44 protein-coding genes and 3 pseudogenes (1 of these 47 running past the window's edge) are annotated in these 57,671 nt (G+C 64.1%); 21 read left to right on the forward strand and 26 right to left on the reverse strand.

From position 1 onward, the window contains the following. Window positions 1–47 precede the first annotated feature (47 nt). The 3 genes from mtgA (at window position 48) to IVA92_RS06140 (ending at window position 1,869) form a co-directional block, all read left to right on the forward strand. Window positions 48–722 (forward strand): monofunctional biosynthetic peptidoglycan transglycosylase, encoded by a 675-nt coding sequence (gene mtgA / locus IVA92_RS06130; protein ID WP_247281953.1) that lies wholly within the window; start codon window positions 48–50, stop codon window positions 720–722. A gap of 170 nt (window positions 723–892) precedes the next feature. Further along, window positions 893–1,075, forward strand: a complete 183-nt coding sequence (rpmF, locus tag IVA92_RS06135) for a 50S ribosomal protein L32 (RefSeq protein ID WP_007598106.1) — start codon at window positions 893–895, stop codon at window positions 1,073–1,075. Window positions 1,076–1,215: 140 nt separating this feature from the next. Continuing rightward, a complete protein-coding gene (locus IVA92_RS06140; RefSeq protein ID WP_247282054.1) occupies window positions 1,216–1,869 on the forward strand; it encodes a hypothetical protein in 654 nt (217 codons plus the stop codon). On the opposite strand, the gene IVA92_RS06145 is transcribed toward IVA92_RS06140, so the two are convergent. Continuing rightward, a complete protein-coding gene (locus tag IVA92_RS06145; protein ID WP_247282053.1) occupies window positions 1,870–2,130 on the reverse strand; it encodes a hypothetical protein in 261 nt (86 codons plus the stop codon). A 220-nt stretch (window positions 2,131–2,350) separates the two neighbouring features. Here IVA92_RS06145 and IVA92_RS06150 point away from each other — a divergent pair, with 220 nt between their 5' ends. Next, a complete protein-coding gene (locus IVA92_RS06150) occupies window positions 2,351–4,045 on the forward strand; it encodes a bifunctional diguanylate cyclase/phosphodiesterase (RefSeq protein WP_247281952.1) in 1,695 nt (564 codons plus the stop codon). Between the two features lie 88 nt (window positions 4,046–4,133). On the opposite strand, the gene IVA92_RS06155 is transcribed toward IVA92_RS06150, so the two are convergent. From IVA92_RS06155 to IVA92_RS06185, 7 genes are all read right to left on the reverse strand, one after another. Next, complete coding sequence (locus tag IVA92_RS06155) at window positions 4,134–5,642, reverse strand: tripartite tricarboxylate transporter permease (protein WP_247281951.1); 1,509 nt, start codon at window positions 5,640–5,642, stop codon at window positions 4,134–4,136. A gap of 4 nt (window positions 5,643–5,646) precedes the next feature. After that, window positions 5,647–6,132, reverse strand: coding sequence for a tripartite tricarboxylate transporter TctB family protein (locus IVA92_RS06160; RefSeq protein WP_247281950.1), 486 nt, complete (start codon window positions 6,130–6,132; stop codon window positions 5,647–5,649). A gap of 154 nt (window positions 6,133–6,286) precedes the next feature. Then, window positions 6,287–7,264, reverse strand: a complete 978-nt coding sequence (locus IVA92_RS06165; protein WP_247281949.1) for a tripartite tricarboxylate transporter substrate binding protein — start codon at window positions 7,262–7,264, stop codon at window positions 6,287–6,289. Window positions 7,265–7,468: 204 nt separating this feature from the next. After that, on the reverse strand, window positions 7,469–10,336 hold the full coding sequence (locus IVA92_RS06170; RefSeq protein WP_247281948.1) for a PAS-domain containing protein: 2,868 nt from the start codon (window positions 10,334–10,336) through the stop codon (window positions 7,469–7,471). Between the two features lie 292 nt (window positions 10,337–10,628). Further along, window positions 10,629–11,504 (reverse strand): acyl-CoA acyltransferase, encoded by an 876-nt coding sequence (locus IVA92_RS06175; protein WP_247281947.1) that lies wholly within the window; start codon window positions 11,502–11,504, stop codon window positions 10,629–10,631. A gap of 41 nt (window positions 11,505–11,545) precedes the next feature. Then, complete coding sequence (locus tag IVA92_RS06180; protein WP_247281946.1) at window positions 11,546–12,526, reverse strand: amino acid--[acyl-carrier-protein] ligase; 981 nt, start codon at window positions 12,524–12,526, stop codon at window positions 11,546–11,548. A gap of 73 nt (window positions 12,527–12,599) precedes the next feature. Further along, entirely contained in the window at window positions 12,600–13,817 is a 1,218-nt protein-coding gene (locus IVA92_RS06185) for an acyl-CoA dehydrogenase family protein (RefSeq protein ID WP_247281945.1), read from the reverse strand. Between the two features lie 358 nt (window positions 13,818–14,175). Between IVA92_RS06185 and IVA92_RS06190 the strand changes: the two genes are divergently transcribed. The 3 genes from IVA92_RS06190 to mtnA all read left to right on the forward strand — a co-directional run bounded on the left by IVA92_RS06190 (window position 14,176) and on the right by mtnA (window position 16,703). Continuing rightward, on the forward strand, window positions 14,176–14,448 hold the full coding sequence (locus IVA92_RS06190; RefSeq protein WP_247281944.1) for a phosphopantetheine-binding protein: 273 nt from the start codon (window positions 14,176–14,178) through the stop codon (window positions 14,446–14,448). A 254-nt stretch (window positions 14,449–14,702) separates the two neighbouring features. Beyond that, a complete protein-coding gene (locus tag IVA92_RS06195; RefSeq protein ID WP_247281943.1) occupies window positions 14,703–15,578 on the forward strand; it encodes an S-methyl-5'-thioadenosine phosphorylase in 876 nt (291 codons plus the stop codon). Between the two features lie 18 nt (window positions 15,579–15,596). Continuing rightward, complete coding sequence (gene mtnA, locus IVA92_RS06200; protein WP_247281942.1) at window positions 15,597–16,703, forward strand: S-methyl-5-thioribose-1-phosphate isomerase; 1,107 nt, start codon at window positions 15,597–15,599, stop codon at window positions 16,701–16,703. 6 nt (window positions 16,704–16,709) lie between these two features. Here mtnA and IVA92_RS06205 read toward each other — a convergent pair whose 3' ends face one another. Beyond that, window positions 16,710–17,345: an HAD-IA family hydrolase gene (locus tag IVA92_RS06205; protein WP_247281941.1), complete on the reverse strand. Its 636-nt coding sequence runs from the start codon at window positions 17,343–17,345 to the stop codon at window positions 16,710–16,712. A gap of 122 nt (window positions 17,346–17,467) precedes the next feature. Between IVA92_RS06205 and IVA92_RS06210 the strand changes: the two genes are divergently transcribed. Continuing rightward, a complete protein-coding gene (locus IVA92_RS06210) occupies window positions 17,468–18,226 on the forward strand; it encodes a trypsin-like serine protease (protein ID WP_247281940.1) in 759 nt (252 codons plus the stop codon). A 125-nt stretch (window positions 18,227–18,351) separates the two neighbouring features. Beyond that, window positions 18,352–19,854 carry an NAD(P)/FAD-dependent oxidoreductase gene (locus IVA92_RS06215; RefSeq protein WP_247281939.1) on the forward strand — a complete coding sequence of 501 codons (1,503 nt, stop codon included), beginning with the start codon at window positions 18,352–18,354 and terminating at the stop codon, window positions 19,852–19,854. Window positions 19,855–20,132: 278 nt separating this feature from the next. On the opposite strand, the gene IVA92_RS06220 is transcribed toward IVA92_RS06215, so the two are convergent. The 3 genes and pseudogenes from IVA92_RS06220 to IVA92_RS06230 form a co-directional block, all read right to left on the reverse strand. Next, entirely contained in the window at window positions 20,133–20,954 is an 822-nt protein-coding gene (locus IVA92_RS06220) for an MlaD family protein (RefSeq protein WP_247281938.1), read from the reverse strand. Window positions 20,955–21,118: 164 nt separating this feature from the next. After that, the gene (locus tag IVA92_RS06225; RefSeq protein ID WP_247281937.1) at window positions 21,119–23,338 is read right to left on the reverse strand and encodes an acetate--CoA ligase family protein; all 2,220 of its coding nucleotides are present in this window, start codon (window positions 23,336–23,338) and stop codon (window positions 21,119–21,121) included. Between the two features lie 171 nt (window positions 23,339–23,509). Continuing rightward, window positions 23,510–23,743 (reverse strand): annotated as a pseudogene (locus IVA92_RS06230) (sortase); the annotation flags it as partial. Window positions 23,744–23,758: 15 nt separating this feature from the next. Here IVA92_RS06230 and IVA92_RS06235 point away from each other — a divergent pair. Further along, window positions 23,759–23,866, forward strand: a pseudogene (locus tag IVA92_RS06235) (transcriptional regulator); the annotation flags it as partial. Between the two features lie 80 nt (window positions 23,867–23,946). On the opposite strand, the gene IVA92_RS06240 reads toward IVA92_RS06235, so the two are convergent. Together IVA92_RS06240 and IVA92_RS06245 are read right to left on the reverse strand one after the other, a co-directional pair. Next, window positions 23,947–25,170, reverse strand: a complete 1,224-nt coding sequence (locus IVA92_RS06240) for an ABC transporter substrate-binding protein (RefSeq protein WP_247281936.1) — start codon at window positions 25,168–25,170, stop codon at window positions 23,947–23,949. A 77-nt stretch (window positions 25,171–25,247) separates the two neighbouring features. Continuing rightward, a complete protein-coding gene (locus IVA92_RS06245; RefSeq protein WP_247281935.1) occupies window positions 25,248–26,798 on the reverse strand; it encodes a long-chain fatty acid--CoA ligase in 1,551 nt (516 codons plus the stop codon). A 261-nt stretch (window positions 26,799–27,059) separates the two neighbouring features. Here IVA92_RS06245 and IVA92_RS06250 point away from each other — a divergent pair, with 261 nt between their 5' ends. The 7 genes from IVA92_RS06250 (at window position 27,060) to IVA92_RS06280 (ending at window position 35,938) form a co-directional block, all read left to right on the forward strand. Continuing rightward, the gene (locus IVA92_RS06250; RefSeq protein ID WP_247281934.1) at window positions 27,060–28,196 is read left to right on the forward strand and encodes an acyl-CoA dehydrogenase family protein; all 1,137 of its coding nucleotides are present in this window, start codon (window positions 27,060–27,062) and stop codon (window positions 28,194–28,196) included. 129 nt (window positions 28,197–28,325) lie between these two features. Next, on the forward strand, window positions 28,326–29,489 hold the full coding sequence (locus IVA92_RS06255; RefSeq protein WP_247281933.1) for an acyl-CoA dehydrogenase family protein: 1,164 nt from the start codon (window positions 28,326–28,328) through the stop codon (window positions 29,487–29,489). Beyond that, complete coding sequence (locus IVA92_RS06260) at window positions 29,486–30,142, forward strand: glutathione S-transferase family protein (protein ID WP_247281932.1); 657 nt, start codon at window positions 29,486–29,488, stop codon at window positions 30,140–30,142. The genes IVA92_RS06255 and IVA92_RS06260 overlap by 4 nt, the downstream gene beginning before the upstream one ends. A 215-nt stretch (window positions 30,143–30,357) precedes the next feature. Continuing rightward, a complete protein-coding gene (locus IVA92_RS06265) occupies window positions 30,358–31,158 on the forward strand; it encodes an AraC family transcriptional regulator (protein ID WP_247281931.1) in 801 nt (266 codons plus the stop codon). Window positions 31,159–31,370: 212 nt separating this feature from the next. Beyond that, window positions 31,371–32,237, forward strand: a complete 867-nt coding sequence (locus IVA92_RS06270; RefSeq protein ID WP_247281930.1) for a 3-keto-5-aminohexanoate cleavage protein — start codon at window positions 31,371–31,373, stop codon at window positions 32,235–32,237. Between the two features lie 111 nt (window positions 32,238–32,348). Next, the gene (locus IVA92_RS06275) at window positions 32,349–33,965 is read left to right on the forward strand and encodes an acyl-CoA carboxylase subunit beta (protein WP_247281929.1); all 1,617 of its coding nucleotides are present in this window, start codon (window positions 32,349–32,351) and stop codon (window positions 33,963–33,965) included. Then, window positions 33,962–35,938 (forward strand): acetyl-CoA carboxylase biotin carboxylase subunit, encoded by a 1,977-nt coding sequence (locus IVA92_RS06280; RefSeq protein WP_247281928.1) that lies wholly within the window; start codon window positions 33,962–33,964, stop codon window positions 35,936–35,938. The genes IVA92_RS06275 and IVA92_RS06280 overlap by 4 nt, the downstream gene beginning before the upstream one ends. 46 nt (window positions 35,939–35,984) lie before the next feature. Here IVA92_RS06280 and IVA92_RS06285 read toward each other — a convergent pair whose 3' ends face one another. The 7 genes from IVA92_RS06285 to IVA92_RS06315 all read right to left on the reverse strand — a co-directional run bounded on the left by IVA92_RS06285 (window position 35,985) and on the right by IVA92_RS06315 (window position 44,430). Then, on the reverse strand, window positions 35,985–36,971 hold the full coding sequence (locus tag IVA92_RS06285; protein ID WP_247281927.1) for a dipeptide ABC transporter ATP-binding protein: 987 nt from the start codon (window positions 36,969–36,971) through the stop codon (window positions 35,985–35,987). Next, window positions 36,968–37,975 carry an ABC transporter ATP-binding protein gene (locus IVA92_RS06290; RefSeq protein WP_247281926.1) on the reverse strand — a complete coding sequence of 336 codons (1,008 nt, stop codon included), beginning with the start codon at window positions 37,973–37,975 and terminating at the stop codon, window positions 36,968–36,970. The genes IVA92_RS06285 and IVA92_RS06290 overlap by 4 nt, the downstream gene beginning before the upstream one ends. Further along, the gene (locus tag IVA92_RS06295; protein ID WP_247281925.1) at window positions 37,975–38,868 is read right to left on the reverse strand and encodes an ABC transporter permease; all 894 of its coding nucleotides are present in this window, start codon (window positions 38,866–38,868) and stop codon (window positions 37,975–37,977) included. The genes IVA92_RS06290 and IVA92_RS06295 overlap by 1 nt, the downstream gene beginning before the upstream one ends. A 9-nt stretch (window positions 38,869–38,877) precedes the next feature. Next, complete coding sequence (locus IVA92_RS06300) at window positions 38,878–39,825, reverse strand: ABC transporter permease (RefSeq protein ID WP_247281924.1); 948 nt, start codon at window positions 39,823–39,825, stop codon at window positions 38,878–38,880. A 35-nt stretch (window positions 39,826–39,860) separates the two neighbouring features. After that, window positions 39,861–41,459: an ABC transporter substrate-binding protein gene (locus tag IVA92_RS06305; protein WP_247281923.1), complete on the reverse strand. Its 1,599-nt coding sequence runs from the start codon at window positions 41,457–41,459 to the stop codon at window positions 39,861–39,863. 247 nt (window positions 41,460–41,706) lie between these two features. Next, complete coding sequence (locus IVA92_RS06310) at window positions 41,707–43,257, reverse strand: AMP-binding protein (RefSeq protein WP_247281922.1); 1,551 nt, start codon at window positions 43,255–43,257, stop codon at window positions 41,707–41,709. An 18-nt stretch (window positions 43,258–43,275) separates the two neighbouring features. Continuing rightward, a complete protein-coding gene (locus IVA92_RS06315) occupies window positions 43,276–44,430 on the reverse strand; it encodes an iron-containing alcohol dehydrogenase (RefSeq protein ID WP_247281921.1) in 1,155 nt (384 codons plus the stop codon). A gap of 309 nt (window positions 44,431–44,739) precedes the next feature. Here IVA92_RS06315 and IVA92_RS06320 point away from each other — a divergent pair, with 309 nt between their 5' ends. From IVA92_RS06320 to IVA92_RS06330, 3 genes are all read left to right on the forward strand, one after another. After that, on the forward strand, window positions 44,740–45,939 hold the full coding sequence (locus IVA92_RS06320; RefSeq protein WP_247281920.1) for an efflux RND transporter periplasmic adaptor subunit: 1,200 nt from the start codon (window positions 44,740–44,742) through the stop codon (window positions 45,937–45,939). Beyond that, a complete protein-coding gene (locus tag IVA92_RS06325) occupies window positions 45,936–49,094 on the forward strand; it encodes a multidrug efflux RND transporter permease subunit (RefSeq protein ID WP_247281919.1) in 3,159 nt (1,052 codons plus the stop codon). The genes IVA92_RS06320 and IVA92_RS06325 overlap by 4 nt, the downstream gene beginning before the upstream one ends. A 239-nt stretch (window positions 49,095–49,333) precedes the next feature. Then, entirely contained in the window at window positions 49,334–50,524 is a 1,191-nt protein-coding gene (locus IVA92_RS06330; protein WP_247281918.1) for an ABC transporter substrate-binding protein, read from the forward strand. A gap of 155 nt (window positions 50,525–50,679) precedes the next feature. On the opposite strand, the pseudogene IVA92_RS06335 reads toward IVA92_RS06330, so the two are convergent. The 4 genes and pseudogenes from IVA92_RS06335 to IVA92_RS06350 all read right to left on the reverse strand — a co-directional run. Continuing rightward, window positions 50,680–51,027: pseudogene (locus IVA92_RS06335) on the reverse strand (MAPEG family protein); the annotation flags it as partial. Between the two features lie 27 nt (window positions 51,028–51,054). Continuing rightward, a complete protein-coding gene (locus IVA92_RS06340) occupies window positions 51,055–52,137 on the reverse strand; it encodes a lipocalin-like domain-containing protein (RefSeq protein ID WP_247281917.1) in 1,083 nt (360 codons plus the stop codon). Then, the gene (locus tag IVA92_RS06345; protein ID WP_247281916.1) at window positions 52,127–54,589 is read right to left on the reverse strand and encodes an FtsX-like permease family protein; all 2,463 of its coding nucleotides are present in this window, start codon (window positions 54,587–54,589) and stop codon (window positions 52,127–52,129) included. Before IVA92_RS06345 ends, IVA92_RS06340 begins: the two co-directional genes overlap by 11 nt. Then, the gene (locus IVA92_RS06350) at window positions 54,586–55,239 is read right to left on the reverse strand and encodes an ABC transporter ATP-binding protein (RefSeq protein WP_247281915.1); all 654 of its coding nucleotides are present in this window, start codon (window positions 55,237–55,239) and stop codon (window positions 54,586–54,588) included. Before IVA92_RS06350 ends, IVA92_RS06345 begins: the two co-directional genes overlap by 4 nt. A 149-nt stretch (window positions 55,240–55,388) precedes the next feature. Between IVA92_RS06350 and IVA92_RS06355 the strand changes: the two genes are divergently transcribed. Then, window positions 55,389–56,714, forward strand: coding sequence for an MFS transporter (locus IVA92_RS06355; RefSeq protein WP_247281914.1), 1,326 nt, complete (start codon window positions 55,389–55,391; stop codon window positions 56,712–56,714). Between the two features lie 111 nt (window positions 56,715–56,825). On the opposite strand, the gene IVA92_RS06360 is transcribed toward IVA92_RS06355, so the two are convergent. Next, window positions 56,826–57,671 carry the 3' portion of an MFS transporter gene (locus tag IVA92_RS06360; protein ID WP_247281913.1) on the reverse strand. The gene runs 363 nt beyond the window's last position, so the window shows 846 of its 1,209 coding nt (coding positions 364–1,209); its start codon lies beyond the right edge, outside the window; its stop codon occupies window positions 56,826–56,828.

Consider the following 57,671-nt stretch of genomic DNA (forward strand, 5'->3'; position numbering starts at 1 on the left):
AATGGCCGGCCCGTGGCCGCGTTTCATTTTGCGCCGGAAAGGTCGATTTGCGCATCGTCAAGATCCTGCTGGTCGTGCTCGCGGTCGTGGCTCTCGCGCCCTATGTGATCGCGCCGTTTTACCGGACCGGCCATCCGGTTTCGACGCTGATAGCCTGGCGTTCGCTTCGGGGCGCGCCGATGCAGCGCCAATGGATCGATCTGGCGGCGATGTCGCCGTATCTGCCGCGGTCGGTGGTGGCCGCCGAGGACGCGCATTTCTGCAAGCATCACGGCATCGATTGGGGGGCGCTGCGCGAGGCGATCGATGACGCCCAGGAGGACGGTACGCCGTTCCGGGGCGCCTCCACCATCACCCAGCAGGTCGCAAAAAACCTGTTCCTCTGGCAGGGGCGGGACTTCGTCCGCAAGGCGCTGGAATTCCCTTTGGCTCTGTGGATCGACCTCGTCTTGCCCAAGCAGCGAATCCTGGAGATCTACCTCAACATCGCAGAACTCGGCCCGCAGGGGCAGTTTGGCGTCGAGGCGGCCAGCCTCTATGCCTTCGGCAAGTCGGCCGCCAGCCTCTCCTCCCGGGAAGCCGCCCTTCTGGCCTCGATCCTGCCCAATCCGGTCAAACGCAGTGCCCGGACCCCCGGACCGGGTGTCAGGCGGCTGGCAGCAACCTATGTGGCGCGGGGGCAGGCGAGCTCGCTTGCGACCTGCTGGCACGAAAATCGCTGATTCCGGGCCCATTCCGGGCGTATTTTCCGGCCCAAGAGCCTAGCTTTACGGCCAGCCTTCCTCTATAAGCGCGGCCTTGATCGGCATTCAGCTCGCCTCGTATTGCGGGTGCTGAGCCGTCCCTTCGCGGACGATGCCCTGATGACACCAATCCCTAGAGGATAACTGAAATGGCCGTTCCGAGAAGAAAAACCTCGCCGTCGCGCCGCGGCATGCGCCGCTCGGCCGATGCCATCAAGAAGCCGACCTATGTGGAAGACAAGGACTCCGGCGAGCTCCGTCGTCCGCACCATCTCGACCTCAAGACCGGCATGTACAAGGGTCGCCAGGTCCTGAAGAAGAAAGAGTCCTGAGGGCAGGACCTTTCTTCGGGCGGGCCGATTGGCCTGCCTGATTTCGGCCACCCCATGAGATAGACGGGGAGGCGGCGGAGCAAATGCTTCGCCGCTGTATTATCCTGTCCGGATATCTTGATCGAGAAGGCATCTTGCCGATGGTCGGTTTCCCGCTACTTCTGATTCCGCTCGCGGTCTACAATATCATCGCCTTCCTGATGCCGACGGTGTCCTTTACGGACGTGCTGTTTAAGGTGCCGATGGTGTCCGGCGAGACTTGGCCGGTCACGCTTGCCGATCTGCTGCTCGCGCTCGGGGTGGTGCTGCTGCTGCTCGAGGTGGTCAAAGGCGCGCGGCCCGGCTCGAAATTCCTGATGGATCACCTGCTGTCGCTGATCGTGTTCGGCGCGGCCGCCGCCGAATTCGTGATGTGGCCCAAATTCGGCAATTCCACCTATTTCCTGCTTGTGCTGCTCGCGATGGCCGACTTCCTCGGCGGCATCGCCCAGCGCACGCGCCGTCGCGTCACCTATGTCGCCGAGACGACGATGGCTGCGCCACGCAAGGCCAAGCGCCAGGCCGAAGCGTCGGCGGACGATGTGGCGTCCGAGCGCAAATTCGAGCCGGTGATCGCGCCACAGCCGGCACCGGTCGTGCCACCCGCACCCTCGGCGCAATCCGTCGCCGAATCCGTGCTGACGGATCATCCCGCGCCGAAGCCGGTGCAAAGCGCGCCGTCGCCGGAAATCCCCTCGCCGCATCTTCAGCCGGGCAACGGCACGCCTTCCTCGCCGGATACACCGCCGCGCTGATCAAGCCACCTGCCGTGTCCGCGCGCTGACGCTCGGCAGCGGGCGCTTGCTGCCATAGGCCATCTGCGCATCTTCGGACGAGGCGCGGCGCAGCCGGCTCGCCTGGGGCAATTGCTCGGCATTGGCGATCAGCTGGGTGACGAAGCTCGGATCGGGTCGCGGCAGCGGTGCCTTATGGACCCACTGCAACGTCGGCATCAGCGGCACGAGGGCCGTGCCTGTCCCGTTGTCTCCTGCGTCCGCTCGATCAGTACTCAACATCGCAATCACCGTTGATCCGGCGGGATTGTCGCGTTTCGGGACGCTGGCGCCGGTGCGTGCCATGTACTCGCAAGCCCTATGCCGGCCGGGCCGGATTGGTTCCCGGGTGCCGACAAACGTGGTTTCCAAATTGTTTATCAACTTTGCCTAGGGTCGAGGCCGAATCTGGCTCTATCCTGTGCCGGCTCAGGACTTCCCGCTGTCCCGAAACGAGGCGACTTTGACCCCAGCATTGCCGCAAGCCTCCGACATCCTGGCCGCACTCGGCCAGGCCGTGTTCGCCTGGGACATCGCCAGCGACGTCATCGTCTGGGGTGAACAGGTCAGCGCCGTCTTCCCGGGCATTCCCGCCGAGCGGCTCGCCACCGGGGCCGAATTTGCCAAGCTGATCGAGCCTGCGCAATCGCTACGGAGCGCTGCGCTGGCGCAGACCTCTGCCGTGCACGGTGCCGGCGGCACGCCTTATCGGGTCGAGTACGGCGTGCGCATGAGTGCTTCCGATCCTGTGATCTGGGTCGAGGAAACCGGCCGCTGGTTTGCCGGTCCCGACGGCCGCCCCACGCGCGCGATCGGCTCCGTCCGCATCAACAACGAGCGTCATGCCCGCGACGAGGAATTGACGAAGCTGGCCCGGCTCGATCCGCTCACCGGCGAGCTCAACCGCTCCCATCTGATCGCGTCACTGGCCGAGGCGATCGAGGAGACGACCCGCTTCCGCTCGACCGCAGCCTTCATGCTGGTCGGCATCGATCATCTCGCCCGCGTCAACGACGCCTTCGGCTTCGACGTTGCCGACGCGGTGATCCTCGACGTCGCCAAGCGCATTCGCGCGCGCTTGCGCGGCGGCGACGTGCTCGGCCGCTTCTCCGGCAACAAGTTCGGCCTGATCCTGAAGAACTGCACCGTCGACGACATGAACGTTGCCGCCGAGCGCTTCCTCGCCGGCATCCGGGACGAGGTGGTACCGACGAAATCAGGCCCGGTCTCGGTCACCGCGTCGATCGGCGCGGTCAGCGTGCCGCGCTATGCCCGCACCACCGACGAGGCGGTCAACCGCGCCCATGAGACGCTCGACGCCGCAAAGCGCCGCCGCGTCGGCTCGTTCGCCGCATGGCGCCCGGATCCCGCGCGCGACGCGCAGCGCCGCGTTAACATCCGCGTCACCGACGAGATCGTCACCGCGCTGAACGAGCGCCGCATCAAGCTCGCCTATGAGCCGGTGGTCTCGGCCGCCTCGCGCGAACGCGCGTTCCACGAATGCCTGGTGCGGATGGATCAGGGCGATGGCCAGGTGCTGCTCGCACCCGACATCGTGCCGGTCGCCGAACGGCTCGGTCTGATTCGCCTCGTCGATCATCGCGTGCTCGAGCTCGTGGTCGCCGAGCTCGCGGCTGCACCCGACATCTGCCTCAGCCTCAACATCTCGCCCGATACGACCATGGATCCCGATTGGTGGGCGGGGATCGAGTCGCTGATGCTGGCTCATCCCGGCGTCGCCGAGCGGCTGATCGTCGAGATCACCGAAACGGTCGCGATTCAGGACATCGATGATGTCCGCGGCTTTGTCACGCGGCTGAAGAATTTCGGCAGCCGCATTGCCATCGACGATTTTGGCGCCGGCTACACCTCCTTCAGGAACCTGCGCAAGCTCGGCGTCGACATCGTCAAGATCGACGGCGCCTTCGTTCAGAACGTCACGCGGTCCGCCGACGATCGCGCCTTCGTGCAGACCCTGATCGACCTCGCCCGCCGCCTCGAAATCAAGACGGTCGCCGAATGGGTGCAGGACGAAGAGGCCGCAAGCATGCTGCGCGACTGGGGCTGCGACTACATCCAGGGTCGTCTGATCGGCCTCGCCTCAGCCGAGCGGCCATGGGGCGCACCGCCGGACAATGCGCTGCCTGCGGCAGGGTAGGTGTTTTCGTTTTCGTCGCGCGGGGATCTCGCTTCACCTCTCCTTTGCGGGAGAGGGCGGATACGTCAGGCAGTAAGTATAAACCTCCTCACGCCCCTTCGTCCAACGCCACCAGCTCACGCTTCTTGCGCAGCGCGGGCAACAGTGGTGCGATCAGCAGCACCATCGCCAGCGCAAGACACGCCGCCGAGATCGGCCGCTGCACGAAGGTCCAGAGATCGCCCTGCGACAGGATCAGCGACTTGCGCAGATTGTTCTCCAGCATCGGTCCGAGCACGAAGGCGAGTACCAGTGGCGCGGGCTCATAGCCGAGCTTGCGCATGAAATAACCGATGATCCCGAACGCGATCATCACGTAAACGTCGAACACGTTGTTGCTGGAGCAGTAGACGCCCAGGATCGTGAACAGGATGATCAGGGGGAAGAGGATGTTATAGGGCAGCTTGAGCAGTTGCACCCACATGCCGATCATCGGCAGATTGAGGATCAGCAACATGACGTTGCCGATATACATGCTGGCGACGATGCCCCAGAACAGGCCGGGGTTTTGTGTGATCAGCAGCGGCCCCGGTTGCAGGCCGTGAATGACGAACGCGCCGAGCAGCAGCGCCATCACCACGTTCGGAGGGATTCCCAAGGTCATCAGCGGAATGAACGCGCCGCCGGCCGCCGCATTGTTGGCGGATTCGGGGCCTGCGACGCCCTCGATCGCGCCTTGGCCGAACCGCTCCGGCGTTTTCGACAGCCGCTTCTCCAGCGCGTAAGACGCGAACGAGGCCACCACGGCGCCGCCACCCGGCAGGATGCCGAGCAGAAAGCCGAGCAGCGTACCGCGTGCTACGGGACCGGCGCTCGCCTGCCAATCGGCCTTGTTGGGCAAGAGCTGCGTGATCTTGGTGTTGATGATGTCGCGCTTGATCGCCTGCTCGGTGTTGAGCAGCACCTCGGCGACGCCGAACAGGCCCATCACGACGGGCACGAGGCCGATGCCGTCGATCAACTCCATGCGGCCGAAGGTCAATCGCGGCTGCGCCGTGATGCTGTCGAGGCCGATCAGGCCGAGCACGACGCCGATGCAGGCCATCAGCAGCGCCTTCGGCATCGAGCCCTGGGTCAGGAAAGTGAGCACGACGAGGCCGAGCACCATCAGGCTGAAATACTCGGCCGGGCCAAAGGCGATGGCGATACTGGCAAGCCTCGGCGCCACCAGCATCAGCGCGATCAGCGCAAAAGTGCCGGCGATGAAGGAACCGAAGGCGGAGATGCCGAGCGCGGGGCCGGCGCGGCCCTGCTTCGCCATCTGGTGGCCGTCGATGCAGGTGACAACGGAGGCAGCTTCGCCGGGGATGTTGACCAGGATCGACGTGGTCGAGCCGCCATACATCGAGCCGTAATAGATGCCGGCCATCATGATGATGCCGGATTCCGGCGTGCCCGACAGCGTCACCGGCAACAGCAACGACATCGCCGAGATCGGCCCGATGCCCGGCAGCACGCCGACCAGCGTGCCAATGAAGACACCGATGAAGCAATAGAGCAGGTTGATCCAGGTCAGCGCAACGCCGAACCCGTGCGCGACATTGGCGAGCGTATCCATGCGATCAGCCGATCCCGAACAGGCCAGAGGGCAGCTGAATCAAGAGCAGGCGCTTGAGCACCCACCACATGCCGAGCGGAACAAGCACGGCGATTGGAATCGCCAGCGTCCAGCGCACGGGATCGATCAGGCGCAACAGCAGCAGCATCAACGGGATCGACGACAACAGGAATCCCAGCGGCTCCAGTGCGAACGAGAACGCGGTGAGGCAGGCGATGACGAGAAGTGGCTTGCTCCAACGCACATTTTCCCAGCGTGAGGCCAGCGTTGGCCCGCCCTCGGTGATTGCCGAGATGATGATGCTGGTTGCGAACACGCATATCAGGATGCCCGTGTAGAACAGCACGTAGCCGGAGCCGGGATCGTTGATGGTGCCGAGCTTGAGCTTCAGCCCCGACCAGATCACGAAGGCGCCGAGTGCGAGCCCGATCGACCCGCCCCAGAGTTCGGAGTTGCTGAGGCGGAGTTTGACGTTGGTTTGGTTGTTCATCGCTTGTCTCTCAGCCGTTCCCCGGACGCTGCGCAGCACGAAGTGGTGCGCTGCAGATCCGGAGGTCCGATGGTTCGTGGCAAGGTGGTTCCGGCTCTGCGGTGCATCGCTGAAGAAGCGCTGCACCGCGTCCGGGACACGGAAGCGGCTCAGCCTATTTCTTCGCCAGCCCGAGTGTCTCGATCACCTTGCGCTCGGACTCCGTGACCTCGACAACGAACTTCTTGTAATCCTCTGTGTTCTTGTAGTTCGGCACCATGTCATATTTGGCGAGCGTTGCCACGACGGCCGGGTCTTCGACCGCCTTTTTGAACGCATCGTGCAGCTTGGCGACGATTTTCGGATCCATCCCCTTCGGGCCGGCGATGCCGAACGGGGAGTCATAGACCATGGGATAGCCGAGTTCCTTCAGCGTCGGTACATCCGGGTAATTCGGCGAGCGGGCACCAGTCCACACCATCAATAACCGCAGCTTGCCAGCGTCGACCAGCGGCCGCCATCCCGTGGAGTCTGCCTGAAGCATTGTATGCTGCCCCAGGACCGCGGCGTTGGTTTCCGCGCCGCCTTTGAACGGCACCTGGGTGAGCTTGATGCCGGACATCGCCGCGATCTGCTCCATGCCGATGTGCAGCGAGGTGCCGGTGCCCGGCGTCGCGTAGGTCACCTTGCCCGGGTTCGCCTTGGCGAACTCCACCACGTCCTTCCAACTCTTGAACTGGGACTCCGCGTTGGTGGTGACGCCGAAGGTATAGCCGGTGAGATGGATGATGTAGGTAAAATCCTTCGCCGGATCCCATGACACCTCCTGCATCAAGGGCAAGCGGAAGACGGTGATCGGGATCTGGGAGATGGTGTAGCCATCCGGCTTCGCGGCCGCGGCCATGGTTGCAGGCCCCACGGTGCCGCCGCCGCCGGCCTTGTTGTCGATCACGATGGGCTGACCCAGGACCTTCGAAGCGCTGTCGGCGATCGCCCGCATCGAGATGTCAGTCGAACCACCGGCCGGCCAGGGCACGATCAGCGTAATCGGCTTGGTAGGATAGTCCTGCGCACTGGTGGCAGTGGAGAGCACTGCGCCTATGACCGCATGTATGGCGGCAAAGGCAATCGTCTTCAGCCCGGATCGCGACATAGAAACGCCTCCCTCGCAGCGGCCTCGCTCAAGCCGCCGTCTCTCATTTTGTGGGACGATTGTTCCCGAAATCACGAGAGAAGAAAAGCGCCATTGCGTCTGTGCCAGGCAAGGAGCGAGACGGCACTTCCGCCGGAAACCATCCATGCGACAATTGGTCGTTCGGCGGCGTGCCGAGATACGGAATTTGAGCGGGCGAAGCCGCTACGCCACGCGCCGGATTGCGCTCAGCGTCTCGATGATGCCGCCGACTTCGGCCGCCGGGCACGGCTTGCCGAAATAATAGCCCTGCACGGCGGTGCAGCCGCATTCGCGCACGAAGTCGAGTTGCTCCGCGGTCTCCACCCCCTCCGCCGTGGTCTCGACCCCGAGCACGGAGCCGAGGCTGGCGATGGTGCGGACGATGGCGACGCTTTCGGGGCTCTCGCCGAGGGTGCCGACGAAAGAGCGGTCGATCTTGATGCGATCGAACGGAAATTTGCGCAAATAGCTCAGCGAGGAATAGCCGACGCCAAAATCGTCGAGGCTGACCCGCACGCCGAGTGCGCGGAGCTGGTGCAGGATCTCTATCGTCGCCTCGCTGTCGTCGAGCAGCGCCGTCTCGGTGACCTCGAGCTCGAGGCGTTGTGGCGACAGGCCGGCTTCCGCAAGTGCGCTCGTGACCATCGTCACCAAGCCGCGCGAGCGGAACTGCACCGGCGACAGGTTTACCGCGATGGTGACCTCGGGCCAGGATACAGCGGACGCACAGGCGGTTCGCAGCACCCTTTCGCCGATCGGGACGATCAGCCCGGTCTCTTCCGCGATCGGAATGAATTCGGCCGGCGAGACGAAGCCGCGCGAGGGATGCTTCCAGCGCAACAGCGCTTCGAAGCCGGTCAGCTCGGAATTGTCGAGCCGCACTTGCGGCTGGAACACGAGATGGAATTCACGTGCTTCCAACGCGCCGCGCAGATCGTGCTCCAGCGCATGCCGGCTGCGCGCCTCTTCCTCCATCTCGGGCTCGAACAGCTGATAGGCGCCGCGGCCCTTGGCCTTAGCCTGGTAAAGGGCGAGGTCGGCGCATTTCATTAGCTCGTCGGCATCGAGCCCGTGGTCGGGCGCGACCGCGATACCGACGGAGACGCCGATATGGACCGACTGGTTTTCCAGCGGCGGGGGGTGGCCGATGATCTCGACCAGGCGACGGGCGAGCTTTTCAGCCGATTGCGGCTGCGGTCCGCGTTGGAGCACGGCGAATTCGTCGCCGCCGAGCCGCGCGACGGTATCATGCTCGCCGACATTCTCCTTCAGCCGCGCCGCAACCCAGCGCAGCAGGCGGTCGCCTGCCGCGTGGCCGAGGCGGTCGTTGACGGTCTTGAAATTATCGAGGTCGAAACACAGCACCGCCATCGCGCCGCCGGCGATCGCGACCTGGTTCAGCCCCTCGCTCATCTTCTCGCGGAACAGCGTGCGATTGGGCAGGTCTGTCAGCGAATCGTGGCGTGCCATGTGCGCGACGCGGGCCTGGGCCTTGTGGCGCTCGGTGACATCCTCATAGGTGACGACCCAGCCGCCAAGCTCCATCCGCTTGTGATTGAGCTTGATGATGCGGCCGTCGCTCAAATGGCGATGCAGCGTGTGCTCGCCCTCGCGCAGCCTCTCGACATAGTCGGCATAGAGCCGCGCGCCCGTGGTGTTCGGATGGATGCCGAGCTCGCAGCTGTGCTCCATGATCTCGCGCATCGAGACGCCCGGCTTCACGATCTCGGTCGAGAGGCCGTACATCTCGATATAGCGGCGGTTGCAGACGATGACGCGCAGGCTCGAATCGAGCATGCACAGGCCCTGGCTCATGTTGTTCAATGCGGCGTCGAAACGTCGATACTGCTCGCTCAGCTCCTCGATGGCGCGCTCGCGTTCGGTGATGTCCTCGTAGGTGGCGACGAAGCCGCCATCGGGCAGTGCACAATAGCGCACCGAGATCACGATCCCGTTGGACATGCGCCGTCGCATCGGCGAGGAATCGCGGTTCGCGATCCTCGCGCTGGCGGCTTCCAGGAGTTGTTGCGGGCTGTATTCGGAAGCGAACGCGCCGTTCGCCATCGACCGCTCGATCAGCTCGGAAAGATGCGTGCCGGGCCGTGTCTCCTCGGGCGACAGTCGGCAGATCGTGCGGTAGGTGGTGTTGCAGACGCGAAGCCGCATCTCGCTATCGTAGAAAGCGAGTCCGTGCGCCATGTTCTCCAGCGCCGCATCGAGGATGAAGTTCTGCTGCCTCAGCGTTTCCTCGTATTGCAGCCGCTCGGTGACGTCCTCGTGCACCGTCACCCAGCCGCCGTCGGGAAGGAAGCGGGAGACCGCCTGCACCATCCGCCCGTCATAGCGCATGACCAGCAGGGTTTTCGCTTTCCTGGCGCGCACGTCAGCCAGCCTGGTGTGATGGAACTCATCGGCCGACATGCCCGTCAGGTTGCCGCGCGACATCCAGTGCTCGATCACTGTGCTGTGCGAGATGCCCGGCTTCACGATTTCGGAGTCGAGGTTGTAAAGGTCAAGGAACCGGCCGTTGCAGACGACGACGCGGCTGTCGGCATCGTACATGATGAGGCCGTGCGACATGTTCGCGAGCGCGTGCTGGCTACGCTCCGTCTGCACGCGCAATTCCGCCTCGAGTCGGGCGAGACGACTGACGTCGTCGCAGATCGTCATCCAGCCGCCGCCGGGGAGAGGCTTCAGCTCGAGCGCCATGACGAGGCCGCTGGCAAGCCGCTGTTCGGTGCGGAATGGCTTGCCCCCTGCAATTTGCGCCAACCGCGCCGAGTAAAGTGCATCAATCTCGTCCTGCGGAAAGTTTCCGCGCGTCGCGCTGTGGGCAAGCACCTCGCGATAGCTCGTGCCCACCCGCACGATATCGGCCGACATGTCGAACAGCGTGAGGTAGCGCTGATTGACCAGCACGATCCGGTTGTGGGCATCGTAGACGCAGACGCCCTGCTCCATGTGGTCGAGCGCAAGCTGGCTGAGCGCGACCAGGGCCTCGGGGGCCTGTTCGCGGTGTGCACCATGCTCGTTCTCGCGGGTCGACATCATGAGAGTCGTGGATCTCGGCGGGCAATAGACTTAACGCGACGTAATTCAGCCGCCGAGGGTAGCGAAGAGGCCGGAAAATTCCCTTAAGGGCAGTAGTTTACGGAGAGTGACCGGCGGTGCAGAGATGCGTGTGCACGGAGTATCACTGTCATCCTGAGGTGCCGGAGCATAGCTGAGATCTGGAAGGGCGTCGGGCCGGCTGCATCGCGGCCGGTTCATCCTTCGAGGCGTGCCGCGCTGCACAGGGCGAGCACCTCCGGATGACGGGCCAAGGCGCAGCCTGCCGGCCTGCTCAAGGCCCGTACAGCACCAGTTCCGTGTCGGTGAGATCGGCGAGCTGCGGCCGGTGCGGGCCCTTGAAATATTTGCGGCCGCGCCGTTCGGTGTAGAGGCCGACGAGGCCGGGAAGCGGGCCGTTGGAATCGACGGCCACCGCAATCTTGCCGAGCCGCAGCAACAGCCGGCCGATCCGGCCGGCGCAAGTGGCATATTCGGCGGTGTTGCGGCAGTAGATCAGCTTCATCGCAGGCGGCGCAATGAAGCCGCGGCGGATGCGCACCGGTTGCAGGATGAAGGGGAACGTTCCCTCCGGTGTGCGGCAGACGAGGCTGAGGCAATTGTAGCGCGCATGTCGTGTCAGCAACTCGGTCTCGGGTTCGCCAAGCCCCTGGATCGCCTTGGCGTGCGGCGAGATCACCTCGATCGTGCTCCAGCGCGGGGGGCGCGCCAGCGCAGGCACCGAGAAGAATATCCCGCAGCAATAGGCGCGAAAGCCCTGCGTCTCGATGATCGGCCAGGTCCACGGCGCCGGGCTGATGTTGAGATAAGTGACGTCCTTGTGCCGCTGCGCGATCTTGGTCAGCAGCGGCGCGTAGTTGCGGTAGGCCGGATCGACATACCAGCTCGACAAATTGCACTGGATGGCGGTCTCTTCGCCGTGCTGGCGCGCCGTGTAGATCAATAGCAGTACGCCGACCGGTGTGCCGTCATCCTCGAGCATGTAGCCGAAGCGCGGATAGCCCTCCGGCACGGTCCGGAAAGCCTGCCGGCGCAGGCCTTGTATCCAATAGTCCCGCGAGCGGCCGATGAAGCCGCCCGTCAGCAGGTCCGCGATGGCTTCGACATCGGGCTCGGTGATTTCGCGGCATCGGACCTTGGTGTGGATCACGCTCGTCTTGCCCGTGGAAATGGTCAGCCTCGTGAGTTCCGTTAGCGCCAGCCTTCGCCGTGGGCCTCGGCCGCAACATGCGGCTGTAAGCCCAGGACGTCCCGCACCCTGGCTGGCCAGGAAGCGGTATCAGTGCCGTGGGTGTGAAACAGGGCGACCGCGAGCCGGTCCATGCCGAAGGCAACGCAGCCGGTGTGGGCCGGCTCGCCATTGGCATCCTGAATGCCCCAGGTCGTGCCGAAATGCTCGCGGTGATAGTTGAAGCTCATGCAGGCGGTCGGCTGCTGCTCCGAGCGCAGCGGGATCAGGAGCTCGAACTTCAGCTGCTGCTGCTTCTGGCTCACCGCCTTCATCTGGCCGACGCGGCCGAAGAAAGGATCGCTGGCGTAGTCGACGCGGAAGGTCAGGCCGAGGTCGCGGGCGATCGCCTGCGCGCGCACCATCCAGCGCTCGCGGAAGTCGGCGACGTCATCGGGGCTGCCGATACAGACATATTCGCGCATCCGGAACGATTGCAGGCGGTCGAGATGCTTTGACGGCTCGCGGCGGAAGCAATCGGCGGCGACGTCGAAGCGCAGACCGCCCTTCGGCAATTGGCCTCGGCTTGCTGCGATCGGGTAGACGGGATAGCAGGCGGCTGGCGACAGCACGAGGTCGGCCGGCGAGAGCGATGAGGTCCAGTCGCCACCGGCATCAAAGCGGCTCACCGCAGCGTTGATCTCGCGTTCGGTGCCGTGCAGCCCGCAGACGCAGCCGAGCAGGTTCGGAAAGCTCTTGAGGTAGCCGGATTTCTCCAGCTGAGCCCGGCTCATCACCGGCGGAAAGCGCATCACCTCGGTTCCGGCCTCGCGATGGCCAGTGATCAGCGTGGCGAGCTTCTCGACGATGCCCTCGTAGAGCGCGGTGCGGGCGTAGACCCCGTCCGAGCCCATGCGGTGGAATAGCTTGTCGATGAGATGATCGAGCGGATCGATGATCTCTGGTGCGGTCGCGGGCGAATTGGGGAGGACGGCAATGTTCATGGAGTTGATGTCCTGCTATCTCAAATTGTTCTTGTTGGTTCAGTCGCCAAGGCTAGTCGGTCATGAAGGCACGTCAGTCACGAAGGCTCAATGGAACGCCGCTCATCAGCGTCGATGTCGCGGCGTTGGCGAGAATACGGTCATTGTTGATCATGATCGGCGACGACAGAACGTCGCGCAGGTGGCGGCCCATGGTGAACTCACCGTCGTTGCGGTAGCCGGAAAGGCCCGCTGTGCGCATCGCATGCATCACAGTCTCGACCGCGAGCTCGGAGGCCTGCACCTTTAAAAGCGTGATCGAGGATTGGAAGTCGAGCGAGCTCAGCGCGCGCTCGTCATGCTCGGCGCCGGCGAAGGCGTCGATGTTGGCAGCGATCAGCGCGCGCAGCTTTGCGAGTGACATCTTCGCGGCGGTGAAATGCGCCGCGGCCGGCGGCATTTGTCCGCCGGAGCTGCGGGCCGCTTTGCGAATGAAGGCCTGCGCACGGGTCACCGCGGCGGCGGCAATGCCGGCCCAAGCGGACGACCAGCATAGATGCGCGAATGGCGTCATGGTCTGGGCGTGGATCTTGTCATAGGATTCCGGGAAAACGCGGTCGGCGGGGCAATCCACCTTCAGCTCGAAACCGGTCGAGCAGGTGCCGCGCATGCCGAGCGTTTCCCAACCCAGCGTGCGCTTCAGCGAATAATCGTCCTTGGCGAGTGCCAGCAGCACTTGGTCGGAAGCGGCAGCGTCAGTGGCGCGGCGGGCGATGGTGACGAGACCGTCGGCTTCGGCGCCGTAGGAGATCACGGTGGCGTCGCGTACTAGCGACACGATGTCGCCGGCGTGATCGACGGCGGCGGCGCTGGCGCGGATGTTGCCGCCGTTCTGTCCCTCGGTGGTGGAAGAGGCGAGCAGCCACTGGTCGCGCGCGACCCGGCGCATCATGGTTTCCATCCAGGGGATGCCGTGGCCGTGCCTGACGACGCAGGCAACCTTGGTCTGGTGCATCGCGTAGATCATCGCGGTGGAAGCGCAGGCGCGTCCGAGCGTATAGCAGATGTCGGTGACATCGTAGATTGAGGCGCCAAAGCCGCCGAATTCGACCGGGATCATGACGCCAAGCAGTTTCTGCTCGCGCGCAACCTCGAAAGCCTTGTGGGGGAAGCGGGCGTCGCGATCGACCCCGTCTGCGTCGGCCGCTGCGGCAGCGGCTGTCCGGGCGGCACGCTCGATCAGGGAGGGGCCCTGCTCGAGAAAGCTCGTCTGCGTTTCGTCGACAGTGAGGACTGCTTCACGCACGTTCATGCTCGTCCGCCTCCGGTTCGCCGTTCGAGATCGCCGCCATCATTCGCGATGCCGCCGGCGATCCTCCGACCATCTTTGCTTGTGAGACGAGGCTACGGATTTAATTCAAATTCGTCGATGAAATAGAGGGTAAACAAAGCCCAATTCCGAACGAACAGTTAAGGTCAGGTTGTTGGAGGGGGCCGAAATTCAGCGGACCCGTTAGGATTCTGGAAGAGCCCTCCAAATTTTAGTCAATCTGAGTCATCGTTTACTAAGAAGGACGAAGTAATCCTCGCGCCCATTGCGGGATCGACTGGCCGTGCCCATCGTAGCCGGCAGTCCGGTCCGCCTCCGATAGACAGATGGGAATTTGCCGATGCAGGCTTTCAATACCGACATGCGCAATCGCATCATCAAGCTGGTGAAGGGCATCATCGAACAGAACTCGCTCACGGCGGACATCACGCCATCGGCGAAGCTCGTCGATGTCGGCCTGACCTCGATGGACATGGTCAATCTGATGCTCGGCGTCGAGGCCGAGTTCGACTTCACCATCCCGCAAGCCGAAATCACGCCGGAGAATTTCCAGACCGTCGAGACGCTGGAGCGGATGATCGCAGCTCAGCTGCAGCCGGCGAACGCAGCTTAGTTGAACCACTGCGGTCGTTCTGGCGAAAGCCAAGACCCATTTCCCAGGGAGCAGTTTTGCGGAGACCGGTCGTTCGGGACAAAGACCGTTCGCAACCGATAGACGTCGCAGTATGGGTCCTGCTTTCGCCAAGGCGACACCGATGGCGTGGCGATAGCGCCCGTTTCCTGACCACACCACCACCCCGTTCCAAATCTGGCGCAAAACTGGCATAGCTTGACCATGTCGCACGTGGCGGATGGGATGGAGCAGGCATGACGCAGGCGGTATTGGGCATCATCGGCGGTTCCGGCATCTATGATCTGCCGGGCCTAGAGGGTGCGCACGAAGAGGAGATCAAGAGCCCCTGGGGCGAGCCGTCAGCGCCCCTGCGCCGCGGCTCCATCGCCGGCTTGCCGATCGTGTTCCTTCCGCGGCACGACAAGGGACACCGACTGTCGCCCTCCGACATCAACTACCGCGCCAATATCGACGTCCTGAAGCGCGCAGGTGTCACCGACCTGATCTCGCTGTCGGCCTGCGGCTCCTTCAGGGAGGAACTTCCGCCCGGCACCTTCGTGCTGGTCGATCAGTTCGTCGACCGCACCCACAAGCGCGAGAGCTCGTTCTTCGGCCGCGGCTGCGTCGCCCATGTCTCGATGGCCCATCCGGTCTCGCCACGGCTGCGAATCCATCTTGCCGCAGCGGCCGAAGCCGAGGGGATCGCAATCGCGCGTAGCGGCACCTATGTCTGCATGGAGGGGCCGCAATTCTCCACTTATGCGGAGAGCATGACTTACAAGACGCTGGGCTATTCCGTGATCGGCATGACCAACATGCCCGAGGCCAAGCTCGCGCGGGAAGCCGAAATTTGCTATGCCACCGTTGCGATGGTGACGGATTTCGACTGCTGGCATCCCGACCACGATGCCGTGACCGTGCAGGACATCATCCGTGTGCTGAATTCGAACGCCGACAAGGCGAAGGCGCTGGTCGCGCGGCTGGCAAGGGATTTTCCGCGCGAACATGAGCCGTGCCCGATCGGCTCGGATCGCGCGCTCGACACCGCCCTGATCACGGCGCACGAGGCCCGGGATCCCGAGCTTTTGAAGAAACTCGATGCGGTGGCGGGGCGCATCCTGCGCGGTTGAGACGAAAGGCAGAATGCCATGAAGGTCGACGGCAAGCATTTTCGCAGCATCTGGCGCCAGCGCGACGGCTGGTCGGTCGGCGCGATCGACCAGCGCAGGTTGCCCCACGAGTTTGTTGTTGCGGAGCTGACGTCATGCGAGGAGGCGGCGGTCGCCATCCGCGACATGCTGGTGCGCGGCGCGCCGCTGATCGGCGCCACCGCCGCTTACGGCATCGCGCTCGCGATGCGCGAGGACGCCTCCGACGCCGGCCTGAAGCGTGCCTATGACACGCTCGTCGTGGCGCGGCCGACCGCGATCAATCTGAAATGGGCGCTGGACGAGATGCGCGCGAGGCTCGCACCGATCGATCCGGTTGAACGGGCGGAGGCGGCCTACGCGCGCGCCGACGAGATCGTCGAGCAGGACGTCGAAATCAACCGCGGCATTGCCGGCAACGGCCTGAAGCTGATCGAGGCGATCGCGGCGAAGAAGCCGGGCGATACGGTCAACGTTCTCACTCATTGCAACGCCGGCTGGCTTGCGACGGTCGACTGGGGCACCGCGACGGCGCCGATCTATCTTGCGCATGAGCGCGGCATCAAGATCCATGTCTGGGTCGACGAGACCCGCCCGCGCAATCAGGGCGCCTCGCTCACGGCTTGGGAGCTCGGCCATCACGGCGTGCCGCACACGGTGATCCCGGACAATACCGGTGGCCATCTGATGCAGCACAGCATGGTCGACCTCGCCATCGTCGGCACCGACCGCGTCGCTGCCAATGGCGACGTCTGCAACAAGATCGGCACCTATCTGAAGGCGCTCGCCGCGCACGACAACGGTGTGCCGTTCTACGTGGCGCTGCCGTCGCCGACGATCGATTTCGCCGTCCATGACGGCATCCGTGACATCCCGATCGAGCAGCGCAGTGGCTCTGAGGTCACCGACATGACCGGCCGCACCGCGGATGGGAGACTGGAGACGGTGCGCATCGTGCCGGAGGGCTCCCCGGTCGCGAATTATGCATTCGATGTGACACCGGCGCGGCTCGTGACCGGCCTCATCACCGAGCGCGGCGTGCTGAAGCCCGACCGCGCCTCGCTCGCGGCCGCGTTTCCGGAGCGGATCGCCTCCGCTGCAGAATAGGTTGGACTAGCAGAGCTTCAACCCCGTCGCGACCTCGAGCTCGGCGATGGCCTGGGCCCCGCTGGTGACCTTGATCGTGGTCATGCCCATCTCGCGAGCCGGCTTGAGATTGACGCCGAGATCGTCGAGATAAACGCAATTGTTGGGATCAACCTTCAGCGTCTCGACCATCAGCCGGTAGATGCGTGGATCGGGTTTGCGCAGGCCGATTTTGGCGGACTCGATGACGTGATCGAACAGTGCCATCACCTCGGCAATGTAGAGCGTGCGTCCCGTCAGGCTGCCGATGGCGTTGGCCGGCAGGTTGTTGGTGATGCAGCCGGTCTTGAATTGCGCCTTGATGCGCTTCAGCGCCTCGACCATCTCGGGACGCAGATCGCCCTGGAGCAGCGGCAGCACGTCGCGCCCGCGCACTTCTGCGCCAAGCGCTCGTGATTCCTCGGCGAACAAAAGATCGAACGTGTCGATATCCACCTCGGCGCGTTCAAACTTGGCCCAGGCATTTTCCAGATGGTTGGCGGCGTTGGTGCGCCGTATGATGTCGATGGGCAGGCCACGCTCGGTCTCGAACCGGGCGAACGCCTCGAACGGTGAGCTCGTCAACACGCCGCCAAAATCAAAGATCACAGCCTCGATCGTCAAGGTCCCGTCCTCGTCAATTCAGTGCCAGGATGGCTGACAAGACGGCTAGCACGCGCTATCGGCAAGGGCCAGCCTGAAGCAAACTCCGCCCCTTGACCGAAGGGCCTGCCAGACGTGTTCCCATGAAGACAATTGCGACATTCATCACCGCCATTCTGCTGCTCGCCACGCCTGCTCGCGCCATCGTCGGCGGCGGCACGCCGCAAGCGGAGGGTGTCGCGCGCGCCATCGTCACCATCGTTGGCTCGCGCGGCAATTTTTGCACCGGCAGCCTGATTGCACCGAAGCTGGTGCTGACGGTCGCTCACTGCGTGCAGCCCGGCGCGGACTACAAGATTGTCGATCGCGGCGGCGACGGCCAGCCGCAATTGCTGAACGTCCGTTCTGTCGCGATCCATCCGAATTTCAACATGCAGGCGATGCAGGCGCATCGGGCGACCGCCGACGTGGCACTGCTGCAACTGGAAATTCCACTGAAGGGAAAATCGACGGTGCCGGTCGGTGCACCGGATATTCCAATCCGCGTCGGCAGCCGCTTTACCATCGCCGGCGTCGGCGTCACAGTTCGCGGTGATGGCAAGAGCGGTGGCATTACGCGTGTGGCTGCGCTGGTCGCCACCGGCCAGCCCGGCACGCTGCAGATCCGGCTAGTTGATCCCCTAACCAACGGTGTTCGTGACGGAATCGGCGCTTGTACCGGCGATTCCGGCGGACCGGTGTTCGAGGACAAGCCGAACGGTGCCGTGCTCGTTGGCGTCGTCAGTTGGTCGACCGGGCCGAACGGCGCCGCAGGTTGCGGCGGGTTGACCGGGGTCACTCCGCTCACGCTCTACCGGGATTGGATCTTGCAGACCGCACGGAGCTGGGGTGCGGCACTGTGATTTGACCGCGACCGGATCTATGTCATGTTGAAACGGAAGCGCGATGGGCGACACTGCCTGTCGCGGAGGAAACGCGCCGTCCAGTCAAGGCCGGCCACGAAAAACGAGCAAGGCAACAAGCAACAATGAATGTCGCTGTTCGCGGTCACACCGCTACCAAGCAAGCTTCCGAACATTTCGACGTGCTGATCGTCGGCGCCGGCATCTCCGGCATCGGCAGCGCCTATCATCTCACCAAGCAGCTTCCGGGCACGAGCTTCGTCATTCTGGAGACGCAGGCGAGCTTCGGCGGCACATGGATCACACATCGTTATCCCGGTATCCGTTCGGACAGCGATCTCCACACCTTCGGCTATCGCTTCAAGCCCTGGGTCGGACCGCCGATCGCGACCGCCGAAGAGATCCTCGCCTACATGAACGAGGTGATCGAAGAGAACGATCTCGCGAAGCACATTCGCTACAAGCACAAGATCAATTCCGCGAGCTGGTCGAGTGAGCAAAGTCTCTGGACCATCGAGGCGGTAGCGACCGACACCGGCGAGCCGAAGACCTTCACCGCAAACTTCCTCTGGATGTGCCAGGGCTATTACCGGCATTCGGAGGGTTACACGCCAGAATGGAAGGGGATGGACCGGTTCAAGGGCCGCATCGTCCATCCGCAGACATGGCCCGACGACGTCGATCTCACGGGCAAGAAGGTGATCGTGATCGGCTCCGGCGCGACCGCGGCAACACTTGTTCCGAACATCGCGGACAAGTGCGCGCATGTCACGATGCTGCAGCGCTCGCCGACCTATTTCCGGCTCGGTCGCAACGCCATCGAAATCGCGGAGGAGCTGCGCAGGCTTCAAGTCGACGAGGAATGGATTCATGAGATCGTCCGGCGCAAGATTCTGTTCGAGCAGGATGCATTCACCAAGCTTTGCGTCTCCAAGCCGGAGCAGGTGAAGAAGGAGCTGATCGGTCAAATCAGCGCGGTCCTCGGCCCCGACTACGACGTCGAGACCCATTTCACGCCAAAGTACCGGCCGTGGCGGCAGCGCATCGCCTTCGTGCCGGATGCCGATCTGTTCAAGGGGATTGCCAGCGGCAAGGCCTCGGTCGTTACCGACGAGATCGAGTGCTTCGCCGAGAACGGCATCCAGCTCAAATCCGGCAAGCTGCTCGAAGCCGACGTCATCGTCACCGCGACCGGCTTCAACCTGGCCGCCCTGGGCGACATCGCCTTCGAGATCGACGGCAAGCCGCTCGCCTTCGGCGACACCGTCACCTATCGCGGCATGATGTTCACGGGTGTGCCGAACATGGTCTGGGTGTTCGGCTATTTCCGCGCGAGCTGGACGCTGCGCGTCGACCTTGTCGCCGATTTCGTCTGTCGGCTGCTCAGCCATATGAAGGGCAAAGGCGCAAAGAAGGTCGAGGTGAGATTGCGCCCCGAAGACCACAACATGCCGATCCTGCCCTGGATCGATCCGGAAAACTTCAACCCCGGATACATGATACGCAATATGGACCTGTTGCCGAAGCGCGGCGACAAGCCAGAATGGCAGCACAGTCAGGACTACTGGACCGAGAAGGACGAGATTCCGAAGACGGACCTGGACGATGCGGCGTTTGTGTATGGGTGAGGGGATTGCGGGAGCAGCGGCACGCCACGATTGTAAAGCCGTATAGGGCGCGCCGAGCATCGGCCGTCACAGGCGCACGTCACACGATCGGCCGTGAATGTAAGCGGCCTTCCATCGGGCGGTGCCGCGGCTAAGTGGAAGGGCCTTGGCCTGGCGGCCAACGAGCGAGCCAGTTGCTCGCGTCGGAGTGTCACGGCAACTCGCCGGGCATTCTGGCCAAGATTAGTCTTGGTCGCAGCAGTCGCGGTGACCTTCCTTCAGCAAGGATAACGAAGAGGTCACCGCTTCTGCTGCTCAGGCCTTCGCGGCGGCCGCGGCGCCATGGGCGTTCCCGCCATCTTGTTGGCGGTCTCGCTGACGTCGAGCAGCGAACGGCGGATGTCCTCGAGGTAGCTTGCCGATTTCTTCTTCATGGTGTCGGCGAGCTCGTGCAATCCCTGTATCTTCTCGAACAGCTCGTCGGCCTTGCCGTCGACGAAGCCGGGCACCACGCCCTCGATCTTCGTGACGGCCTTGTCGAAGTCCGCGAAGGCGCTGTCGACCTTCGCCATGACGGAGTCGACTTCGCCGCCCTTGCTCCTGAGATCGGCGGTGTAGTTCTCGAATGTGCGCAGGCCCTCCTTGATCGCAGGGGCGTTGCTCACGATCGTACGGTCGACGCTGTGCAGGGCATCGACGATGGACTCGGCATCGCTGAGATCGGCGGTCAGTATGGGAACGCCGTCCAAGTCCAGCGGCACCGGCGGCGCGGAGGGGGCACCCCCGATCAGCGAGATCGCGGCGACGCCCGTGAGACCCTGGAACTCGATGCCTGCGACGGTGTCCTTGCGGATCGGTGCGGTGTTGTCGAGCATCACGAGCGCCACGATCCTGCCGGGACTGTCCAGCTTGATCGACAAGATCTGGCCCGCAGGCACACCGTCGAAATTGACCGGCCCGCCGCGACGCAGTCCGCTGGCGGAGCCGCCTTCGAACACCACGCGCAACTGGCTGCGGCTTTGGATGGTGCGCCATTTCTGCACGCCGAGCAGGACGCCGAACGCCACGGCGATCGCCGCCAGCGTCGCCGTTCCGATCACGAGATTGCTCGCGCGTGCCATGCAGGGAGGATTTTACGGCCAAAGCGGAGAAGTTGGAAGCAGCCCGGATAGACTTTGGCCGCATGTTACGTAGGGCAGGTTAGCGAAGCGTAACCCGCCACGTCTCTCCCATGCAGGAGCGCAAATTCGGGGATTACGCTCCGCTAACCCGGCTCTACCTCATCTCAATGCCCGGCCGCGCGCTTTGCCGCAGCGTTGTTCAGGACGATGAGGGCGTCGACGGCCACGCCCGTCTTGGTGTTGATCAGGAACGGGTTGATGTCGATCGAGGCGATCCGGTCGCCGGCGTCTGCGATCAGGCTGGACAGGCCGACGAGCGCCTTCACTGCGGAGGTCTCGTGCAGCGTCGGCCTGCCACGATAGCCGCGCATCTTGACTCCGGCCTTGGTGCGACCGATCAGAAGCCGCGCCTCGGCCTCGTCCAGCGGCGCGCCGGCGAGTGCGACGTCCTTCATCAGCTCAATGTCGATGCCGCCGGTGCCGAACAGCACGACCGGCCCCATCTCGGCATCGAGCGAGGCGCCGACAACGAGCTCGAGCTCGGCCCTGACCTGCTGCGCGATCAGGATGCCGTCGAGCTTGGGCTTGCCCTTCAGCTTCTTCACCCGAGCCGTGATGTCGGCGAACGCCTTCTTCACCTCGGCGGCACTGTTGAGGTTCAGCACCACGCCACCGATGTCGGACTTGTGCAGGATCTCGGCGCTAACGACTTTAGCGACAACCGGGAAACCGATCTGCTTGGCGATCTTCACAGCTTCCGCCGCCGTCTGCGCAATTGCCTCCTTCGAGATCGGGATGCCGTATGCTTTCAGGAGCTTCTTGGAGGCAACCTCGTCGAGCGCGGCGCCGCTCGCCGACTTCAGCGTCTTCTCGAGCACGGCACGTGCGCCCGGCTTCGAGCGTGAGACGATGTCCGGAACTTCCTTGCGCAGCTTTGCGTAATCGAGCAGCGACTTGATCGCGGTCACCGCGCGGTCCATGCCCTGCATCACCGCCAGATGCGGCAGCGATTTGCGCAGCGCCTTGGTGAACTCGGTGAAGCCGATCGACATCGCGCTGATATAGATCACGGGCTTTGCGGCCCTGCTCGCCATCTCATTGACGATGCGAAGATTGCGCTCGCGCAGCTCGTGCGGCGCCTTCGGCAGCTCAGCGTCGATGATGACGACGTCGATATCGGGATCGTCGATCATCAGCTTGATCGACCTCATGTAGACGGAGGGATCGACCACGGCGGCAAACCCTGCATCGAGTGGATTGCCGACGATCGAGCCCGGGCCGAGCATCTTTGCCAGCTCCGAGCTGACATGGGGGCTCAGCGGCGCGAAATTCAAGCCCACGGCATAGAAAGCGTCGATCAGCATGCCGCGCTTGCCGCCGGACAAGGTGACCGCGGCGAGCCGGTCGCCTCTGGGTGCCACGGCGTGGACGAAGCACTCGGTGGTCTCGATCAGCTCGTCGAGCCCACCGACCCGAATCACGCCTTCGCGGGTTGCAATGGCATCGAATGTCTCGATCGACCCGGCGAGTGCACCGGTATGCGCCATCGCCGCAGCGCGGCCGCCCTCCGACGCGCCGAGCTTGAGCGCGATCACGGGCTTGCTCGCGGCGCGCGCCGCCTTGCACGCGTCGCGGAACGCCTTGGTATTGCGCACGCCTTCGAGATAGACGACGATCACCTTGATGCTCGGGTCCTCGGCGAAATAGCGCATCAGGTCCGGCGTCTCGAGCCCGGCCTCATTGCCGGTCGTCACCATGTAGCCGACGCCGACACCCCGGTCCTCCAGCGCCTGGCGGATCGCCATGACGATGGCGCCGGATTGTCCGGCGATCGCCACCGGCCCCTGCTCCATGGTGACGATACGATCGTCGATATTGGTGAAGAGCTTTTCGCCGGCACTCAAATTGCCGAGACAGTTCGGTCCCGTGACCGCAAGTCCCGTCTCGCGCACGGCTGCTTGCAATTCGGCGGCGAGCTTCTGACTGTCGTCGTCCTGCAACTCGCTGAAGCCCGAGGTGACGATGGTGGCCGAACGCGCGCCGGCCGCGGCGGCATCGCGGATCACCTGCACCGCAGAGCGCGCCGGCACCAGCACCAGGACGTGATCGGGCTGCTCGGGAAGACTGGCAAAGTCCTTGTAGCAAGGGACATCCCAGATGGTGTCGCGCCTGGCGTTGACCGGATAGAGCCCGCCCTCGTAGCCGTACTTGATCAGATTGTTCCAGATGCGCTCGGCATAGTTGCCGGGCTTGTCGGTCGCGCCCACCAGCACGATGTTGCGCGGGTGCAGCATGGCATGGATGCCCTTGACCACGTCGCCGGCGTCGGGTGGGGGAGACCATCGATGGAGAGAAACCGACGCAGCGGACACCTGAGCTTCCATGGCGTGACCTCACCTGTTCTTGTTTTTGGTGGCGCGTCACGCTTTTCTATGGCGAGTTCGCCGCAGTGGCAACCATCAGAAAGGTATGCCGTATGACGGAATGGCGATCCGTCGGTTGCTCCACGCATCGCGGGCCGGCACCTTAGCAGCATCTTCGAGCGGATTGAAAAGCTAGCAGTCGGGATCAATCAAGACGGCGTGCAGGATGTAGCGCTCCGGACCGGCCATGACGGCATCGAACGGCCAACATGTGATCAACACCAGTTCAAACCGCTCTGTCGCGGGATCGATGGCCGATGCATCGAAATGCACCACCGCAGATGAGTCGGCGCGATAGCGAAAGTGCCTGCCGTCGCGGCGGGTGATGTCGATCACGTCGTCAACGGCAACATTCCGCAAGAATCGCGCTCAAAAACCCCCGAGCCGTCTTTGGGAAGGATCGCGCCCGATGACGCCAATCAAGCTTTGTATCGAAAGCATCTGCGACGCACGGTGGAGGAGCGCTTCGCGCTCTTCCTGCCGGGGTAGCCACGCTTTGAATGCATTCGCGCCAAAGATAGCGGCCCTTTCGGCCGCTATCTTGCTTGGGCATGTCGAGCTGATGCGGATTAGCCGCCCGTTTCCGCGCTGATGATATCCCCGAACAGTTCCCACTGACCAGCCTTGAAGCGGATCATCTTGAGCTGCTCGATCGGCGCGAAATCGTTGGCGCCGGTGTTAACCTTGATACCGGGGATCAGCGTGTCCGGCGCAAAGCCCTTCAGGCTGGCAGCCTGCTTCATCACGTTCTCCCGGGTCAGCTCGTCCCCGCACTGCTTCAGCGTCTGGACCAGGGTCTGCGCGGCGGCGTAGCCGTAGACGAGATTGGTATCGGAGACGTTGGCGCCCGGCATGTACTTGTCGATGAAGGCCATGAACTTCTTTATGCCCTCGTCGTCCTTCCATTGCGGGTCGGACGCGTCCTTCAAATAGGTCGCAGACAGCACGCCTTCCGAAGCATCGAGGCCGGCGGGCTTCATCACCGCGCCGATCGAGATCGACACGTCGGTCATCAGATGCATCGGTTTCCATTCAAGCTCGGCGATCTTCTTGATCGCCTGCGCCGCGAATTTCGGCGTCGAGATATTGACGAGGACATTGGCGCCGGTGCCCTTCAGCTTGACGATGTGGGAATCGATCGACGGCTCGGTGGTCTCGTAGCTCTCCTCCGCCACGATCAGCGAAGAGGCTTTTTCGCCGAAGATCTCCTTGATGCCGGCGACGTAGTCTTTGCCGAAATCGTCATTGGCATAGAAGATCGCGACCTTGGCATCGGGCTTCGCCTGCAAGATGTACTTAGCGAAGATCCGTGCCTCGACCCGGTAGCTCGGCTGAAAGCCCATGGTCCAGGGAAAACCCTTCGGGTCGTTCCATTTGCTGGCGCCTGTTGCAAGGAAGAGCTGCGGCACCTTCTTGACGTTGTGATATTTCTGCACGGCCGTCTGGGTCGGGGTGCCCAGCGCGTTGAAGACCAGGAACACCTCATCGCTCTCGATCAGCTTGCGAACCTGTTCGACGGTCTTGGGCGGCGAGTAGCCGTCATCATAGGAGATCCAGTTGATCTTGCGGCCGTTGATGCCACCCTGGTCGTTGATCATCTTGAAATAGGCTTCCTCGGTTTTGCCGATGATGCCGTAGGCGGAAGCCGGACCGGAATAGGCTTCGACATTGCCGATCTTGATCTCGGTGTCGCTGGCACCGGTGTCGTATTTCTTTTGCGCGTAGGCACCTTGTACCGAGAGCAATGACAGTGCCGCTGCCGCGGCGAGCAGGGCGAGTTTCTTGTTTTTCATGGCAATTCCTTGGGGCTTTCTTGTGGGTTGGAGCAGGCACTTCGAAAAGAAAAAGCGCCCACGAGGGGGCGCTTTGGTCAGGCGGTGGCGACTTTCTCGTCGACTTCGGAAGCCACCGAGAACTCCTTGCGCAAGGTCGGCTTGTGGATCTTGCCGGTGGCGTTGCGCGGCAGCGCCTCGACGAAGCGGATCTGGCGCGGGCATTTGAAGCGCGCGAGGTTGGCCCCGCAATGTGCGAAAACTTCGGCCTCGGTCAGCTTCTGGCCCGGCTTGACCGCAACGATGGCAAGGCCCACTTCGCCCCATTGCGGATCGGGAATCCCGATCACTGCGGCTTCCGCGATGGCGTTGAGCTGATGCAGGACGTTCTCGACCTCGGCCGGATAGACGTTCTCGCCGCCGGAAATGTACATGTCCTTCCAGCGGTCGACGATGTAGTAGAAACCTTCTTCGTCGACGCGTGTGGCATCGCCCGTATGCAGCCAGCCGTCCGTAAACGACGTCTTGTTTGCTTCCGGCCTGTTCCAGTAACCGGGCGTGATGTTGGGCCCCTTGACCCAGAGTTCGCCGACCTCGCCGACATCGGCATCGCTGCCGTCGGGTCGCACGATGCGGACCTCGGTGTGCAGCACCGGCTTGCCAGCGGAGCCGGCCTTGCGCGCAGCATCCTCGCGATCGAGCACCAGCACGGCCGGCGATGTCTCGGTCATGCCATAGCCCTGCTGAAGCGCGACGCCGCGCGCTTCCCACACTTTCAGCAGCGCCACCGGCATCGGCGCGCCGCCGACACCGCCGACGATCAGCCGGCTGAGATCGGTGGTCGCGAAGGCGGGGTGTTGCGCCATGAACTGGTAGATCGCGGGCACGCCGAAGAAGACGTTGATGCCCTGCGCGGGATCGTTGATGAGGCCGAGCGCAGTGCCGGGATCGAAGGCGCGCATGATCATCACCGTGCCGCCGGCATGCAGCACCGGATTGGTGTAGCAATTGAGACCACCGGTGTGGAACAGCGGCAGCACGGTGAGCAGCACCGAGGACAGTCCGATGCAGGCCGGGCCGCCGAGATTGACGCAATTCCAGAAGGTCATGCCATGGGTGATGGTCGCGCCCTTCGGATGTCCGGTCGTGCCCGACGTGTACATGATGGTCGAGACGTCATCGAGCGTGACTTCTTCGGCGCGGTCGAGCGGTTTGGCGGCGTCGATGCCAGCCTCATAGGACCCGCCGGGGCCGAGCAGCAGGCTGGTTGCGACACCGCAGAGCTTCGCCACGCTCAGCGCCGTCTCGGCCAGGTCGGCGTCGTGGATCATCACCTTCGGCGCGCAGTCGCCCGTGATGAACTGGAGTTCGGGAACGGTGAGGCGGGTATTCAGCGGCACGAAGATGGCGCCGAGCCGTCCGCAGGCGAACTGCACCTCCAGCGTATCGGTGGTGTTCAGCGCCAGCACCGCGACGCGGTCACCGCGCGAGACGTTGAGCGTGTGGCGCAGGAATGAGGCGAGGCGCGAGACACGGGCATCGAGCTGCGAATAGGTGAAGCGGCGCTCACTGGCGAGGTCGATGACTGCCACCTTGCCGGGCGTGCGCCGGCCATGATGAGCGATCCAGTCGTAGTAACGAACGGCCACATATCCCTCCCTCGGCGCTCTTGCGCCGCCATGTTATTTATTGCCATGCACCAGGCCCGGCGTGGCCTTGCTGGGCCAGCCGGAGTTGTGTGCACCATATTTTTGATCCGGAGTTGGCCTGCGAGGAGCGAAAATCGTCTTGCGTCAAGTTGCTGGCGCTTGAAGAGGACCGGCCCTCTCCGGCCAGCCACTTGGCGCAAGTGAAACCAACAAAGTTCCGGCCATGCTGGCCGAGGCGAATCCGTACGAGGCGAGAGTGCCATGAAGAGCCCGTTCTACACTGCGGAGCATGACGCCTTTCGCGATGTCATGCGCCGCTTCGTCGAGAAGGAGATCGCGCCCTTCGCCCATGAATGGGACGAAGCCGGCGAATTCCCGCGCGCGCTCTATCGCAAGGCGGCCGAGATCGGGCTGTTGGGGCTCGGATTCCCGGAGGAATATGGCGGGATCGCCGCCGACCAGTTCATGAAGATCGTGGCGAGCCAGGAGCTCGCGCAGGCTGGTGCCGGCGGTGTCAGTGCCAGCCTGATGAGCCACACCATCGGCTCGCCGCCGATCGCCCGCGCGGCGCGCCCCGAGATCAGGGCGCGTGTGCTGCCGCAAATCCTCGCTGGCGAGAAGATTTCAGCGCTCGCCATCACCGAGCCGGGCGGCGGCTCCGATGTCGCGAACCTGCGCACCCGGGCGCTGCGCGACGGCGATCACTACGTTGTGAGCGGGGAGAAGACCTTCATCACCTCAGGGATGCGTGCGGATTATCTGACCGTTGCGGTGCGTACCGGTAGCGAGGGCGCCGGCGGCGTCAGCCTGCTACTGATCGAGGGCAACAGGCCCGGCCTGTCGCGCACGAAGCTGAAGAAGATGGGCTGGTGGGCTTCCGACACCGCGACGTTGCATTTCGACGAATGCCGCGTGCCCGCCGAAAATCTGATCGGCGAGGAAGGTCAGGGCTTCAAGATCATCATGCAGAACTTCAACAGCGAGCGCATGGGCATGGCCGCGAGCTGCACCGCCTTCGCCCGGGTCTGCCTGGATGAGGCGATTGCCTATGCCAAGGAGCGCAAGACCTTCGGCAAGCCGCTCGCCCAGCATCAGGTGATTCGCCACAAGATCGTCGACATGGCGCAGAAGGTCGCCGCCTCCCAGGCGATGCTGGAGATGCTGGCCTGGCGACTCGAGCAGGGCGAAAGCCCGGTCGCCGAAATCTGCATGATGAAGAATCAGGCGACGCAAACCATGGCCTTCTGCGCTTCGGAAGCGGTGCAGATTTTCGGCGGCGCCGGCTTCATGCGCGGCATCAAAGCCGAGCGCATCTACCGCGAGGTCAAGGTCAATGCCATTGGCGGCGGCACCGAGGAGATCATGAAGGATCTGGCATCGAGGCAGATGGGTTTGTGATTGAGGCTGTCATTCCGGGGCGCAGAGCGCAACGGAGCGAGCCGGGATTCCATCGGGCAGCGACTACCGGAGGGGAATGGATTCCGGGCTCATCGCTCCGCGATGTCCCGGAATGACGAAGGGAAAGACATGCTATTCACCGACCATGACGACATCCGCCGGTCCTTGCAGAAATTCATCGCCAATGAGATCAACCCTCATGTCGATGAATGGGAGAAGGCCGACATCTTTCCGGCGCATGAGCTGTTCAAGAAAATGGGCAGCCTCGGCTTTCTCGGATTGAACAAGCCCGTGGAGTTCGGCGGCTCAGGTCTCGACTACTCCTACGCGCTGATGATGGCAGAGGAGCTCGGGGCCATCACTTGCGGCGGTGTCCCGATGGCCATCGGCGTGCAGACCGACATGGCGACGCCGGCGCTGGCGCGGTTCGGCTCGGACGAGGTGCGGCACGAGTTTCTGGCGCCGTCGATCTCGGGAGACTATGTCGCCTGCATCGGCGTCTCCGAGCCCGGCGCAGGATCGGACGTCGCCTCGATCAAGACCAATGCACGCTCGGATGGCGATGATTACGTCATCAATGGCGGCAAGATGTGGATTACCAACGGCACGCAAGCCGATTGGATCTGCCTGCTGGCCAATACGGGCGAGGGGCCCGTCCATCGCAACAAGTCGCTGATCTGCGTCCCCATGAAGAGCAAGGGCGTCACAATCGCGCGAAAACTCGACAAAATGGGCATGCGCTCGTCAGACACCGCGCAGATTTTCTTCGACGATGTCCGCGTGCCCAAGCGCAACCGGATCGGTGAGGAGGGTAAAGGCTTCACCTACCAGATGATCCAGTTCCAGGAGGAGCGGCTCTGGGGCGCGGCGGCCTGCCTGAAGGCGCATGAATACATCATCGATCAGACCATCGAATACACCCGCAACCGCAAGGCGTTCGGAAAGTCGATCCTCGACAATCAGGTCGTGCACTTCAAGCTCGCGGAGATGCAGACCGAGGTCGAGCTGCTGCGCGCGCTGATCTATCGGGCCGCCGAGCAGCTGGTCGCCGGCGAGGACGTCACCAGGCTCGCCACGATGGCCAAGCTGAAGGCCGGGCGACTCGGCCGTGAGCTCACCGACGCCTGCTTGCAATATTGGGGCGGAATGGGCTTTACCAACGAGACGCCGGTCAGCCGCGCCTATCGCGACAGCCGTCTGACCTCGATCGGCGGCGGTGCCGACGAGGTCATGCTGATGGTCCTCTGCAAGATGATGGGCACGTTGCCCGGCAGTAAAGGAAATGCGTCATGATCACGCTCTACCACTGCGAGGCCGCGCGCTCGTTCCGCCCGCTCTGGATGCTGGAGGAGATGAGGCTGCCCTATGAATTGAAGATGCTGCCGTTCCCGCCGCGGGTGTTCGCGAAGGATTATCTCGGCATCAATCCGCTCGGCACGATCCCCTTCCTGATCGACGGCGAGACGCGGATGACCGAATCCTCCGGCATCTGCCACTATCTCGGCATGAAATATGGTCCGACGCCGCTGATGGTCGGCCCCGAAGATCCCGCCTACGGCGCGTTCCTGAACTGGATGTATTTCAGCGATGCCACGCTGACCTTCCCGCAAACGCTGGTGCTCCGGTACACCCAGCTCGAGCCGGAGGAGCGCCGCAATCCGCAGGTCGCCGGAGACTATGCGAAATGGTTCCTGGGACGCTTGCGCGCCGTTGAGGCAGCCACCGCAAATGCCGAAACCTTGTGCGCCGGCCGCTTCACAGCCGCTGACATTGTCATTGGTTATGCCCTCCGCCTTGCCGACAATATTGGGCTGGCCAGGGATTTCGGGCCAAATGTCGCAGCCTATTGGGCGCGCCTGCAGCAACGCGACGGCTTTAAGCGCGCGGTTGCTGCGGAACAGAGGGCAGGCGTCGAGCAGAACGTCGCACCGCGGGTGCGGGCGTAAGCTTCAGCCCGTCATTCCGTGGCGGTGCGCAGCATCGAGCTACGGCGCATCGTTGCGCACCTGAGAATCTCGGGGTTCCGGGTTCGGTCCTGCGGACGGCCGCGGAATGACTGGCCGTGTCTTTTGACAGCGCTATCCTATCGTGACAGCGCCCAAATTTCCGCTAAGGTGACCTCCGTCCGCAGCGGCCAGAGAGCCGCGCGAGGAGGACCCCAATGGAAGATACAGGTCGCGAATCCGACCATTTGATGCTGATCACGCCGGAACGGGTATTCTATGCCGGCCTGCTCGGCCGCCCCCGCAAGCGGACCCCGGGCTGCTGCCATATCTATGTCGCGGTGAAGGGCAGCCTGCATCTGACGATCGACGACGTCCATACCTCCGACGAATTGATCGTGACCCTGCCCAACCAGCGGCACACCATCGCCAGCGATTATCGCAGCGTGATCAGCGTGACGTTGGAGCCTGAGAGCATGCCGGATGGTGTGATCGAGGCTTTGGCCGGGCGGCTGCGGGGACCGGACAAGACTGCCTATGCCCGCAAGATCCTCGCCGCCTACGCGCTACTTCGCCAGCGCCGCTACGGCGACATCACCACCGCCGAGTTCGACGAGATGTGTTTTGGCGAGGCACTGCCGCGCCGCGTGCTCGATCCGCGCGTGATCCGCGCGGTCGCGCGCATCGAGCGCTTCTCCGGCGAGCCGGTCACGGCCGATACTTGCGCAGCCGAAGCGGGATTGTCCGCCTCGCGCTTCCTGCACCTGTTCAAGGAAGAGACCGGCATCTCGTTCCGGTCCTTCCGCGCCTGGAAGCGTGCGCGGCATCTCTTGCACTACGCCAACCAGGACCTCAACCTCGCCCATCTCGCGCAGGACATCGGCTATCCCGATTCCACCCACTTCAGCCACTCGATACGCCGCTTCTACGGCCTGAAGCCGCGCGCGATCTTCGTCGGCTCACGCGATCTCGCGATCTATCGCAGCACCGAGACGGTGCGGATGGCCGAGGCGAGTTAGCGTCCCTCTCGTAGGGTGGGCAAAGGTGCAATGCGCCATGCCCACCACCTGTCCCGGATCGCGATAGAAGAGGTGGGCACGCTTCGCTTTGCCCACCCTACGAAGCTCGTCGTTTTCCAGCTTCTCCGCGCAAGAAGCCGCATGCCGCGCGTCACATGATCGGAAGCGTTGAATTCTCAACGTGCGAGACACCAAGTCATGAGCGTCAAGGCATGAGCGACAAGGCCGTCATCACCTGCGCGCTGAACGGCGTGCTGACCGATTCGAAGCAGCACAACGTGCCTGTGACGCCCGAAGAGATGGCGCGCGAGGCCAAGGCTGCGTTCGACGCCGGCGCGTCCATCATGCACATTCATCTGCGCCAGCAGGCGCCGAACAAGGGCCACTTGCCGTCCTGGGAGGTGAGCGTCAGCAAGGAGATCCAGCAAGCGATTCGCGAGGCCTGCCCCGGCGTGATCATCAACCACACCTCGGGCGTGTCAGGGCCGAACTACTCAGGCGCGCTCGATTGCATTCGTGAGACGAAGCCGGAGATCGCGGCCTGCAACGCCGGCTCGCTGAACTATCTGAAGGTCAAGGCTGACAACAGCTGGGCCTGGCCGCCGATGATGTTCGACAACGCGGTCGAAAAGGTGAAGGACTATCTCGATGTCATGAACGCGGTCGGCACCATTCCCGAGTTCGAATGCTTCGACGTCGGCATCGTCCGCTGCGTCGGCATGTACCACCAGGTCGGCATGTACAAGGGGCCGCTCGAATATAACTTCGTGATGGGCGTCGCCTCAGGCATGCCGTCTGATCCCGAGCTGTTGCCGATCCTGCTCAAGCTGAAGCGGCCCGAAGCGCATTGGCAGGTCACGGCCATCGGCCGCGAGGAGATCTGGCCGCTGCACCAGCGTTGCGCCGAGCTCGGCGGCCATCTACGCACCGGTCTCGAAGACACCTTCTATCTCGCCGACGGCAAGAAGGTGACGTCGAACGGTCAGCTGATCGAAGCCGTCGCTGCCTGTGCCCGGCGTGCCGGCCGCGAGATCGCAAGCCCCGCCGAGGCGCGGAAGATCTTTGGGACGAAGCGCTGAACGTCGGTCCGGGGCGCGCGAAGCGCGAACCATGGTGCCCAATTGCGCACCTGAGAACCTCGAGATTCCGGGTTCGATGCTTCGCATCGCCCCGGAATGACGGAGTAAATTGTGTCCATTCTCGAAAACACCATTTCCCCCGGTAGCGCAGCCTACCACGCCAACCGCGACGGCATGCTTGCGCTGATCGACCGTATGCGCGCGCTGGAAGAGCGCACGCGGGCGGCGTCGGCGGCAGCGAAAGATCGCTTCCACAAGCGCGGCCAGCTTCTGCCGCGCGAGCGCGTCGCGCTGGTACTCGATCCCGGCGCGCCGTTCGTCGAGCTGTCGACGCTCGCCGGCTACAGGTTCGACGTGCCGGATCCGGACAAGAGCGTGCCCGGCGGCGGCGTCATTGCCGGCATCGGCTTTGTCTCGGGCGTCCGCTGCATGGTCAGTGCCAACGACGCCGGCATCGATGCCGGTGCGCTGCAACCTTACGGACTCGACAAGACGCTGCGGGTGCAGGAACTCGCGCTGGAGAACAAGCTGCCTTACGTCCAGCTCGTCGAAAGCGCCGGCGCCAATCTGTTGCGCTACCGCGTCGAGGATTTCGTCCGCGGCGGCAACATTTTTCGCAATCTCGCGCGGCTCTCGGCAGCGGGATTGCCGGTCGTCACCGTGACGCACGGCTCATCCACCGCCGGCGGTGCCTATCAGACCGGCCTCTCCGACTACATTGTCATGGTCCGCGGCCGCACCCGCGCCTTCCTTGCCGGGCCGCCGCTATTGAAAGCCGCGACGGGCGAGATCGCGACCGAAGAGGAGCTTGGCGGCGCCGAGATGCACACGCAGGTATCCGGCCTCGGCGACTATCTGGCCGAGGACGATCGCGACGCACTTCGCATCGCACGCGAAATCATGGCGGCGCTGCAATGGGACCGGCCGGGCAAAGCGGCTCTGCACTTCAAGCCACCGCGCTACAACCAGGACGAGCTCCTCGGCATCATGCCGATGGACCACAAGCGCCCGGTCGACATGAAACAGGTGATCGCGCGCATCGTCGACGATTCCGATTTCACCGAGATGGCGCCGAATTATGGTCCGGCCACGGTCTGCGGCCATGCCCGCATCGAGGGTCAGGCTATCGGCATCATCACCAACAACGGTCCGCTCGATCCCGCCGGCGCCAACAAAGCGACGCATTTCATCCAAGCCTGCTGCCAGACTCGCACGCCGCTGCTCTATCTGAACAACACCACCGGCTACATGGTCGGCAAGGCTTACGAAGAGGCCGGCATGATCAAGCACGGCTCGAAGATGATCCAGGCCGTGACCTCGGCGACGGTGCCGCAGATCACCCTCTATTGCGGCGCCTCGTTCGGCGCCGGCAATTACGGCATGTGCGGCCGCGGTTTCCATCCGCGCTTCTGCTTCTCCTGGCCGAATGCCAAGACCGCCGTGATGGGCGGCGAGCAGGCTGCAGAAACCATGGCGATCGTGACCGAGGCCGCTGCCGCGCGCCGCGGCAGACCGGTCGAGAAGGACAAGCTCGAGGCCATGAAGGCTGAGATCATCGGCGTGTTCGACGGTCAGATGGACGTGTTCTCGACCAGCGCGCGCGTGCTCGACGACGGCGTGATCGATCCGCGCGACACCGGCGCAGTGCTGTCCGAAGTGCTCGCGATCTGCCGCGAGGGTGATGCACGCACACCCCAGCGCATGCAATTCTCCGTGGCCCGCCCATGAGGAACGGATCAGTGCAGCACCGGCCGTTTTTCAAGGTCCTGATTGCCAACCGCGGCGAGATCGCTCTGCGCGTGATGCGCAGCGCGCGACGACTCGGCCTTGGTGTCGTCGCGGTCTATTCAGATCCCGATCGCGACGCCCTCCATGTGCGCCAAGCCGATCAAGCCGTGCGGATCGGCGAGGCGCTGCCGGCGCAATCCTATCTCAACATCCCCGCGATCATCGCCGCCGCCAAGGCGAGCGGCGCGGACGCTGTCCATCCCGGTTACGGCTTCCTCGCCGAGAACGAGGCGTTTGCGCGCGCCTGCAAGGAGGCGGGCCTCGTCTTCATCGGCCCTTCGCCGCAGGCGATCGAGGCGATGGGCAACAAGGCGGGCGCCAAGGAGATCATGAAGAAGGCCGGCGTGCCCGTCGTGCCCGGCTATCAGGGCGTCGACCAGGGTGACGAGGTGATGCTGTCGGAAGCCACAAGGATCGGCTTTCCCGTGATGATCAAGGCGGTCGCCGGCGGCGGCGGACGTGGCATGCGGCTCGTGACCGATGCAGCATCTTTTCCCGATGCGCTGCGCAGCGCGCGATCGGAGGCCAAGGCGGCGTTCGGCGATCCCACGGTCATCCTCGAACGGGCCATCCAGAACCCCCGCCATATCGAAATCCAGGTGTTCGGCGACAGCCACGGCAACGCCATCCATCTCGGCGAGCGCGATTGTTCGGTGCAGCGGCGGCACCAGAAGCTGATAGAGGAGGCGCCGTCGCCCGCCGTGACGCCGGAACTGCGCGCGAAAATGGGCGAGGTCGCCGTCGCTGCCATGAAGGCGCTGCGCTACGAGGGCGCCGGCACGTTGGAATTTTTGCTCGACCAGAGCGGCGAGTTCTACTTCATGGAAATGAACACGCGGCTCCAGGTCGAGCATCCCGTGACCGAGGCGATCACCGGGTTCGATCTCGTCGAGCTGCAGCTGCGCGTTGCGCGCGGCGAGCCGTTGCCGGTGAAGCAGCAGGATATCCGCTTCGAAGGCCACGCCATCGAGGTGCGGCTGTGCTCGGAAGATGCCGCACACGATTTCATGCCGCAGTCCGGCCGCATGGCGCGCTGGCAGGTGCCGGAAGGTATCCGCGTCGAGCATGCGCTGCAATCAGGCGCGGAGATCCCGCCGTTCTACGATTCCATGATCGCCAAGGTGATCAGCCATGGCACGACCCGCGAGGAGGCGAGGGGCCGGTTGATCGTCGGCCTCGAACAGCTCACGGCGTTTGGCGTGACCACCAATCAGGCATTCCTGATGTCCTGCCTGCGTCATCCTGGCTTTGCCCGGGGCGAGGCCACCACCGCCTTCATCGGCTCGCACCGCGATGAACTGTTTGCGCCGCGGACGGCCGCCGCCTTTGATACGGCGCTGGCCGGCCTGCTGCTCTACGCCACGAACCCGTGCGCGCCGTCATGGCGAACTGGACGGAGCCTTGCGACAACGTTTCCGCTGCCGGCAAAAGTCGAGATCGCAGGCCACACGCATGAGCTCGAAATCACGCGGGAGCGCGACGGGTGCTACGCCGTCGCAACGGATGGTCGGCAAGATCGATTCGAGATCGACCAGATCGATGCCGATGCCATCCGCTTCCGCCATGACGGCGTGATTGACAGCGCCAAATTCCTGCGCGATGGCGACCGGCTCTACGTCCAGCGCCGCGGCATCCATCTCGCGGTCGTCGATCTTACCCTGGCCGCGCCGAAGGCTGCCGCGAGCAATGGCGGTGACGGCAAGGTCCGCGCGGCCCTGAATGGTCGCGTCGTCGCCGTCCTGGCCAAGCCGGGCGATCGCGTCACCGCGGATCAGCCGGTGCTCACGCTGGAAGCGATGAAGATGGAGCACGTTCACAAGGCCGGCATCGACGGCATCGTCGCAGCGATCGATGTCGCCGAGGGCGAGCAGGTGACCACTGGGAAGATCATGGCTGAGATCGGGCCGGGGTAGCGGCGGCAAACTAACTTAACGCCCATGGGCCTTCACCGGGACGACATTAGAGAGGCCGCCCCGTCCCGTTATTGAGCAAACACGCGACCTGGTGCCCGCCGGCGGCATCCACCAGTGCCGGCCGTTCCACTCTGCACCGCTCCATCGCAAACCGGCAGCGCGTGTGAAACGCGCACCCCGAGGGCGGATTGACCGGGCTCGGCACGTCGCCATCGACCAGCGGCGCAAGTTTCTTCGCAAGCGGATTAGGGACCGGCACCGAGGCGAGCAGCGCCTGCGTGTACGGATGGCGCGGATTGCGGAACAGCTCGTCCTTGTCGGCAATCTCGACGATTCGCCCGAGATACATCACTGCGACGCGGTGGCTGATATGCGCGACCACGGCGAGATCATGCGCGATGAAGAGATAGGAGAAGCCGTGCTGCCGCTGTAGATCGATCAATAGATTGATCACTTGCGCCTGGATCGAGACGTCGAGCGCGGAGACCGGCTCGTCGCAGACGATCAGCCGCGGCTCCAGTGCCAGTGCCCGCGCGATGCAGATGCGCTGACGCTGGCCGCCGGAGAATTGATGCGGGAAGTTGCGCATCTGGTCTGGCCGCAAGCCGACTTGTTCAAAGAGCTTGGCGACGCGCCCCTCCAGCGCCTTGCCAGTGGCGAGTCCATGCACGGCCAGCGGCTCGCCGACGATGTCGCCCGCGGTCATGCGCGGATTGAGCGAGGCAAAGGGGTCCTGAAACACGATCTGCATCGAGCGGCGGTGCGGCCGCAGCGCCGTCTTCGAGAGATGGGTGATGTCCTCGCCCTCGAGACGAATTTGCCCTGAGGTCGGCTCGACCAGCCGCAGCACGCTCCGCGCCACCGTGGACTTACCGCAGCCGGATTCGCCGACGAGGCCGAGCGTCTCGCCGGTGCCGAGTGAAAACGACACGCCGTCGACCGCATGAACCGTGCCGACCTGCCGGCGCAGCACGCCGGCGCGGACCGGGTAGTGCTTTTTGAGGTCGGTGACTTCGAGCAGCGCTTCGGTCATGCCACCTCCGCCACTTCCGCCGCGCGCCAGCACGCCGCGAGATGGCCGCCGCCCCAGTCCGCCAGCGGCGGATACTCGGCCTCGCAACGCTTGATCGCGAGCGGGCACCGTGGCGCGAAGGCGCAGCCTTTCGGCAACCGCACCAGCGACGGCACGGTGCCGGGAATTTCGTTCAGCCGCGGCGGTGCGGCGACGCCGGACGCCGGCACGGCTGGAATCGAAGCCATCAGCCCACGCGTATAGGGGTGCTTTGGCGATGCAAACAGCGCTTCGACGCCGGCTTCCTCGACCTTCCGGCCCGCATACATCACGATCACGCGCTGCGCGGTTTGCGCGACGACGCCGAGATCGTGCGTGATCAGCACCAGCCCGGTGCCGAGCTCCTTCTGAAGGTCGAGAATCAGCGCCAAAATCTGCGCCTGGATGGTGACGTCGAGCGCGGTGGTCGGCTCGTCCGCGATCAGCAGCGCGGGCCGGCACGCCAGCGCCATCGCGATCATCGCGCGCTGGCGCATGCCGCCGGAGAGCTGGTGCGGATATTCCCGTGCGCGCCGCGCCGGCTCAGGGATGCGCACCAGCCGCAGCATCTCGACTGCGATATTCCCGGCCTCCTTGGCCGACAAGTTCCGGTGCAGCCGCACCGCCTCGGCGATCTGGTCGCCGATCCGCATCACCGGATTGAGCGATGTCATCGGCTCCTGGAAGATCATGGAGATGCGGTTGCCCCTGATAGCACGCATTTCCGCTTCATCCAGCGCTAGCAGATCGGTGCCTTCGAGCGTGACTGAGCCGCCGACAATGCGGCCGGGCGGATCGGGCACCAGCCGCATCAGTGACAGCGCCGTAACGCTCTTGCCGCAACCGGATTCGCCGACGATCGCCAGCGTCTCGCCGCGCCGCACTGTGAACGAGACGTCGTCAACCGCCTTGAAGAGGCCCGAATTGGTGAAGAACACCGTCTTCAGGTTCTTCACGTCGAGCACGAGATCGAATTTGTCAGCCATCAGCCGCGCTGCCGGGGATCGAGGATGTCGCGGAGGGCGTCGCCGAACAGATTGGCGCCGAATACCGCGAGGCTGATGGCGATGCCCGGGAAGATCACCAGCCACGGCGCAGTGCGGACATATTCGGCAGCGGATTCCGAGAGCATACGCCCCCACGACGGATAAGGTTCGGGAATGCCGAGGCCGAGGAAGGACAGCGAAGCCTCGGTCAGGATGGTCGAGCCGAGCTGGGCCGTCGCCAGCACGATCAGCGGCGCCAGCGTGTTCGGCAGCACGTGGCGCAGCGCGATCCGCATCTCGCTCATACCGATCGATTTTGCCGCTTCCACGAAGGGCTGTTCGCGCAGCGCCAGCGTGTTGGCGCGGATGACGCGCGCGACCGTTGGGATCAGCGGAATGGCGATGGCGAGGATGACGTTCGGCAGCGACGGACCCAGCGCCGCCGTCATCACCAGCGCCAGCACGAGAAGCGGCAGCGCCTGGAGAACATCGGAGACGCGCTGGAACACGAGATCGACCCAGCCGGAGAGATAGCCGGAGGTGAGGCCAACGATCACGCCGATCGAGCCGCCGAGCGCCGTGGAGCCAAGCCCGACCGCGAGCGAGATCCGCGCGCCGTGGATGATACGGCTGAACACGTCGCGGCCGAAGGAATCGGTGCCCATCCAGTGCGCAAGGCTCGGGCGCGCCAGCGCTCGGGCGGAATCGACCGTTAGCGGATCGTAGCGCGCGATGAAATCGGCGAAGATCGCAGTCAACACGAAGATCGTCATGATGACGAGCCCCGCCGCGCCCAGCACGTGCCGCTGCGTCATGAACAGCACGCGCCTCCAGCCGCCGGTCGCATGTGCGCCGGCGCGCCTTAATTCGAGATCATAGTCGATCGCAGTCAAGCTGATCTCCTAGTCCGTATACCTGATCCGCGGGTCGAACACCGCGTAAAGCATGTCGACGGTGAAATTCGCGAAGACGACGACGACCGCAATGAACATCACGAGGTTCTGCACGATCGGGTAATCGCGCCAGCGGATCGCCTCGACCAGGAAGCGGGCGACGCCGGGGATGTTGAACACGGTCTCGGTGACGATCAGCCCGCCGATCAGGAACGCCGCCTCGATGCCGATCACGGTGATGACGGGCAGGATCGCGTTCTTCAGCGCGTGGTGATAGTTCACGGCAGCATCGGATGCGCCCTTGGCGCGGGCGGTGCGGATATAATCCTGCCGCAGCACCTCCAGCATCGAGGAGCGGGTGATGCGCATGGTCAGCGCGGCGCTGCGGAAGCCGACCGCGGCCGCCGGCACGGCATAGGTGGCAAACGCTTCGAGCCAGGTCTGCGGATTGGGATTGAAGATCGGCATCTGCCCGAACATCGCCACCGACGCGGTCAGGATCAAAAGGCCAAGCCAAAACGAGGGCAGCGACAATCCGCTGAGGCTGACGACACGCAGGGCATAGTCGAGTTTTGTGCCCTGCTTCACGGCGCTGATGACGCCGAGCGGGATGCCGATGGACGCCGAGAACAACAGCGCAAGGCCGGCAAGCCGCGCCGTGATCGGAATCCGCGGCAGGATCTCCTGCAGCGCCGGCTTCTCCGAGACGTAGGAATAACCAAAGTCGCCGCGCAGAAGACCGCCGATCCAGTGCCAATATTGCACGATCAGCGGTTGGTCGATGCCGAGCTCCTTCTCCAGATTGGCCTTGTCGGCGGGATCGACGTAGCCGGCCGCTGCGAACAGAATGTCGACGATGTTGCCGGGGACGATGCGCAGCAGGAAGAAGATGACGATCGAGATCCCGAACAGGGTCACGAGCATCAGGAACAGGCGCCGCACCAGATAGGAAAACATGCACCGCCTCCTATCGAACCCGTCAGCTGCCCGCGCTACTTGTCGATCCAGACGTCCTCGTAGCGAAAGCCGTTATAGGAGCTGTTCGACATGATCGTGATCCCCTTGACATAGGGCTGCCAGCAGGTGCCGGCCCGCGCATGGAAGATGATCGGCCGGGCGACGTCCTCCTGCAGCTTCTTGTCGATGTCCCAGACCAGTTGCTTGCGCTTGCCTATTTCGATCTCTTGGGACTGCACGTCGAACAGCTTCTCGATCTCCTTGTTGCAGTAATTGGTGTAGTTCCGCTCCGAACCACAGGAGTAGTTTTCGTAGAATGACTGATCGGGATCGTCGACGGAATTGCCGGTCAAGTTCAGGCCGAGCATGTAATCCTTGCGTGCGACCTTCGGGAACCAGTTCGCCGTCTCCACGACGTCGAGCTCGCCGTCGATATAGATGCTCTTGAGCTGGTCGATCAGGATCACCGCGGGATCGCGATATTCCGCGAGATTGCGCGTCGAGACCTTCACCGCGAGGTGCTTGTCGGGGCCGTAGCCCGCCTTCTGCATCAGCTTCTTGGCCTCCTCCCGGCTCGCGTTCACGTTCGGGCCATAGCCTGGAATGGTCTCGAGCTTGTCCTTGGGCATGCCCCAGATGCCCTGCGGCGGCGGGAGCATGGTGCCGCCGATATCGGCCTGGCCTTCGAACAGGATGTCGACGAAGGCTTTGCGGTCGAGCGCCATCGCCATCGCCCGGCGAATATCGATGTTGTCGAATGGCGGGGACGCCGAATTGACGATGATGTTGGTCGAAACGTTGGTCGGCTCGACGGCGCAGATCGCGTTCGGCGCCTGCGACTTGATGTCTTTGAGGAGCGGGATGGTAATGTGCGTCGGGAAGGTCATGTCGAACTTGCCGGCGACGAAGGCGAGGATGGCAGTCGAGCGGTTGGTGATGATCGTGTACTCGATGCCGTCGAGATAGGGCAGGCCCTTCTTCCAGTAGTCAGGGTTTCGCGTCAGCTTGATCGATTCATTGGCCTTGAACTCGACGAATTTGAACGGGCCGGTTCCGACCGGGTGGGTGCGCATGTCGGCCGGCGAGACGTGACAGGGATAGATCGGCGTATAACCGGATGCGAGCATCGCCAGCAGCGACGGCTGTGGCCGTTTGAGGTCGAATGAGACCTCGAAATCGCCGTTCGGCGCGACGTCGTTGACCTCGTTGTACCAGGCCTTGCGCGGATTCTGCCGCAGCTTCTGCTGCGATTTGCCCATCAGGAGATCGAAGGTGCATTTGACGTCGGCCGACGTGAACGGCTTGCCATCGTGCCACTTCACGCCCTGACGCAGCTTGAACGTCAGCTTCTTGTTGTCGCCGCTCCAGGACCAGCTCTCGGCCAGCTCTGGCCTGACGGTCTCAGGGCTGTTCTGCGCTATGTGCTGATCATAGATGACCAGATTGTTGAACACCCCCATGAAGGGCACGTTGATCGAATAGGTCGCGCCCTCGAGGATGGACGCATTGGCCGGGCTGTCGCGATGATACATCCGCAGGATACCGCCCTGCTTGGGCTCGCCGGCAAGCGCAATGGTCGAAAACGCCAGCAAAGATAGCGCCGCCGTCGCGGCGAGCGCCCGCACGCTCCGCATCCTCGTCCTCCCTGGACATCGGCCTTTTGGCCTGTTTGAGGGGACGATAGCGATGGGCGTGAAGGGAGGCAACCGGCAAGGCCGTCCACGCTCTCGACAATTCGGATGACGGAAGGCCGCGGCGCTGTTCTCTCACGATGTCACAGTGCGGTGCGAAGGACGGTTCCTTTCGGGGCGCAGCCAACAAACGCCAGCGTTGTCCCAAATCGGTGCGCGCTGGGACAACAACCGAGTTTGTGGCTGCGCCTCACACGATACGCGACGCCTTGTTCCCCCAGTACCTGTCCCGCAGCAGCCGCTTGTACAGTTTCCCCGTCGGCAGTCGCGGCAATTCCTTTTCGAAATCGACCGAGCGCGGCACCTTCTGCCGCGACAGCGATTTTGCGCAGAACGCGATCAGCTCTTCCGCGAGCGCCGGGCCCGGCACCACGCCTGGCATCGGCTGCACCACCGCCTTCACCTCTTCGCCGAGATCGGCATTGGGCACGCCGAACACCGCGGCGTCGGCGACTTTCGGATGGGTGATCAGCAGATTCTCGCATTCCTGCGGGTAGATGTTCACGCCACCGGAGATGATCATGAAAGTCGCGCGATCGGTGAGGTAGAGGAAGCGGTCCTTGTCGACATAGCCAACGTCGCCGACCGTGCTCATGCTGCCGTCGGCAGAGCGCGCCTCCCGGGTCTTTTCGGGATCGTTGAAATATTCGAACGGCGAGGCCGTCTTGAACCAGATCTGCCCAGGCGTGCCGGTCGGGCACTCCCTCATGTTCTCGTCGAGAATGTGGAGGTCGCCGAGCAGCACCTTGCCAACCGTGCCGCGATGGGCGAGCCACTCCTCGCTGTTGCAGGCGGTGAAGCCGAGTCCTTCGGTGGCGCCGTAATATTCGTGGATAATCGGTCCCCACCATTTGATCATGTCGTCCTTGACCAGGGCCGGGCAGGGCGCCGCGGCATGGATCGCGATCTCCAGCGAGGATAGGTCATAGCGGATGCGTACTTCCTCCGGCAGTTTCAGCATGCGCGAGAACATCGTTGGCACCAGCTGGGTGTGGGTGATGCCCCATCGTTCGACGAGCTGGAGGTAACGTTCCGGATCGAAACTCTCCATGATGACGACGGTCCCGCCCATGCGGATCGTGAGGTTCACGGCAGCTTGCGGCGCGGAGTGATACAGCGGTGCCGGCGATAGATAGACCATGCCCTCGCGGTAGTGCCAAAGTTTCGTGAGGAAATCGAATAGCGGCAGATTGTGCTTTGGCGGCTCCTCCGGCAGCGGTCGCAGGATGCCCTTGGGCCGTCCGGTCGTGCCCGACGAATACAGCATGGCGGTGCCGAGCCACTCATCCGCGATCGGCGTTGTCGGCAGACCGGCGGTCACGTCGGCCAGGCCGACGATGCGCTCGCTCTCGCCAGGACCGTCGGCGACGACGCAGAGCCTGACGTCGGGGCAAGCCTGTATGGCTTCGCGCGCGATGTCGAGCTTCGCCATTGACGTGATCAGGATCTTGGACTGGCTGTTGACGAGGAGATAGGCGAGCTCGCCCGGCGTCAGGAAGGAGTTGATGCAGGTGTAGTAGAGGCCAGAGCGCTCGCCCGCGGCGCAGGCTTCGAGATAGCGCGAATTGTTCTCCATGAAGATCGAATAATGATCGAGCCGCTTCAGGCCGTGCCTACGAAACAGATGCGCGAGGCGGTTACTGCGCGCCTCCAGCTCGCGATAGGTGACGGTCTCGTCCGTCGCCGCCATGATGAAGGCAGGCTGAAGCGGGCGTAGGCGGGCATGCTGACCTGGGTACATCAGTCCTCCGGCTTTGGATCATGCGGCAAGAAGCAGGATTTCGCGCACTTGCGCGGGGCCATCGATCTTGCGGGGATTTCGCGGGATCCAGTTCGTGCGCATCGCCTGTTCGGCGATGGCGTCGAAATGTTCCGGCGATACGCGCACCTCGGCGAGGCTGCGGGGCATGCCGAGCGAGCGGATGAAGGCATCGAGCACGTCGGCGGCATTTTGGCCGGGGAAGCCCATGGCAGCCGCGACGATCATCTGGCGCTCGGCATTGTCGCGCGCATTCCAGCGCATCACCGCCGGCAGCATGACGCAGGAGGTGTAGCCGTGCGGCACGTCGAAGGCTGCGCCCAGGACGTAGCCGATGCCGTGGCTCGCGCCCATGGGAACGCCGGCCGAAAGCGCGCCCATCGACAGCCATGTGCCGATCTGCGCATCCATCCGCGCGTCGAGATCGGCGGGATCGGCCTTCACCCGCGGCAGCGCATTGGCGAGCATGGCGAGGCCCTTCACCGATTGCGCGTCGGCGTAAGGGTGCGTTTCGCGCGAGCAGATCGCCTCGACGCAATGGTCGACGGCGCGAATGCCGGTGGACAGAAACAGCCATTCCGGCGTGTGCACGGTGATAGCGGGATCGAGGATGGTTGCGCGCGGCACCGTGAGCGGATGCCGCAACATCTGTTTCACATGCGAGCTGCGGTCGGTCACGCCCGCGATGGCGCTGAACTCGCCGCCGGCAATCGTGGTCGGCACGCTGATCTGCCGCACGCTCGGGGCGGTCAGCTCGGGCGCGATGCCCTTGTGGACGCGGATGCGCTCGATGCCGCCGATATCATCGATGCCATTGGCGAGGCAAAGCTGCACCGCCTTGGCGCCGTCGGTGATGGAGCCGCCGCCGACGGTGACGATCAGATCCGCGTTCACCTCGCGCGCCGCATGGGTAGCCGCGATCACAGCCTCGCGCGGCGTATGCGCCGGCATGGCGTCGAACAGGCCGGCGCAGCGCTCGCCGAGCGCCTGCCTAATCTTTTTGATTTCGTCGGTCTTCCGGTTGAGCGTGCCCGAGACCATCAGGAAGGCGCGGCGCGTGCCCAGCCGGTCCATCTGCGCGACGATGGCTTCGGCCGCAGGATGGCCGAACACAACCTCCTCGATCGCGCCGTAAACGACACGTCCCTGGTGCACGCCTGTCCTCCCTGGACAATTCGTCTTTGTTTTAAGAGCATAATCTAGCCGAGCCGCTGGTGTCCGTCATGCGCGAAGACGCTGGCCGCTTCTCACCGTCCAGGGAAGTGCCGAGCATGGCTTTTCGTCACCCATCTCGCACTGCCCGTGTGCGACCGTCTCCGTCTCTGTCAACCCACCATCCGGTCAGGGCCGCTTCCCCAGCCTTGCGTCCGCCGTCGTCTTGAAGAGTTCATCATCGCGACACATCTTGTGTCGCCCGCGGGTAGACGAGTACCCTGTCCTGCGGCTTTGATGCGAGGACCTGGGATGAGCGGACCGGACGGAAGCGAGCAGTTTGTTAAAAAGCACGATTTCGTTCAGCGCAGCGCAATCGCCGGGCTTCTCGCTGCGGCGTTCGCCCTTTCCGGCTGCGACAAGCCGGCGTCACAGGCCGCTGCCCCGCCGGCGGCGCCGGTGACAGTCGCCCCGCCGGTCAAGCGCACGGTCACCGATTGGGATGAGTTCACCGGCCGCTTCGAGGCGGTCGAGGAGGTACAGGTGCGCCCCCGCGTCGGCGGCTTCGTCAACTCGGTCGAGTTCCAGGACGGCGCCATCGTGCGTCAGGGCGATCTGCTCTACGTGATCGATCCCCGTCCGTTCGAGGCGGTGGCCACGCAGGCGGAGGGGCAGCTGTCGGATGCGCGCGCCAGGGTGGAGCTTGCCAAGCGCGAGCTCGACCGTGGCCTCAATCTGGTGCAGACCAATGCGGTCTCGGAGCAGGTCGTCGATCAGCGTCGCCAAGCCCTGCAGGCCGCGCATGCGGCCGAGATGCAGGCCGAAGGCGCGCTGAAGGCCGCCAAGCTCAACATCGAGTTCACGCATGTGACGGCGCCGCTGACCGGTCGCGTCGGCCGCCATCTCGTCAGTCCCGGCAATCTCGTGCAGGGCAGCGACAACGGCGCTTCGACGCTGCTGACCTCGATCGTCACGCTGGATCCGATCTACATCTATTTCGACATGGATGAGGCGACCTTCATCAAATACAGCAAATTATGGTTCGAGGGGCGGCGCCCAAGCTCGCGCGACACTGCGAACCCGGTGCAGGTGACGCTGGCCGGTGAGACCAAGCCGTCGCATGAGGGCACCGTCAACTTCCTCGACAACCGGCTCGACGTCTCGACCGGTACGCTGCGCAGCCGCGCCGTGGTCAAGAATACCGACCTGTCGATCCTGCCCGGCCAGTTCGGGCGCGTCCGCCTGATTGGCAGTGCGCCCTATGATGCGCTGCTGATTCCGGACGTCGCTGTCGCAACCGACCAGTCCCGCAAGATCGTGTTCGTGGTGAAGCCCGATGACACGGTCGAGGCGCGTCCGGTGGTGCTCGGGCCGCTCGATGACGGCCTGCGCGTGATCCGCGAGGGGCTGAAGGCGGAGGATCGCGTCATCGTCAACGGCATCCAACGCGCCCGGGTCGGCGCCAAGGTCGCCCCGCAGACGGCGCAAGCGCCGGCCGGTGGCAAGTCATGAATCTTGGCCGCCTCTCCATCAACCAGCCCATCCTGGCAATGGTGCTGTCGATCGTGCTGCTGATCGTCGGCGCGATCGCCTACACCACGTTGCCGGTCTCCGAATATCCGCAGGTGGTGCCGCCCACCGTGGTGGTCACCACGCAATATCCCGGCGCGTCCGCGCAAACCGTATCCGACACGGTCGCAGCTCCCATCGAGCAGGAGATCAACGGCGTCGAGGACATGCTGTATCTCTACAGCCAGGCGACCTCGAACGGCCAGCTCACCATCACCGTCACCTTCAAGCTCGGCACCGATCTCGACAAGGCCCAGGTGCTGGTGCAGAACCGCGTCGCCATCGCGCAGCCGCGTCTGCCGGAGGAGGTCCAGCGCAACGGCGTCACCACGCGCAAGAACTCGCCCGACATCCTGATGGTCGTGTTCATGCTGTCGCCGGACGACACGTTCGACCAGCTCTACATCTCCAACTATGCCTTGCTCCAGGTCCGCGACCAGTTGCTGCGTCTCGACGGCGTCGGCGACATCCAGATCTTTGGCGCACGCGACTATTCGATGCGATTGTGGCTCGATCCCGACCGGATCGCCAATCTCGGCCTGACCTCGGCCGAGGTGCTGGCGGCGATCCGCGCCCAGAACGTTCAGATCGCCGGCGGCCAGATCGCCGAGCCGCCGATCGCCGACCGCGCTTTCCAGCCGAACCTCACCTTCACGGGGCGCCTGAAGGATCAGAAGCAGTTCGAGGACATCCTGATCAAGGCCGGCCCCGATGGCCGGATTGTCCGCCTGCGCGACGTCGCCCGCATCGAGCTGGGTGCCTTGTCCTACACCACCAACAGCTTCCTGCTGCGCAAATCCGCGGTCGCCATGCTGGTGACGCAGCGACCCGGATCCAACGCGCTCGCGACGGCGAAAAACATTTCCGACACGATGACGAAGCTCAAGGAGAGCTTTCCGAGAGGTCTCGACTACAATATCGGCTACAACCCGACCGAGTTCATCGCGCAGTCCGTCCACGAGCTGATCAAGACCATCTACGAGGCGATGCTGCTCGTGGTCGTCGTGGTGCTGGTGTTCCTGCAAGGATGGCGGCCCGCGATCATTCCGATCATCGCTATTCCGGTGTCGCTGGTCGGCACTTTCGCGGTGATGGCGGCGCTGGGCTTCTCCATCAATAATCTCACGCTGTTCGGTCTCGTGCTCGCTGTCGGCATCGTGGTCGACGACGCCATCGTCGTGGTCGAGAATGTCGAGCGGCATCTCGAGCACGGCATGAGTCGGCGCGACGCCGCGCTGAAGACGATGGAAGAGGTCGGCGGCGCGCTGGTGTCGATCGCGTTGGTGCTTTGCGCAGTGTTCGTCCCGACCGCGTTCCTGGGCGGCATTTCTGGGCAATTTTTCCAGCAATTCGCCGTCACCATCGCGGTCGCGACCGCGATCTCCTGCTTCTGCTCGCTGACGCTATCGCCGGCGCTGGCTTCGCAGATTCTGGTGCCGCACGAGGAGAAGCGGCCGCCGGCCGCCTGGAACGTCATCGCGCGCGGCTGGAATGCTTTCACTGGCGTGTTCAACCGGGTGTTCGACCGGCTGGCGCACGGCTATGCGGGTCTTGCCAATTTCGTGATCCGGCATTCGGTCGTGATGCTTCTGGTGTACGTGGTGCTGATCGGCAGCGCGGGCTGGCTGATCGTGACGACGCCGCAGGGCTTCATTCCCGCGCAGGATCGCGGCTACGTCATCATATCCGTGCAATTGCCGGGCGCAGCGTCGCTGGCGCGCACCACCGAGGTCGTACGTGAGATCGAGCGGATCTCGCTGGATACGCCGGGCATCGTCCGTGTTGCGGCATTCGCCGGCTTCTCCGGCGCCACGCGCACGCAGGCTGGCAACGCGGCGGCGCTCTTTCCGGTTTTCGATGAGCCCGAGGTGCGACTGAAAAAGGGGCTGTCCGCCAACGCCATCACGGCCGAGCTGCGCAAGCGCCTCACCGCAATTCAGGGTGCCTTCATCATCGTGATTCCGCCCCCGGCCGTGCCAGGCATCGGCACCGGCGGCGGCTTCACCATCCGCGTCCAGGATCGCCAGGGCCGCGGGCCCGAAATGCTTGCCGCTGCGACCGACGAGCTGGTCGCCGCCGCGCGCAAGGCACCCACTCTCACCTCGGTATTCTCGCCGTTCACGGCCAACACGCCGCAGCTCTTCGTGGACATCGACCGCACCAAGGCGCAGAAGCTCGGCGTTCCCATTTCCAACATCAACGACACGATCCAGTCCTATTTCGGCTCGACCTATGTCAACGACTTCAACCTGTTCGGCCGCACCTACCACGTCACCGCGCAGGCCGATTTCCCGTACCGCAAGGAGCCGAGCGACCTCGCGCGGCTGCGCACGCGCAACGCCTCCGGCGACATGGTGATGCTCGGCAGCGTCGTCGAGTTCAAGGATGTCTCGGGTCCCGATCGCGTCGCGCGCTATAATCTTTACGCCGCCTCCGAATTGCAGGGCGAGCCGGCGCCGGGCACCAGCTCGACCACCGCGCTCAACACCATCAAGCAGCTCGCCAACGATACCTTGCCGAGCGGCTTCACCTTCGAATGGACGGATTTGTCCTACCAGCAGGTCACCGGTGGCAATGCCGGCCTCTACGTGTTCCCGATCTGCGTGCTGTTCGTCTATCTCGTGCTCGCCGCGCAATATGGCAGCTGGACCTTGCCGTTTGCAGTGATCTTGATCGTGCCGATGTGCCTGCTCGCTGCCACCATCGGTGTGCGCATCATGGGCCAGGACGTCAACATCCTCACCCAGATCGGCTTCGTCGTTCTGGTGGGACTAGCAGCAAAGAACGCGATCCTGATCGTCGAGTTCGCGCGCGACATCGAGAACGAGGGCAAGCCGCGGCTCGAGGCCGTCATCGAGGCCTGCCGGCTGCGCTTGCGGCCGATCCTGATGACGTCCTTCGCCTTCATCCTCGGCGTGCTGCCCCTGGTGATCTCGAGCGGCTCCGGCTCGGAGATGCGGCAGGCCGTCGGCGTCGCCGTGTTCTTCGGCATGATCGGCGTCACCCTGTTTGGGCTTCTGTTCACGCCGATCTTCTATGTGGTGGTGAGGAACTTGGCGGAGGGGCGGCGGGACAAGAAGCCAGGGGTCGCTGCGTAGTCAGTGTCGCCACCGGCGTATCCACATCCGCGCCATCATCCCGGACAAGCCTAAGCACAGATTCGGGACCCACCCCCAGAGACGCGCGCTCGCTCAAGGCGCGCTTGGTCCGGTGACGAAGCGGGGAATATAGCGCCCACCTCCATACTAACGGCCTACGCCGAAATGGATGGGCACGCGCGGGGTTCTTCACTACTATCCGCGCGATTTCACAACAGAAGACTGCTGGGAGTTAACATATGAAATCAACATTTTTGGCCGCAGCGGCCTCGGCCGTATTGCTGGCGTCGCCGGCCGCCGCGCAGGGCGTCAAGATCGGCATCCTCAACGATCAGTCTGGCGTCTATGCCGACTACGGTGGCAAATGGTCGGTCGAAGCCGCGAAGATGGCGATCGAGGACTTTGGCGGCGAGGTGCTCGGCCAGAAGATCGAGCTCATCACGGCCGACCACCAGAACAAGCCGGATCTCGCTAGCTCGATCGCGCGGCGCTGGTATGACGTCGAGAATGTCGACATGATCACGGAGCTGACCACCTCCTCGGTCGCGCTCGCGATCCACGAGCTCTCCAAGGAAAAGAAGAAGATCGACATCGTCGTCGGCGCCGCGACCTCGCGCCTCACCGGCGATGCCTGCCAGCCCTACGGCTTTCACTGGGCCTACGACACCCGTGCGCTCGGCGTCGGCACCGGCGGTGCGCTGACCAAGGCCGGCGGCGACACCTGGTTCTTCCTCACCGCGGACTACGCCTTCGGCTACGCGCTGGAAAAGGACACCAGCGAGATCGTCACCGCCAATGGCGGCAAGGTGGTCGGCTCGGTACGCGTGCCGCTCAATTCATCGGACTTCTCCTCCTTCCTGCTCCAGGCGCAGAGCTCGAAGGCGAAGATCGTCGGCCTCGCCAATGCCGGCCTCGACACCACCAACTCGATCAAGCAGGCGTCCGAGTTCGGCATCGTCGCAAGTGGCCAGAAGCTCGCCGGCCTGCTGATGACGCTCGCTGAAGTGAACGGCCTTGGCTTGCAAGCTGCGCAAGGCCTGGTGCTGACCGAGGGCTATTACTGGGATCTCAACGATCGCACCCGCAATCTCGGCGAACGCTTCCTCAAGCGCACCGGGCGGATGCCGAGCATGATCCACGCTGGCACCTATTCGGCGACGCTGAGCTATCTCAAGGCGGTCAAGGCCGCCGGCACCAAGGATTCGGACGCGGTTGCCAAGAAGCTGAAGGAGCTGCCGGTCGACGACGACTTCGCGCAAGGTGGCAAGGTGCTCGAAAACGGCCGCATGGTCCACGACATGTATCTGTTCGAGGTCAAGAAGCCCTCGGAATCGAAGAAGCCCTGGGACTATTACAAGCTGCTCGCTACCGTCCCCGGCGACAAGGCATTCTTCGCCGCCAAGGAAAGCGGCTGTCCGTTGACGAAGTGACGCGCAGCGTTGTTTCGGGGCGATGCGAAGCATCGAACTATGGTGCGCAATTGCGCACCTGAGAATCTCGAGATTCCGGGTTCGGCGCCAATGCGCCGCCCCGGAATGACGGCGGAATTTGGAGCCGCAGATGGGCCCTCACACCAGCCGCAACGCCACAGCGCCATGGCGGCGAGGCTCTGGATCGCGAAACCCAGGCTGCGCTTTGCCGCCGCCTTGGAATAGCCGACGAAATAGGCGATGCGGCCGATGATCCAGACCACGCCGATGCTGGCTGCGATGGCGTCGCTGATATAGATTGCGAACAGCCACAGCGCCGGCAGGAAGATCGGCATCCATTCCAGCGTGTTCATCTGGATGCGAAAGGCGCGCTCGAAATCCGGATGGCCGGACATCGCCGGCACCTTGACGCCGGTCTTGGTGCGCGAGCGAGAGACGTTGACGGCGGTGAAAAAGTAAAATGCGATCGCCAGCAGCGTGACGAGGGCGGTGAGATGATGCATCGTTAGTCCCTTCGACGAGATCGCGCTTCAATAGCCCGTCAGCTCGAGATAGCCAACGCCATCATGCGTGCCGGCAAAGCTGATCGGCCCTTCCCAGTAGGAGAAGCCGGTCCCCATCCAGGCCCCTGGATTGAGCGGCTTGCACAGGATCGAGAACGATTGCGAGGGGATTGCGATCTGCCACTCCACCGGCAGCTTGCGTCCCGCAACATCCGCGGTCGCCTTCGGCATCATCTGGATGTCGCTACCTGCAATCATCCGCGTCTCGCCGGCGGCGCTGATCCAATTGCCGAACGGATAGTTTTGGCCGTCCTTCTGCCGCAGCCGGTACAGCATCAGCTTGTCGCCGGATCCGAGATGCAGCGACAGCCAGTCCCAACCGGTCTGATCGGCATCCAGCGGCTGGCTGCTCCATTCGCGGTCCATCCAGGCCTGGCCCATCACTTCGGCCGGCTTATCGTCGATCGTGATGCTGCCGCGCGCGCGGTAGAACGGCTGGCTGTAATAGTAAGATGCTTGCCCGCGCTCCGACTTGCGGCTGTAGCCGCGGTCGCCCTGCAATACCATCGGACGATCGGCCTCCAGCGTCAGCGCATAGCTGAAGTCGGTGGCGGAGGCTTTGAGCATCAGCGGCGCCAGCGTGCGATAATCGGTGCGCTCAAGCCCCTTCATTTCCCAATCGTCGATCCAGGCATCGAACGGCTTGGCCGTGACGCCGGCCTGCCCCACACCGCCGCGTGAAAACGTCTCGCTAAAGCGGTGGGTGTCGGCGCGCGTCACCGCCGCATGTCCCATCCATACCTGCTGATTGGCCCAGCCCTCGCGTTGCGGGCCCGGCTGCGCCGCCTGGCGGAACAGGGTCCATTGCAGGCCGCAGGCAGCGCCACTGGCATCGACGAGGTTGGCCGTGAGATACCACCACTCGATGCGAAACTCCGGATGCGGCCCGTGATCGCCCGGAAAGGTGAAGACCTTGCCCGCCGTTACCTTGGCAAAGCCGTCCGCGGTTTCGCCGAGCCCGGCATAGCCCTGCGCCCCTGCGCGAGGTGTGAGTGCCAGCGCAGCAAAGCCGCCGATGACCGCGCGTCGTGAGATTTTCTCAGCGCTCATTGGCGAACACCTTGACGAGATTTGCCGGCTGCATCCGCGCCAGCCGTAGCATCGGCAGCAATGCGGCAAGCAGCGAGGCGAGCAGCGCGACCGCGACCAGCTCGACCAATTGCAGCGGAAACACATGGAACGGCAGCCGCCAGCCGAATGCCTTCACATTGACGATCGCGATCAGGCACCACGCCACCAAGAGGCCGAGCGGCACGGCCAAGAGCGATGTGAACAGCGCCACCGATAGCGTCTTGGTCAGCTCGATCGCGGCAAGGCGCGGCCGGGTGAGGCCCATCGCCCACAGCGGCGCAAGCTGCGGCAGGCGGGAGTTGGCCAACGTCAGCAGGCTTGTGAGCAGCGCGATGCCGGCGACGCCAAGCGTAAAGGCATTCAGCGCGGACGTGACCGCAAAGGTGCGGTTGAAGATGCGGATCGATTCCGCCTTCACCGTCGCCTGGTCGGCGACGCTGCGATCGTCGAGCGCAAATTGCTTCTGCAACGCTGAGATCAGGCCGGGGATATCGTTCTTGTCGACGATGAGGCCGATCCGCGTCTGCGGCGTCTGTGGAAATTGCCGGATCAGCGCCGCGACATTGATGGCGAGCTGCCCCTTGGGATTGCCGTAGTCAGCATAGATGCCGACAATGTCGAGCTCCCAGGTCCCGCCCGGCGCCGGCACCTCGACGACGTCGCCGACGCGGACGTTCAGCCGGCGGCTCAACTGCTCGCTGATGAAGGCAGCATTGCCGGGCACGAGCCGGGTCCAGGCGCGCGGCGCGGCTTCCAGCAGCGGCCAGCGTTCGCGATAGAGCGCGTGGTCGGGAAGGCCGAGCAATTCCACCGGCTGGCCCTGAACTTGCGCCTCCGCGCGTCCGCCCGAGAGGATCGCCTGGACATCGCTGCGCTCGCGCAGCCAGTTCCGGATCGCAACGCCTTGCGTGTTGTCGGACGCGCTGATGTAGACGTCGGCCGCCAGCCGTCCATTGAGCCAGCCGATAAAGGTCCGGCTGAACGTCTCCACCATCGTGGACACCCCGACATTGACGGCGAGTGCAAGCAGCAGCGCCATCAGCGCCAGCGACAATCCGGAGAGTTGCTGCCGGCTGTCGGCCCAGAACCACAGCGCCAGCGGCCCTTTCGCCCAACGCTGGCCAACGAGCAGGATGAGTTCGAGAAATGCCGGAAGGATCAGGGCCGCACCGAGCATCAGCGCGGCCAGCACGCCGAAGCCTGCGATCAGCGATTGCCCATAGTAAAGCAGCAGCAGCGCGACCGCGAATACGGCGCAGGCGCCTGCACTTTGCAGGATCAACCAACGGCGCTGCACCTGCTGCCAGGCGCGTGGTTGCGCGGTTGCCAGCACCGGCATCCTGATCGCCTTGATCAGGCTGGTTGCGGCCGCAACTAGCGCGCCGACAACGCTGATGCCGATACCGGCCAGCCACCATTCGGAACGCAGCGTCAGCTGCCCCGGGATCTGCGCGCCATAGAGCCCGCGCAGCGACGCCGCGACGTCGGGCAACAGCGCTGCCGCGATGAAATAACCGCAGACGAGCCCGATCAGCCCGGCGATCAGCGCCAGCACCACCAGCTCCAGCACCAGCATCGTGTTGACCAGCCGCGCCGACGCGCCGCAGGCGCGCAACGTCCGCAGCATTGGCAGACGCTGCTCGAAGGCGAGGCCGACGGCCGAATTGACGATGAAGAGCCCGACGAAGAATGACAACAGGCCGAAGGCGGTGAGATTGAGATGAAAACTGTCGGTGAGGCGTTCCAGCTCCGTCTCGGCATCCGGCTCAACCCGCTGCAGCTGATCGCCGACGACGCTTTGAAGCGACGTGGGCTTACCCTTCGCCTTGCCGATCAGCAACCGCGACAGCTGGTCCGGCTTGTTGAGGAGCCGCTGCGCCACGCCGATATCGACCACCAGCACGCCGGGCACGAGCTGCGGCAGCACGCGCAGCGGCGGCAGTATTGCGCCGCTGCTGATCGCCGGCACCGCACCCTCCTGCTGCTGCAAGTCACTCAGCGTCTCCCGCGCCACCAGCGTCTGGCCCGGCGGCGCGACGAAACTGCTGAGATCCGAGGCGCCAAGGCGCGGCGCATTGCCGACGTCGGTCGGCAGCGTCACCGGCTCGATGCCGAGCAGCCGCACCGAGCGTCCATTGATCTGGACGCGTCCCTCCAGTATCGGGGAGACCGGCCAGCCGGCGCGGCGCAATTTTATGAACAGCTCCTGGGAAAAGGTCGCCGTATCCAGCGCGACCAGCATCGCCGTACGTGCGCCGCCGAATGTCGCCGCGGCGCGGTCATAGGCGCTGCGGGCCTGCTGGTTGATCGCCTGCACGCCACTCCACAGCGCGGTCGCCGCAATCAGCCCGATCAGCAGCGTTGCGAACTGCATCTGGTGACGCCGCCAATGGCTGAGCAGCACGGCGAGGATCCACAGCGCGCGCCTCATGCGATGCGCCCGCCGTGCAAAGTAAGGTGGCGGTCGAGCGTCGCTGCCAGATGCAGGCTGTGCGTCACCATCAGGAAGCCGCAGCCCGTGCGCGCCACGAGATCGCGCGTCAGCGCCAGCACGTCCTCGGCGGTGGCTTCGTCCAGATTGCCCGTCGGCTCGTCCGCCAGCAGCAGCGAAGGCTTCGTCGCCAGCGCCCGGCCGATGGCGACCCGCTGCTGCTGTCCGCCCGACAATTGCTCTGGATAACGCTTGAGGAGAGTGCGAAGTCCGAGCCGTTCGATCAGCTCTTTGGTCCAGGCCGCATCATGCCGGCCGGCGATCCGTGCCTGGAAGGCGAGATTGTCCGCGACCGACAGGCTCGGGATCAGGTTGAACTGCTGAAAAACCAAGCCGACCCGGTCGCGTCGCAAGCTGGCACGTCCCGCATCCGACAGCTTGGTGACCTCGATGTCCGCCAGCCGGATCGAGCCGCTATCAGCCGCATCGAGCCCGGCGATCAGGTGCAGCAGCGTGCTCTTGCCGCTGCCGGATTCTCCCGTCAGCGCGACCCGCTCGCCAGCCGCGAGGTCGAGATCGACGCCGCGCAGCACGTGGACCGGCTCGCCGGCTGAGAAGAAGGTCTTCGAGAGATTTTTGATGTTCAGCACGATTAATGGCGCCGGACGGAATTAGCGGAATTGCTGCCTAGCACACTTGCTGCGGAAATGCCGGGGTTGCGTTGGCATCCAAGCCGTTGTTAGCTCCAAGAAGGTCAAATCAAAAAAGTGCCAAAAAGATACATGGGGAAAATAGAAGCATGAGCGCTCAGGGAACGCCGTCCGCGGCGAGCAAGCCGACAGCGACGCCGAAGGGCGCCTGGACCATCACCTTTCTCCTGTTTCTGTTCATGCTGGTGAACTTTGCCGACAAGATCGTCGTCGGTCTTGCCGGCGTGCCGATCATGGCGGACCTCAAGCTCACGCCGGAGCAATTCGGCCTGCTCGGCTCTTCGTTCTTCTTCCTGTTCTCGATCTCGGCCATCGTGGTCGGCTTCATCGTCAACAAGGTGCCGACGCGCTGGGTGCTGCTGTCGCTCGCGGTGGTTTGGGCGCTGGCGCAGTTTCCCATGGTCGGCACCGTCTCCTTCACCACGCTCCTGATCTGCCGCATCGTGCTGGGCGCCGGCGAAGGCCCGGCCTTCTCGGTCGCGGCGCACGCCATCTATAAATGGTTCCCTGACGAGAAGCGCACGTTGCCGACCGCGATCCTGTCGCAAGGCTCGGCCTTTGGCGTGATCATCGCAGTGCCGGCCTTGAACTGGATCATCGTCAACCATTCCTGGCACTATGCCTTCGGCGCGCTCGGCGTCGTCGGCCTGGTCTGGGTCTGTGCCTGGCTCGCGCTCGGCAAGGAGGGGCCGCTGGAGGATGCGCAGGCCCTCGCCGCCACCGAGACGAAGATTCCCTACATTCAGCTTCTCACCTCGCGCACCTTTCTCGGTTGCGTCGCCGCGACCTTCGGGGCCTATTGGGCGCTGTCGCTCGGGCTGACCTGGTTCACGCCCTTCATCATCAAGGGTCTCGGCTTCTCTCAGAGCCAAGCCGGCTGGATTTCCACTCTGCCCTGGATCTTCGGCGCCACCATCGTGATCCTGACGGGCTGGATCTCGCAAATGATGATGGCCCGCGGCTCGACCACGCGCATCGCTCGCGGCGTGCTCGGCTCGGTGCCGCTGGTCGTCGTCGGCCTGATCCTGGCGACGATGCCGCATGTCCAGGGCGCCGGCCTTCAGCTGGCTTTGCTCGTGGTCGGAACGGGCCTGTGCGGCGCGATCTATGTCGTCTGCCCGCCCATGCTCGGCGAGTTCACGCCGACATCGCAGCGCGGCGCCATCCTCGCGATCTACGGCGCGCTCTATACGCTTTCGGGCATCATCGCACCCGCCGTGATGGGCACCGTGATCCAGCACGCCGGCAGCATGCTCGACGGCTACATGACCGGCTTCACCATCAATGCGGCGATCATGGTCGGCTCCGGCCTGCTCGGCCTGCTGCTGCTCTGGCCGAACACCGAACGCGCCAGGTTGACGGGCGGTGCCGCCCCGCAGGCGGGCGCGCTGAAGAGCGCGGTATCGCCGACGTAAGGGTGGCGGCGCACGCCCAAGCAACACCCTCGTCCCCGGACAAGCGCGCCCCAAGGGCGCGCCGATCCGGGGTCATGACTGCGGGGCGATGTTTGGCGCCGGAACGGACGACTAGCTTTGTGGTCGCCGCTTCTGCTCCGTGAACCCTGACAGCACCACCGTCGCCGCCATGAAGATCACGGAGGCGCCGAACACCCAGTGCGGCGCGCTCTGGTCCATGATCCAGCCGAACAGCAGCGGGCTGACGATGCCGCCGAGATTGAATCCGGTGGAGACGATGCCGAAGGCACGCCCCGCAGCGCCGGGAGCAGCCGCGTTGCGCACCAGCATGTCGCGCGAGGGTGCGATCACGCCGCTGAGGAAGCCTGCGGCCGTCATCGCCGCGGTGAGAGCCCAGCCCGGCAGTGTGGCGAGTGCGATCAGCAGCACGATCGCCGCATTCGCGGCAAAGCAGGCCGCGGCGACCTGGCCGTGGCGCTCGGTTCGGTCGGCGAGCAAGCCGCCTGCGAGCACGCCGATGGCGCTGGCGCCAAGGAATGCCGTCAGCGCGATGTTGGCGGCGGAGTAGGAGGCGCCGTAGCCGCTCATCAGCGCCACCACGCCGAAATTGTTGATGCCGGCAACCGAGAGGCTCAGCAGCATGAACAGCGCGGTCAGCGTGATCAGCGCCGGCGTGATGACGGCCTGTTTTGGCGCGTTCGCGCTGCCGGGTTTTGTCTTGTGCGCGCCGGCGTCGGGAATGTTCATGGTGATCAGCAGCAGCGCCACCGCGACACCGATCGCGCCGGAGGCGATCAGCGCTCCAGTGCCACCGGACAACGTGACGAGCGCAGCGACGATGGCAGGAGCGACGGCGCCGCCGAGAAAGCCGGCAAAAGTGTGGATCGAGAAGGCGCGGCCCATCCGCGCCTCGTCCATGTGCGCGGCCAGGATCGCGTAATCGGCGGGATGGTAGAC

Source organism: Bradyrhizobium sp. 154, assembly GCF_023073875.1.
GTDB lineage: Bacteria > Pseudomonadota > Alphaproteobacteria > Rhizobiales > Xanthobacteraceae > Bradyrhizobium.

Excerpts from the sequence above, each read along its gene's own strand:
- rpmF (WP_007598106.1), top strand. The coding sequence starts at position 893 with ATGGCCGTTCCGAGAAGAAAAACCTCGCCGTCGCGCCGCGGCATGCGC.
- IVA92_RS06140 (WP_247282054.1), top strand. The coding sequence starts at position 1,216 with ATGGTCGGTTTCCCGCTACTTCTGATTCCGCTCGCGGTCTACAATATC.
- IVA92_RS06145 (WP_247282053.1), bottom strand. The coding sequence starts at position 2,130 with ATGTTGAGTACTGATCGAGCGGACGCAGGAGACAACGGGACAGGCACG.
- IVA92_RS06155 (WP_247281951.1), bottom strand. The coding sequence starts at position 5,642 with ATGGATACGCTCGCCAATGTCGCGCACGGGTTCGGCGTTGCGCTGACC.
- IVA92_RS06160 (WP_247281950.1), bottom strand. The coding sequence starts at position 6,132 with ATGAACAACCAAACCAACGTCAAACTCCGCCTCAGCAACTCCGAACTC.
- IVA92_RS06165 (WP_247281949.1), bottom strand. The coding sequence starts at position 7,264 with ATGTCGCGATCCGGGCTGAAGACGATTGCCTTTGCCGCCATACATGCG.
- IVA92_RS06170 (WP_247281948.1), bottom strand. The coding sequence starts at position 10,336 with ATGATGTCGACCCGCGAGAACGAGCATGGTGCACACCGCGAACAGGCC.
- IVA92_RS06180 (WP_247281946.1), bottom strand. The coding sequence starts at position 12,526 with ATGAACATTGCCGTCCTCCCCAATTCGCCCGCGACCGCACCAGAGATC.
- IVA92_RS06185 (WP_247281945.1), bottom strand. The coding sequence starts at position 13,817 with ATGAACGTGCGTGAAGCAGTCCTCACTGTCGACGAAACGCAGACGAGC.
- IVA92_RS06190 (WP_247281944.1), top strand. The coding sequence starts at position 14,176 with ATGCAGGCTTTCAATACCGACATGCGCAATCGCATCATCAAGCTGGTG.
- IVA92_RS06195 (WP_247281943.1), top strand. The coding sequence starts at position 14,703 with ATGACGCAGGCGGTATTGGGCATCATCGGCGGTTCCGGCATCTATGAT.
- mtnA (WP_247281942.1), top strand. The coding sequence starts at position 15,597 with ATGAAGGTCGACGGCAAGCATTTTCGCAGCATCTGGCGCCAGCGCGAC.
- IVA92_RS06210 (WP_247281940.1), top strand. The coding sequence starts at position 17,468 with ATGAAGACAATTGCGACATTCATCACCGCCATTCTGCTGCTCGCCACG.
- IVA92_RS06215 (WP_247281939.1), top strand. The coding sequence starts at position 18,352 with ATGAATGTCGCTGTTCGCGGTCACACCGCTACCAAGCAAGCTTCCGAA.
- IVA92_RS06220 (WP_247281938.1), bottom strand. The coding sequence starts at position 20,954 with ATGGCACGCGCGAGCAATCTCGTGATCGGAACGGCGACGCTGGCGGCG.
- IVA92_RS06225 (WP_247281937.1), bottom strand. The coding sequence starts at position 23,338 with ATGGAAGCTCAGGTGTCCGCTGCGTCGGTTTCTCTCCATCGATGGTCT.
- IVA92_RS06240 (WP_247281936.1), bottom strand. The coding sequence starts at position 25,170 with ATGAAAAACAAGAAACTCGCCCTGCTCGCCGCGGCAGCGGCACTGTCA.
- IVA92_RS06250 (WP_247281934.1), top strand. The coding sequence starts at position 27,060 with ATGAAGAGCCCGTTCTACACTGCGGAGCATGACGCCTTTCGCGATGTC.
- IVA92_RS06255 (WP_247281933.1), top strand. The coding sequence starts at position 28,326 with ATGCTATTCACCGACCATGACGACATCCGCCGGTCCTTGCAGAAATTC.
- IVA92_RS06260 (WP_247281932.1), top strand. The coding sequence starts at position 29,486 with ATGATCACGCTCTACCACTGCGAGGCCGCGCGCTCGTTCCGCCCGCTC.
- IVA92_RS06265 (WP_247281931.1), top strand. The coding sequence starts at position 30,358 with ATGGAAGATACAGGTCGCGAATCCGACCATTTGATGCTGATCACGCCG.
- IVA92_RS06270 (WP_247281930.1), top strand. The coding sequence starts at position 31,371 with ATGAGCGACAAGGCCGTCATCACCTGCGCGCTGAACGGCGTGCTGACC.
- IVA92_RS06280 (WP_247281928.1), top strand. The coding sequence starts at position 33,962 with ATGAGGAACGGATCAGTGCAGCACCGGCCGTTTTTCAAGGTCCTGATT.
- IVA92_RS06285 (WP_247281927.1), bottom strand. The coding sequence starts at position 36,971 with ATGACCGAAGCGCTGCTCGAAGTCACCGACCTCAAAAAGCACTACCCG.
- IVA92_RS06290 (WP_247281926.1), bottom strand. The coding sequence starts at position 37,975 with ATGGCTGACAAATTCGATCTCGTGCTCGACGTGAAGAACCTGAAGACG.
- IVA92_RS06300 (WP_247281924.1), bottom strand. The coding sequence starts at position 39,825 with ATGTTTTCCTATCTGGTGCGGCGCCTGTTCCTGATGCTCGTGACCCTG.
- IVA92_RS06305 (WP_247281923.1), bottom strand. The coding sequence starts at position 41,459 with ATGCGGAGCGTGCGGGCGCTCGCCGCGACGGCGGCGCTATCTTTGCTG.
- IVA92_RS06310 (WP_247281922.1), bottom strand. The coding sequence starts at position 43,257 with ATGTACCCAGGTCAGCATGCCCGCCTACGCCCGCTTCAGCCTGCCTTC.
- IVA92_RS06320 (WP_247281920.1), top strand. The coding sequence starts at position 44,740 with ATGAGCGGACCGGACGGAAGCGAGCAGTTTGTTAAAAAGCACGATTTC.
- IVA92_RS06325 (WP_247281919.1), top strand. The coding sequence starts at position 45,936 with ATGAATCTTGGCCGCCTCTCCATCAACCAGCCCATCCTGGCAATGGTG.
- IVA92_RS06330 (WP_247281918.1), top strand. The coding sequence starts at position 49,334 with ATGAAATCAACATTTTTGGCCGCAGCGGCCTCGGCCGTATTGCTGGCG.
- IVA92_RS06340 (WP_247281917.1), bottom strand. The coding sequence starts at position 52,137 with ATGAGCGCTGAGAAAATCTCACGACGCGCGGTCATCGGCGGCTTTGCT.
- IVA92_RS06345 (WP_247281916.1), bottom strand. The coding sequence starts at position 54,589 with ATGAGGCGCGCGCTGTGGATCCTCGCCGTGCTGCTCAGCCATTGGCGG.
- IVA92_RS06355 (WP_247281914.1), top strand. The coding sequence starts at position 55,389 with ATGAGCGCTCAGGGAACGCCGTCCGCGGCGAGCAAGCCGACAGCGACG.